Source organism: Marinomonas profundi, from assembly GCF_020694005.1.
Taxonomy (GTDB): Bacteria; Pseudomonadota; Gammaproteobacteria; order Pseudomonadales; family Marinomonadaceae; genus Marinomonas; species Marinomonas profundi.
The window spans coordinates 461,373-519,043 of record NZ_CP073013.1; the positions used below are offsets into that span (position 1 = coordinate 461,373).

The window sequence follows — 57,671 nt, forward strand, 5'->3', positions numbered from 1 at the left end:
CCTTTAGTTTCGGGTCGCGTTTTTCCAGCGCCGCTACTTGCCGCTGCATCGCTACACTGGCGGCACGTTGCGCCCGTATATCCACACCAGTGTAAATACGTAAATTCTTCGTCGCTAAGGTGGTTTCATCAAAATCGCGGGACAACTGCATCGCAACAAGGTCTAAATAGTCGCCATACACAGAGCGCTCTTTTTTCTTATCGGCAAGGCGAATAGGCCGTTCTATCAAGCTGTTGTAATCTGCGGCGGATAATCGTCCTTGGCTTTTCAATACCGCCAACACCGTATTGCGTCGATCTTTCGCACGCTTAGGAGAACGTTCAGGGTTATACAAAGACGGCCCTTTGACCATGCCAACCAAAAGGGCAAATTCATCGATATTGAGTTCATTCAATGGTCGACCAAAAAAGTGCTGGCTCGCCGCCGCAAACCCATGCAACGCACTGTTACCTAATTGCGCCAGATAGACTTCGTTCATGTAGGCCGTAATAATGGCTTGTTTGGAGTAATGGTATTCCAGCAATACGCTCATCACGACTTCTGTCAACTTTCGCGTATAGGTACGCTCTGAACTCAAATACATGTTCTTAACGAGTTGTTGAGTCAAGGTGGAACCACCTTGACGCCGAGCCCCTTGGGTAAAGTTGACCACCGCCGCCCGTGCAATCCCAGTTAACGATATCCCCCAATGCTGGTAAAAGTCTTGATCTTCTACTGCAACCAGAATATCAATCAGGGCTTTCGGAATATCGTCATAGGTTAGTATTTGGCGACTCTCCGTATTACCGCCATACAAAAAGCCAATACGTTGCGGTTCAATCCTAGCCTCAGCCACATCGTCGCCATTCAAAGCTTGAATCTGCAAGCGCCCTTCTTGGAAAGAAAAAATACGTCGCTCACTGCCATGAAAACCAAGATGGTCCACATAAGATCTCAAGTGTGCGCTCACTTTCGTTTGGCTGCGCGCCGCCCAACCTACTTTTTGGCTGTTTCGGCCAAAACGATAGCCGGTTTCTTCCAGTAAGCCTTCAAGATCTTGCTTTTTCCAAGGGGCGCCACGGCGTAAAATAATCGGTGCACTGTACACTTCGGAAGGGACTTGCCACTTCTGCCCCTCAAAACGACTAACAACTTGACCATTTAACCACCAGACCCAGCCAGCAAAGGGAATACTGCCTACCAGAGCAAGGATAATCCCCCCTTTCACAAGGCGATAAAAAAACCTTTTCAGCATCGAAGTACGAGGCGGTTTTTTCTTTCGAGTCGAGGACGTAGAGGAAGATTTTACAGGCGTTTTTTTGATCATAGTGCGCGATTATAAGGAGCTTACTAACCGCAAGCAACGACCAAAAAACAACTAACTCAATTCTTGCATATTGACTCATTCATCGTAGCGCTTTAGAGTCCCTACTCACGGAAAGTTTATTTAACTGGCATTTCCCTAGTATTATCAGCAAAGTCGGCAACAGAATGGAAAGAAAACACCACTAGATCTGACCTGCCCAATCGTCACTCTAGTTCGCATGATTATGGAAAGCGTCAATTCTTTTAAAATAAACAACATTCATTATAAAAAAAGTGCGGTAATCACGTGTTTAACAAGCATCTAATCCCCGATGCGCAAAACCTTCCTGAAGGCAAAGCGCTGAATGTCAAAGTAGAAGACTACGATTTTTTAATTACAAAGCAGCAAGGTCAAATTATTGCTTATGAGAATCTTTGTCCTCACCAAAACAAGAAACTCACTTGGTCCACAGAAAATACCCTTGAAGATGAAGGGGATTATTTAAAATGCCACCATCATGGCGCGCTCTTTTCACCAAAAGATGGCACCTGCATTACTGGCCCTTGTCAGGGTAGCCATTTAAAAAAAGTCATCGTGGGTATGGAGCAAGGACACTGCTATTTATTGCTCGCTTAACTTTACATTAATTGACTCTAGAAGCAGGCTAAGCAAGGCGTTGTTCCGTTTGAAAAATACCCGCCCCAAGACGCTGCCGATGTCACTATTAGTGATCTTACTGGCGTTCTTCCTCGGCGCCAGTAAAGCCTCAGCCGATTCCCTGCATCTGGCGGTTGCGTCTAACTTTATTGCGCCGATCAAACAGCTCGCCCCAGTGTTTGAAAAAGAAACAGGCCACACGCTGCGCCTATCATTTGGCTCTTCTGGAAAATTTTTTGCCCAAATCCAAAACAACGCACCCTATGATATTTTCTTATCCGCCGACACACAAAAGCCTTTAGCACTGGTGAGCCATCAACTCGCCTTGCCAGAAAGCATAGCGATTTATGCTAAAGGCCAATTAGCCTTATGGTCTATGACGCCCCTGCGCGCGCCATCACTCCAAGCCTTGCTGCAAGACGCAAAGCGCATCGCCATAGCCAACCCTAAACTGGCGCCTTATGGAAAAGCAGCCGTAGAAAGCATGACGAATTTATCTATGTGGGAGCAGAGTCAAACGAAACTCGTACAGGGAGAAAATATAGGACAAACCTATCAATTTACTTACTCGCAAAACGCCGACTTAGGGTTCGTGGCACTTTCGCAAGTCATAGCAAAACCCAATCTGGGCTATGTCAGAAACCTGCCGAGTGAGCTTTATAATGAGATACAACAAGCGGGGGTCATTTTATCTCGATCTCGCAACATTGAGCTCGCACAAACCTTCATGGCCTTTCTCATGAGAACCGACATTCAAGCTCGTATCGCCCAATTTGGCTATGCCACAGAATAAGGCAGCCCTACTATTATGTCATTAAGCCCGGAAGACATAGACGCCATATGGCTCACCTTAAAACTGGCAAGCGTCGTCACTCTGTTGCTGATTTTAATCAGCACCCCCATTGCCTGGTGGCTTGCCAGAACACAATCTTGGTTGAAAGGCCCCATTAACGCCATTGTCGCCATGCCGTTAGTGCTTCCCCCAACCGTACTGGGTTTTTATTTATTAGTCTTTCTCGGCCCACAAGGCGCGATGGGGCAGTTTTTGATGCCGTTGGGAATTTCTCCGCTGCCCTTTAGTTTTGCCGGTCTTGTCGTCGCCTCTATGCTGTACTCTTTGCCCTTTGTCGTGCAACCGATCCAAAATGCCTTTATGGCAATTGGAGAAGGCCCACTAGAAGCCGCCGCAACACTGCGCTCTTCACCTTGGAATCGATTTGTTTTTGTCGCATTGCCTTTGGCCAAACCCGGTTACCTCAGTGCGGCGGTATTAGGTTTTGCCCATACTGTTGGCGAATTTGGTGTTGTGCTGATGATAGGAGGCAATATTCCTAAGGAAACAAGGGTCATCTCTGTTCAAATATACGACCATGTTGAAGCACTCGAATACGGACAAGCTCACAGCCTATCTTTATTGATGGTAAGTTTTGCTTTTATTGTATTGGCGGCTTTATACAGCCTTCAAAAGCGCCAAAAAAACAACGCCATCATCGGTGAACGACTATGACAAACAGGCCATCCGATGGTTTAAATATCCACCTATCACAGCAGTATTCAGGCCAGTCTGCCTTCGCCCTAAACGTGGACCTCACCCTGCCAAATACCGGTGTTACGGCTTTATTTGGCCCTTCCGGATCAGGTAAAACCACCCTATTACGCTGCATTGCTGGACTTGAAAAAAACCAACAAGGTCATATCCGTTTAAATAACGATCAATGGCAAGATCATCACACCTCCTTACCCACTCACCGGCGTCCTATTGGCTATGTTTTTCAAGACGCAAAATTATTTCCTCACCTTACGGCTCAACAGAACTTACAATTTGCGATCCAACGAGCGGATAAAACCCAAACCGTGATTAGCAGCGCAGACGTCATTCGCCTAATGAACATCGAATCCATCTTATCCCAATACCCAGCCCAACTGTCAGGTGGTGAACGCCAACGAGTCGCCATTGCCAGGGCGCTTCTCATTCAACCTAAACTTCTGCTTATGGACGAACCTTTAGCCGCCTTAGACGAAACATTAAAGCAGGATATTCTGCCCTATTTAGAGCGCTTATGCCGCAGCGCCAAGATTCCAATTCTCTACGTCAGTCACTCATTAGATGAGGTGATTCGACTGGCAGACTATATGGTGGTTTTGGCGGCAGGCAAGGTAATCGAACAAGGCCAAACACAAGCCTTACTTGGCAAGCTGGGTACGTCATTCTCTCGTTACCAAGACGCCAGCGTCATCATTGCTGGCACAGTAAACCGACAAGAAACAGAGTGGGGACTCTCATGGCTGGGGTTTGATGGCCAAGCCATTGCCTTTAAACAGGCAGGTGAAAAAATAGGGGATGCTGTGCGTTTAAGAATTCAATCGAGAGATGTTAGCTTATCCCTAAGCAAACAAGAGGATTCAAGCATTCTAAATCGTCTCACGGTTGTCATTGACGAGATAGAAAATGACCCTAAAGATCCGAGTATGACAATGGTTCGTTTACTCGCTGGCCAAACACCGATTCTGGCAAAAATCACCCGCCTATCAGCCCACCACTTGAACCTGAAAAAAGGCCAAATCGTTATCGCACAAATAAAATCGGTGGCGGTTTTATCCTAACAAGGCTAACCGCCATCGACAGCAAGAAATAACCGTCAGCGAGGGACTATTTCTACTCTCAACTGCGCTAAAAAGTCACGCATTATACCCTCTCGCTTTTTACCTTCTCGCCTAGCTGAGGCGGTATTCAGACTATTAGCAATGCGAAAAAGCTTATGATAAAAATGGTCAATCGAATAGCGCCTATCATCCGTTTCACGCACCTCACAAAATGGATCATCAAGGGAATATAACGCCCTGTTTAGTGCCCCACTAACTTGCATGCAACGAGCAATGCCAATGGCACCAAGTGCATCTAAGCGATCGGCGTCTTGTACTATTCTGGCCTCAAGACTTTCTGGCGTGATATTGGCACTAAAACTGTGAGCCCGAATAGCATGATGAATCGCGTGGTGATATTCGTCTGGATAGTCAATTGACGCTAAAAAGCCAATGGCTTTATCCGCTGCCAAAGTCGAGGCCAGATGCCGCTCCGGATGATTTTTCGGCAAGGACACACAGTCATGCAAATAAGCCGCAGGCAACACCACAGCCAGATCTGCATTTTCCTCAAGCGCTAACTGCTTCGCCACCTTAACCACTCGAGCAATATGCGCCAAATCATGGGCGACATCGACATACTCTTGAGCGTCTAAAAAAGCATAAAACTGCGCTTCGTATTTCGCCAACCAGTCAGACATTAAAACAACCTCTCATAATAATCACCTCAGCCAACGAGGTTGTCGCTAAACGACTTTTGTCAATCTTGTAGGTCGTGATTTATCCTTAAAAAAAGTAGGTCGACAAAAAACTCACCACGATAAATTACGCCTTGTTGGGCTAAAGCCACGACCTACAAAAAACAATATAAATCAACCAATTGCAGGCTAAATAACATCCTACGCCTGATCACGGTCGTCCCTCCCTCATCAGGCTTACAAGACTTATCCAACCTTCGCTGACTACCTTTAGCGACAACCTCCAACAGGCAGATCAACAAAACGCCGTCCGTCATGTAAAAAACAGCACCATTAGTAAACTTTAAAAAATAAAAAAGTAAACTGTTTTACCCTCCACAAAGAAATCGGTAAACTTCACTAAAATTTTTACGTGGAATCTACCCTTATGCCAATACTCATTGCCGTTACCCTATTATGGGCGTTTTCATTTAGCTTGATCGGTGTCTATCTAGCCGGACAAGTCGATGCTTGGTTTTCCGTTCTAATGCGGGTCGCACTGGCCACTGTTATATTCTTGCCATTCCTCAAATTGCGCCAGATAGAAGCAAACATTGCCGTTAAGCTGATGATTTGCGGCGCCTTACAACTCGGCATCATGTATGGGTTTTATTATCAATCCTTCTTGTACTTATCCGTACCAGAAGTCTTGCTGTTTACCGTCATGACGCCGCTTTATGTCACGCTCATCAATGACATGCTAGACAAGCGGCTGAACATTGGTTTTGCCATTAGTGCATTATTGGCCATTCTCGGAGCCGTCGCTATCCGTTATCAAGGTATCGATGAAGGCTTCATTAAGGGAATGCTCATCGTGCAATGCGCAAACCTGTGCTTCGCAGCCGGCCAGGTGGGTTACAAACGAATCATAGCAAAAGAGCGCCCAAACCTTCCACAGCGCACGGTATTTGGCTGGTTCTTTATCGGCGCGTTAGCCGTTGTTATTCCTTGCTATATCGCCATGGGCAATCCAGAACAACTGCCCACCACCAGCCTACAATGGGGCATTCTAATTTACCTTGGGATTGTTGCTTCAGGCTTGGGGTATTTTGCTTGGAACAAAGGCGCTACTCTGGTGAATATAGGCACCCTAGCCGTCGCGAACAACTTGCTTATCCCTGCCGGCATACTGGTCAATGTGGTTTTTTGGAACAGAGACGCCGACATACTGCGCTTAGCCATTGGCGGCGGCATTATTTTATTGGCACTGTGGGTCAATGATAAATTCAACCAAAAATTTGCCAAAGCACAAGCCGCCGCTTAACGCCATTTGAGCCTAAAAAAACGCCCAACACAGAGTGGGCGTTTTAGCTGATTTAAAGCAGACTTGCGGTTCAACAAACCACTAGTTTATCAACCATTTTTGAAAGGCTTTTTGAGCTTCTTGGTCTGCTTTATTGAACCAAAATTGCGACATTTCCAGCTGAATATTAGCCACCGTCGGTTTGTATAAAGGGTCGGCAATCCAGATACGCATCTCTTTACGAGTAGCCTCATCTGATCGGTTATACCAAAACTGCATCATGTCTAGTGCCACGTTTTCTGACATGGTAATAGGGGCAGGCGCTGGAGCAGAGTTCGAATGTGCGGTATCTGGTGTGTTTTTTGCCGTTAGACGTTCAATCTCTGCAACGTAGTCACGGGTATTTTGGAAACCAGATTTGGTCGACAATATCTGCTGCTGGTAATCAATTTCTTTACCGGTGACATCATCATGGATTGTAAACTGTGGGTCTTTTACATTGTCTTGTGCTTGCTTCTGAGTCGAAATATAAGGCGCTTTCAAAGTAAGGTAAGTATCTTTTTCAAAATACAAATCCAGCACAATCGGTTCAGATTGAAAGACTTGCGTATCTCCACCGCTTCGCAGCAGCTTATTAAAGCGAACAACGATTTGGTGCTGCCCTTCATCAAGGTCTACTTTGAAGTCATTGCCGAATCGTCCTGCACTCTCAAGGTCAATATACATAATTTCAAAGGTACGAGACACTTCAAAGGTAGCCGCCATCACAGGTGACGTAATGAAACCCAACAACACACTAGCAAACACCAGCACACGACTCTTTACCCACATAGAACACTCCTTACAACACATAACAAAAAAGAAGTGAATCTAGCATATAGTTGTACTTAGTTTATTTAGTAAAATAGACTTTAGAAGTATTTGCTCGATTTTGTCTTTTTTCATCCCCTGAAAGCAAACTAAATAGAAATTAGAATTGCTTCTAAAAGCAACCAAACAAGGCTCGACTAGCAGCATCCCCCCTAAGTCTTGTATTGATTGATGTCGATTATTTTAAAAAAGTGAATGATATGTTTAAGCATGACAAAACGCGCAGACAAAGCCCTATACAAAGGCAAAGAAAATGGACGAAACAGAGTCGAGCTATCAGAATAGTCTGTATAAGCTAGGTTAAATCAAACTCGTTATAAACATCAGGATTCCATTTCTGCATAAAAGTTGCTGGATGGCTCAATGGTGTATAACCAAACTGTGCATACAAGCCATGAGCATCACGTGTCGCCAATAAAATTCGCCGCAATCCCTGCATAGAAGGATGATCATGTATCTCTTGCATTAGCCACTTTGATAAACCTTTTCCTTGGTGCTCCTCAGCAATAAAAACATCGGCTAAGTAAGCAAAAGTGGCTTGATCTGTAATCATTCTAGCAAAACCTACTTGCTTACCATCAGCGGCAAAAACACCAAAACACAAAGAATTATCTAGGGCTGTTTTCAGAGTATGTGCCGGAATACCCGACGCCCAATAGGTGCTGGCAATATAAGCATGAATGACATCAAAATCCATGTCTTCATAATGACTACTTATTCGATAACCAAGGATCATTTTGTATCTCCATTAATCACTACCGATTTACTCTCTTTTACGCCACCGATTGTATTTAGAATGCACGCCGCGGGTAAAAGCTGACGAGTATTCTTCCAAAATATCCACGCCATATAAAATAGCCACCACAATAAAAGACAACTTAATGGCCACGTAAGAATCAATAATAGCGATGCACACACCGACAGCCGCCAGCGCCCAAATGGTCGCAGCAGAAGTCACGCCAACCACCGCGCCATCTTTCGACAGCATCACACCAGCACCAAGAAAGCCGATTCCCGTAATCACCTGCCCGATGATACGCGATGGATCCGTTATCTCCGCCGCCACAAACATAGACGATGCAATAAACACATAGGTCCCCAAAACGATCAACGCCGAGGTTCTAATACCGACAGGCTTACCTCTAAGCTGCCTTTCTAAACCAACAATCACGCCACAAAAAATAGCGGTCGCGATCGCCCCCCAACTATAGGGCGCAATGGAAAATATCGCATTTAAACTCACCGACTCTAAACTCATAGCATCTAAACTCATAGCATCTCTTAGGACAAAGGCCGCGGCTGATTAATTAAAAATAAAGAGCTGTACCTATAATGTACTGAGACCGCTGCACTATGTCACCAGTGAGACCAATAAAAGCAAAAAACGCCATAAAAAAAGCCAGCAGGGGGAAGACTGCTGGCCTTTGTTATCAATACAAGCTGATGATTATTACGTTAATCAGACTGCAAATTGATTCATGGTGTTATCTTTACCGGACGCTTTTAACGCCTGTTCACCTGAGAAATACTCTTTGTGATCATCACCAATGTTTGAACCTGACATGTCTTGGTGTTTCACACAGGCCAAACCTTGGCGAATTTCTTTACGCTGTACTTCTCTCACGTAGCCCAACATACCCAGTTCGCCGAAGTAGTCTTTCGCCAAGTTATCCGTAGACAAGGCGGCCGTATGGTAGGTCGGCAAGGTAATCAAATGATGGAAGATCCCAGCTTGCGCGGCGGCGTCTTTTTGGAAACAACGAATACGCTCATCGGCTTCCTCTGCTAACACACTGCCATCGTAGTCTTGCGACATGAGTTTTTCACGTTGGTATTGGCTCACATCTTTGCCTTCAGCCAACCAAGCATCAAACACTTGTTGACGAAAATTAAGCGTCCAGTTAAAAGATGGGCTGTTGTTGTAAACCAACTTAGCATTAGGCACAACCTCACGAATGCGATTCACAATCGCGGCGATTTGACCTATGTGGGGTTTTTCCGTTTCGATCCACAATAAATCCGCGCCATTTTGCAAAGAGGTAATACAGTCGAGCACTACACGATCTTCGCCGGTATTGGGCTTAAAACGCACCAAGCCATTGGCTAAACGAGTGGGTTTAATCAATCGCTCACCCAGTTTGATCGCCATATCGCCAGACTGCATTTGCTCAAGTGACGTCACCTCTTCACCGTCGATAAAGGCCGTGTACTGCTCAGCCAAATCACCCGCCGTTTGTGATACTGGGATTTTTTGCGTTAAACCCGCCCCTAAAGAGTCGGTACGCGCCACAATCACACCATCATCGACGCCTAGCTCTAAAAAGGCGTAACGTACTGCGTTGATTTTCGCCAAGAAATCTTCATGAGGCACGGTTACCTTGCCATCTTGGTGGCCACATTGCTTCGCATCAGACACTTGGTTTTCGATCTGAATACAGCACGCGCCCGCTTCGATCATCTTCTTCGCCAACAAATAGGTCGCTTCTTCGTTACCAAAGCCCGCATCGATATCAGCGATAATCGGCACAACATGCGTTTCAAATTGATCAATTTTTTGCTGCGCCGCATGCTCACGCACTTGATCGCCAGCGTCTCTCGCCTCGTCCATTTCTTTAAATAAATGCTGTAACTCACGGGCATCGGCTTGTTTCAAGAAGGTGTATAGCTCTTCGATCAAGGCCGGAACCGAGGTTTTCTCATGCATGGATTGATCTGGCAATGGGCCAAATTCAGAACGCATCGCGGCGACCATCCAACCTGACAAGTACAAGTAACGGCTACGCGTGGTACCAAAATGCTTTTTAATCGCAATCATTTTTTGTTGGCCGATAAAACCATGCCAGCAACCCAAAGACTGAGTGTAGTTCGCTGGGTCTTTGTCGTAACTCGCCATGTCTTCACGCATGATTTTAGCCGTGTATTTGGCGATATCTAACCCCGTGTTAAAACGGTTTTGCAATTGCATTCTAACCACAGATTCTGGGTTCATCGCCGCCCAAGTTGGGCCTTGTTGAGAGATAGTTTGGCTAGCTTGTTGCGTTTTATTTTTATAAGTTTGCATAGTCTTTCTCGCTCTTTAGGGTGTTTTAATATGAAATTAATTCGCTGCTTTCGCTTTAACTCGGTATGCGTGTAGCAAAGGTTCGGTATAACCATTTGCCTGAATCACGCCTTTAAAAATCAAATCTTGCGCCGCTTTAAACGCTAAACTCTTGGCATGTTGTGACATCGGGCGGTAACCTTCTGTGGCTTTATTCTGTTCATCCACCACCCGCGCCATGCGTTGCATGACCTCATCGATTTGCTCTTTACTGCACATGCCATGCAGCAGCCAATTCGCTAAGTGCTGACTAGAAATCCGCAAGGTGGCACGGTCTTCCATCAAGCCCACGTTATTAATATCGGGGACTTTTGAACAACCAACGCCCGCTTCTACCCAGCGCACCACATAACCTAATAATCCCTGAACGTTGTTTTCAATTTCTCGTTCAATCACTTGGCTCGACAAGGTTAAATTGTCTGGAATCGTTGGGATGGTAAGCAAATCAGTGAGACTCGCTTGCGGGCGGGACTTAATCCGCTGCTGTACCTCAAACACATCCACTTGGTGATAATGCAAAGCATGCAAGGTCGCCGCCGTTGGCGAAGGCACCCAAGCCGTATTCGCACCCGCTTTAGGATGGGCAATTTTTGCCGTCATCATCGCCGCCATTTCATCCGGCATGGCCCACATGCCTTTACCTATCTGCGCTTTACCCGGCAAACCACATTGCAAACCTATGTCGACATTGCGATTCTCGTAAGCCTGAATCCAAGGTTGGTTTTTAATTTGATCTTTTGGCAAAAACGGCCCAGCTTGCATGCTGGTGTGAATCTCATCACCAGTACGATCCAAGAAACCCGTATTGATGAAAAACACCCGTGATTTTGCCTGACGAATACACTCTTTCAGATTCAACGTGGTGCGACGCTCTTCGTCCATAATGCCGATCTTGATGGTATTTTCTGGCAAGTTAAGCATCTGCTCCACGCGAGCGAATAATTCACAACTAAACGCCACCTCCTCTGGCCCATGCATCTTGGGTTTTACCACGTAAATGCTGCCGGTTCGGCTGTTACGAATGCCCCTATTGCGTTGCAAATCCAAAGCACCAATCAGCACCGTCACCACCGCATCCATGATGCCTTCCGGTACAAAGTTGCCCAGTTCGTCTTGCATCAAATCGCATTCCATTAAGTGCCCGACATTGCGTACCAGCAAAAGTGAACGACCATGTAAGCGGTATTCTTGGTTGTCTAAATCCGTAAAAAGTCGATCTGGATTCATGCGGCGCGTTTGTTGTTGGCCGTCTTTGTCGAAGCTGGCTTCCAACGTGCCTTGCATCAGCCCTAACCAGTTGCGGTAAACCTCGATCTTGTCTTCTGCGTCGACGGCAGCCACCGAGTCTTCACAGTCAATAATGGTGCTTAATGCCGACTCAATCAGGATGTCATTGATATTGGCTAGATCTTTTGAGCCGTTTTTACCGTTGCGATCAAACTGAATTTCTACGTGCAAGCCGTTGTTTCTCAATAAAACAGCTTCAGGCTCGCTGCGCTGGCCATTAACCGCCACCAGCTGAGAAGGCTGCTTCAAACCAGCCTGGTGGCTATCTTTAAAAAAGGCCAATAAATGGTGGTAATACACCACGTAACTGGTCACGTCTTTATGAGAACCAGACTCCAGCGGAAACACCTCATCCAAAAACTCTTTGGCTTTGGCAATCACCGCGTCGCCACGAGCAGGGTTGTAGGCTCTATTACCTTCTACTAAAACGGAAGTGGCCAATTCGCCTGTTTTAGAGATCACATCCGTGCCATAAAACGCGTCGTACAAACTGCCCCAGCGGGCATTGGCTGCATTCAATGCAAAGCGTGCGTTCTTCACGGGCACCACTAACTGAGGTCCTGCCAAATGAGCAATTTCCGCATCCACGTTCGCCGTGGTAATGGTGAAATCCTCACCCTCTTCCACCAAGTAACCAATGTCACGCAAGAAAGCTTCATACGCCTTGATGTCCATGGCTTGACCTTTTCGCGCTAGATGCCATTGGTCAATCTGCTGTTGCAGCGCATCGCGAGTCGCCAAAAGTTGGCGATTAATCGGTGACAAATCCGCCACCAATTGCTCAAGATCGCGCCAAAATTTTGTTGGTTCGATAGCGTGAAGTGGTAGCACTTCTTCATTGATGAAGTGGCAAAATCCTGGATGAATCACGCTGTTATTTTTAGTTTGGGGCATATTCATCTCGCTTTCCTTCTGTCTTTTATTTCTCTGATTCTTAGGGTTAGCAATGCGTTTAATCTCGCTGACGATTGCTTGATTTATAGTTTATGTCCAACTAAGATAAAATTTCACAATAAGAATTACACAGTGTAAATTTTACAAAAATGAAAAATAAAAATAGCCTTAATCGCAAAGCCCATTTTTTGGGCACCAAGATCCGTAACCTGCGTAAACGCAACCGTTTGACCATGGAAGACCTGTCAGCACGATGCATAAAAGTGGACGCAGAATCGGCCCCATCCGTGTCTTATTTGTCCATGATAGAAAGGGGCAAACGCATTCCCAGCGAAGACGTATTGGAAGTCATCGCCAGCGTTTTTCAAAAAAATGTCGAATGGTTTTTGGACGATATTCCAGAAGAAGACGCCATCACTCCGTCAAAAGGGTCAGGTGGCGGCATCAATGGTATGGCGCTAGAGCCGAACTTTTTATTCTCCAAAGACATACTGCAAATTGCCATCCCAGAAATGCTGTCTCAAACGGGCACCAGTGGTCGACAATTTGCCCATTTGCTTATTCGCGCCCACCAAGAACACCATCAAAATCATTTCCCCGATTTAGAACGCGCCGCCGAAGAAGTCGGCCTCAAACGCTTACCATTAAGTCTTGATGAGATTGTCACCATCACTAAGCAAATGGGTTTGCAAATTAAATGGTTTCGTAAAACCCCCTTAGCGGTGTTACAAGAAATGGGCATTAGCGAAAGCCATGTGGTGACGTCTTTCTTTGATCCGCCAAGCACGATTTACATTAACCAAATCATGAAAGCCCAGCCACAGCGGCTAAAATACAACCTCGCGGTGCATATTGGTCACACGGTATTGCACGACAAAGACGGCATGAAAAACGTCTTGGTGACAGGGCGCAATGAGATCTCGCCCTTGCAAGCGAAGAACGCCAAAATACAATCGTCAGGCATGGATGCTCAGGATATTTTGTACGCTTGGCGAGACTTCGAATGCAGCTTCTTTGCGGGTGCGTTGCTTTGCCCCAAGGTGCCATTTCGACAAATGCTGGATCGCAACGGCTATGAAATAAACACCGCGCAACTGGCGGGCGTTTCGGAGTCCGTCACCATGCGCCGCATGACCGCCGCCTCGCCCTATCCTCATTGGCATTATTTTGATGCCTACGCACCGGGCAAACTTAAAGCCGTGTACCGAGGCAATGGCATTCCATTGCCGTGGGGTAACATGAGTGCGGTAGAAGATCCTTGTCAGCACTGGTCTGTGTTTCGCAAAATCAGCGAGCCAAGCACTGGAACCTCAGCGCAAATTTCTATTCTTAACGTCGGCGACGAGCCACGTATTTACGCCTGTGAATCCGTCAAAGTACAAGACCTTGCTGGCAACAGCCATGTGCTTTGCTCCGGTATCGATTTGAATCCAGCCATCGATGCCCAAGGTAAAGACGCCATCGCCATCGCCGCCGATTTGCGCCAAGCCTGCGTCACCAAAGGCGGTTCCTCGCAGATCCCAAGAAGCATCAAAAAAGACCTCATGAGCGTGGCGAAAATTCTCAACATCAACTGGGTCGAACGCGGCATAGACAACGACGCACGCCTGATTTGCTCTCGCGGCGCCGTCTGCCCGAGGAAACCGAGTTGCTATCAGCAGTGCGAGGCGAGGTAGTTGGCTTGTTTGAGGAGAGTTGATCTTGGAAGCTGGTAGTAATTGAGAAAGAGCTTTAATATCGACGGGTAAGTTTTTATAGAAAAATTATTCACTATAGAAAAAAATCAAAAAAACTATCAATATTAGCGGCCTAGGAAGAACATTGAGCGTATTAGCTGAGCGATTAAAAGAACCCTTCACAGAAACCACACGAAAAGTACGAAATCATTTGATGGCAGCCGGCACGATAGGTGTACTTGTTGCAGATGTGGGCATAATACCTAGTAAGATATCAGCACTTGGCATTGAGTTTACAAATATAGAACAGTCAAATTTGTTAAAGTTGCTGTTAGCAATCATGATTTATTACATCGTAACCTTTTCAATTTACTCATTATCTGAGCTATCTTCTTCAAAACTATCAGAGTCCGAAAATAACTTTGAAAATATTGGAGAAAAGATCAAAACAAGAGGTTTGATAAATTTTTTAGATTCGGAAATTGGTGAAAAACACGACTTTCAAAATACAAAAAGCAGCCTGTTAAGGGTTTTTCGCTCACTATATGAAATAGCAGTACCTTTAGTATGGGGGCTATATTCTGCGTATGCTCTTTATAAGGTGTTGTAATATATAAAAATAACACTTTATTCACTCGCAGCCCAATGCTGCGATTCATGAAGAACACGTAAGACTTCTAGGCAATTAACAAACAAATTTTCTCGATAAACGACAACAAAAGGTAAGCCTGCAATAACAAGTTCTCGTGTGTTTTTCACTCTACCATAGCGTCCAGCTCTCGGGTGTTCAGACAAAATAAGATGTACGTTATCAATAACTTTCATCACCGCATCAATAGCAACAATTTGGCTATTATCTTCTGCTATGTAAGCTTCGATTTTTTCTAAATCAAGTTCAGCTAAATCAGTCCATTTGAGCAGCACGTTTTGCATCCCATTTCGCTTTAATATCACAGTGGTCGATCAGTTTCCCTTTGTCCGCCGACTCGATTCCTTTTTCTACTTCACGAATAAACCAATCTTCACGGGCAACATATTGTTTAATCGCTTCCGCCATTAGCCATGCTCGGGGTCTATCCATTGCGTCAGCCATTTGGCCAACGCGCTGTAGTGTCTCTTCGTCTAGCCTGACTGAGGTTGCTTTTAAAGACATTGACATTCTCCGAGGTTCTCTAAGAATCTAAATCATAGTCGATATTAGTTTATGGTGATAGTTTGAACTAAAATAAAAATAACGTATTAAAAAGTACGAATATTGACGTACAATAAAAAGTACGATTTATTTCGTACAAAAGGAGCGTTGTAAAATGAAGATAGTCAAAGAAGGCGATTCAAGACAGATTATTTGTCCTGAATGTGGTTTAACACACGCGACTTATCAGCTTCGAGATGTCAGTTTTAGTGATGACTCTGGGGTGGTGAAAAATATCTTGGCAGCGGTTTGCAATCACTGCAACACAGTGGTTAGCATTCCAAAACAATCTACCGCGAAAGTACGTGCCGAGTACAATAAATCAAAACGCCCATCGATGTGCGTTTGCCCGCTCATTTTTTAGACATTTTAACGATAGCGACTCAAAAAATAGACGCCAGCTTAGGAGACAGCTTCAATAAAGCCTTGGTTTTATATTATCTTCATGCCCTAAGCTCTAACCGATTCTCTCAAGGCGACTTAGCAGGGCAAACGCATGAACATTATTTAACCAACCCCATCACTTTAAACAGATACTTATCATCCCAGCCGCAGGCTTTACGTTTATTTTTTATGCCCAGTTTCAAACTTGTCTCCTGCTTTAATAAATTTAAAGCGATTTGTCGGGTGGTGGCTAGGTTTTCTGCCGCGTAACCTTGTCTAGCTCGGCACTGATCTTCCCCAAAAGAGACGTCCAACACCCAATGTAGCTGATTTTCTACTCCCCAATGCTCGCGAGTGGCCTTTAGCACTTCCTCCGCCGTCATCGGTTTACTGGAAATAAAATAACGAATATGGCTTCGGCCTTTTTCATTAGCCACTCGATCTGATTGTATCGCGGCGACAGTTTTTGCTTGCCATTCTGCTGCAATAGACAGGGAGGATAAGTCCGTCGTGACCCAGCACCGACGATGCTCCTTGCGACCATGAGTTTCGTTTTCTTGCTCAAAAAAGTGATCACTTAGCGTATCTTGTGTATGGTTTTCCCAGTAATGGTCGAAGTAGGTTACAAGCTCTTTATGTAACGTTTTCTGATTACTTTTTACGGTAACCAAATAGTCTGACTCTCTTTCAATGACCTTGGAAACAATGTCTTTCTGACATCCCATGGCATCCATTGTGACCAAGCAACCTTTGATAGCCAGCTGATCTAGTAACTTAGGAATGGCTTTGATTTCATTGGATTTTTTATCTACTTTGTATTGACCAAGAGAGACGCCAGCCAGTGAAGCCCAAGCGTTCACCATGTGAATAGCTTGGTGTTTGTTCGAGCGCGACGCCCGCACCGTCTTCCCATCAATCGCAACGACGCCAGATAATGGAGTATCAATCAACATGTCTTGAACCCAGCCACAAAACATTTCTCGATAACAGGCTGGATCCAACAAAGAAAATAAACGGTTAAAGGTGTCATGTGATGGAATGCCGCCAGGCAATCGAAGAAATTGTTTAAACCAGTCCTTTCGAGTATCGGCAAAGAGCTGAATCGATTCCCAATCATCCGCACCACAAAGTATCGCGCAGGTAGTCATGAAAACGACTTCCCCTAAATCATGGGTACATTTTGCTTGTTGGCGTGGGTCATTTAGCTGCATCATACGGTCTAATAAGGTCATCGGCTTCAAAAGGGCACGATCATTCATCAAACACGGATTGAATGCAAATGTTGTGTTAATTGATCAAAAAACGTTCACGCGTTTGCCCTGGGCGACTTAGGCTTGCTGTTAAAATCCGATATTGCCAAGGCAAAAGCCTCAAAGCGCTTTTCCGTTAAGCTTAGTGAAAAAAGCATTAATGAAATCCAATCCTTAATGGCATCGCAAAAACTGAAAAACAACACGGAAGTCTTCAAAAGTCTGATACTTAGAATCAATGAAGACATCGTTCAGCCTAAGCAACCGAAGCATCTAGCAGAGTTACAGAACTTCGCCGCCGCTTTTGCATAATCCGCATACGAGCAAAATATAATGGTCTTTGAGAACGCTCAGGTTTTCACTGAACTTAACCTAGAAAAAACGCGACTGACACCGAATCATCATAAAAATGCCATTTATCCTCAATCAGCTCTATCGGAATAGGCCCACAAGTATTAAAATCAGCGGCAAATTCCCCTACCCTTAAGTTAAGGATCTCTCATGACTTTGTTGACCGGTCAGTCTACTAATGTCGTCGTTGTTAGTAACTCTTCCGATAATCCCTTTGCGATTGATGTCGCCTACGCAATGGGGCAACACGAAGACATCGCTGATTTGATCAGCATGAAACAGTTCATGAATTCCGAGTTTTGCCCTCGGTTTATTTCCGACGAAGCCGATTTCGATAACATTGGCCGTAAACTGAAAGGCAAAGCGGTGGTTATCGTCAGCACCAACAGCCATGTCAAAAGCCGCCAAGAATTGGCCATGTCTAACTTTATTATCGCCCGTGCCGCAAAAGAAAATGGCGCAGAGCGAGTGATTCTAGTTGAGCCAGATTTATTCTACAGCGCGCAAGATCGAGGCCCACACCAAGGGTTGGGCGACACCAGTTTTGAACGCGATATCCAAGACGTCAAAAAATTCGACGGTCAACCATTTACCGCCAAACTCTACGCCCAGCTACTGAAACTTTCTGGAGTGGATACGGTGATGACCATTCACAATCACTCCGAGTCCGTGCAAAAAATATTTAATGAAGTGTTTGCTGGCGACTTCCACAACCTCATTCCTTACGAAATTTACGCGCACTATTTATTAAATTCGAACATTTTAAACTATGGCGAAAACGGCGAAGGGCTTGTTCTTTGCGCACCCGACAAAGGCGCGCGGGACTTTGTTAAAGAAATGTATAAAACCCTTGGCCTAAGCAAAGCGAAATTTATCATGCTGGATAAAGATCGCACTGCCGAGCGCAAAGTGGAAATAACCCTTCACAAAGAAAGCGAGCACACATTCGACGGCCTAGACGGCGCGAGCATTGTCTTATTCGACGACATGGTACGCACGGGCTCGACTGTGGTGAAATCGTGTCAGTTCTTAAAACAAATTAATCCTGAGCGCATGGTGTTTGCAGTATCGCATTTTTACGCCAGTGACGAAGGTCGTGAACGCATGGCGCACCCTGCTATTGGCGAGATTTTAACGCTGAACACGCTACCGACCATCTTGAACCGCGATGAACAAGGTCGCTTACGCAAGAAAATGGTGGTGTTAAAAGTGGAAAAATGGCTCGCTCAAGAACTGTGCAACATTCTTGATTTGCCGCAAACTCACGAGCCAAACCCTTACAAAATCGATATGTCGTCTAAAAACCCACGTTTTAAACGCAAAATTTGGTTCAGTGAAGAATTATCAGAATTGAAGGGCTAAAACTTCCCTCAGCCCAACCAAGTAAACAAAAAAATAAAAATGCCGCATCACGCGGCATTTTTGTATCCTTTAACGCTGTATTATTGCCTAGGCACGAAAAGCCAATAACAGAATGTCTTTGATTTTACGATCAATCTCTACTTGTGCCGCTTCAAAATCGGCTCGCTCTACCTTGTATAAGAAAGGCTGAACACTACGTAATTTTTTGATCGCCTGTGGGTCTTCGGCCAGTAAAACAGCCACATAGGAAAAAGCATCATAATAGGGAAAGGCTTGTTCACGTAATGCATTTAAATACGAATCAACCGACTCTTCTCCAAACACCTGTTTGATCGCGGTAATCGCCCCAAATACCGCAACGCCTTCGCACAAAGCGGGCGTTTTAGCGCCTTCAAAACCAACAGGATATTGGCCACGTACCATTTCTTGAATCACATCAGCCAGCAGCATCACATCGTTAGTGAATACTCGAGCAGGCATTTGGATTTTATAACGATATGGCTCGTCTGCATGTTCAAAAACGGCGCTGGGTTTGGCGATGTCATCATGGACGTCAAAACCATCGAACTTGGCTTCAGCAACGGCTTCGCCAAAAAGAAACTCCACCGCAGGCAACCAAGCCGCACGCAGTTTCTCTAATTTGTTCACTTCTGTTGAGTAAGTGTCTGCCACAACCTCATCCTTATGCATTCTGAAAGAAACAGAGCGTCAGATTCATGATCAAAACGCCCTTTTAGATAACCGAAACCTTACCATAATGAGGCAGATCAAGCAGGAAAAATTCGACGATAAATACGCAGATTCAAAGGATAACAATAGGATCTAGATCAATAAAATAGAAGAATTTAGGCTAAAAACACGAAAGTACTATCACTTTGCCTAACAAGCTGAATAATTCGTTATGCGTTGGCAAGATCATTCAATTTACCCACCCTCTGGGTATGTTAGAATCCTCACTCCCAGCCGCAAGAGCGGTGGTTTAGAAAAGGCCATTTTATAAGGCCTTTTTCATATTCATCTATTTTTTGGAGACTATTAATCATGCGTTTATCGCTTAAAATGGGATTAGCCGCACTGGTTGCTACCGTACCAGCTCTTGCCTTAGCTCACCCAGGACATGAACACACCACCAGTTTTATGACTGGCTTTATGCACCCTATGGGTGGTTTGGATCATTTATTGGCCATGCTGGCCATTGGTCTTTGGGCGGCAAGCCTTGGCGGTCGCGCTTTGTGGGCTGTACCTGCGGCGTTTGTCGGCACTATGTTGGTGGGTGGCGGATTAGCCGTTGCTGGCGTACAAGTTCCCTTCATTGAACAAGGTATTGTCTTGTCAGTGATTCTAATGGGGGCTTTACTCGTTGGTGCCGCACGTTTTCCTATCGCCGTTTGCGCTGGCATTGCTGGGTTATTTGCGCTTTTCCATGGTGCAGCTCACGGTTTAGAAATGCCACTCAACGCTAACAGTGCAGAATACGCATTCGGCTTTGCGGCAGCAACCGCACTCTTGCATGTTGCTGGTATCGGTTTTGGTATGGCAGTTGCTCGCCTCCAAGCGCCCATTGTAACTCGCATCACCGGCAGTTTGATTGCTGTTGCTGGCGTTTTTCTCGCCATTGCGTAAACACATCGCCACGGCTTTGCCTTAATGCCGTGGTGATTTTTTACAATAAAATAAAATAGCTGCATATCCTTATTATGTCTAAATTTATGTATAATTTTTAAACAAGTTTAAACGCCACAATAAAGGACGGTTCATTGAAAGAAGCCGAGTTTACGCAGCCCTCTGCCATCATTCTCTCTCTGGTTGCATTTTTAATCATTGCATCGTGTGGCATTTACTGGACCCAGTCCTCTGTTAATGCTGTGGTCAGCCAACAATTGTCTATTTTGAGCGACCTATCCCGCACACAAGCCTCCGCTTTAGAACGTCGTTTATCTTCTGCATTTACCTCCGCTCAGATTATTGCTTATGAGGTTGAGTACAATAATGGCAATATAGAATGGTTTGATCACTACGCGGATCGATTGATTCAGTCGATTGGCGGCATTGAAAACTTGCAACTTGCTCCAAACGGCATTATCGAGACCATTTACCCACTCAAAGGTAATGAAGCCGCTATCGGCCTCGATATTATTTCAACGCCTCGCTTTAATGAAAGTGCAATGTTGGCCATCGAAAACCGTCGTCTATTTGTCGTTGGCCCTGTTGAACTCGCGCAAGGCGGTGTCGGCGTTATTAGCCGAGCCCCGGTTTTTTTATACAGAGACACACAACGAGAGTTATTCTGGGGATTTGTTTCAGCAATGATTTATTTGGATAACTTACTAGAAACCACCCAATTAAAACGATTCGAAAAAGAAGGCTACCAATACCAGCTAACCAGAATGCACGTCGACGATAAGCAAATCATCAGCCTGTTTTCTTCTGCCGCCCCTCTTACCAGCTTTCAAGTCTCCACAGACCTTATCCTTCCTGTAGGGACATGGACATTGAATGTTAGTCGCGACTTGGATAAACCATTAGAACAGCGGCGACTATCAGGGTATCTCGTTTCCTTTGTGGTTGCTTTTTTATTGGCAATTTCTATGTACGCCATACTCATCCAACCCTTACGCCTTAGAACGCTAGTCAAGGCAAAAACGGCCGAGCTTCAAGATCTGGCTTACAAAGACCCTTTAACAGGCTTACCAAACCGTCGTTTTTTGCAAGACAGCTTGCCAGCCATATTGATTAACAATCAACGGCGAAACCGCATTTCTGCTTTCATCTATTTTGATCTTGATAATTTTAAGCGTATTAATGACACCATAGGACACGATGTTGGCGATCAGGCACTTATCATTGTTGCCAATCGGCTCAGTAAATTAAAAAGCATTTCCGATTTAGTCGTGCGTTTGGGCGGCGATGAGTTTGGTATCTTGCTTGGCGATATTGTGGATCACCAAGCAGCCGAGAATCATGCCAATAGAATATTAAGCAGTATTCGCACTCCTGTTATATTAAACGATAGACAATACACGCTAAGCACATCCCTTGGGATTGCGATGATTCCAGAGCATGGCCATGACCTTGTAACCATCATGCAATATGCAGACATGGCGCTCTATCAGGCCAAATCCCAAGGTAAAAACCAATATTCATTCTATACAGAAAGAATGAAAATCAGCACACACAGTCGTGTCAAAGCCGAAGAAGACTTGACACAAGCGTTACAAAGAAATGAATTTGAACTCTACTTTCAACCTCAGTTTAACCTACACACCAATCAAGTATTTGGTGCCGAAGCCCTTATTCGATGGAATCACCCAGAACAAGGTCTGATATTCCCCAATGACTTTATTCCGCTGGCAGAAAGCACAGGCAAAATCATAGAGTTAGGCCATTGGATTCTAGAAAACAGCATCGCCTATCTAGCAAAACGTAAATTAGAAGGTCGACCTGATATTTTACTGCACATTAACCTAGCCTCGGCTCAACTCGCAGACCCTTGTTTCGTCATCCTAGTTCAAAAATTACTCGCAAAGTATCAAGTATCCGCCCACTTAATTGGCTTTGAGATCACAGAGACCTCAATACTTGAAGACGTTCATCTTGCTAGAACCCTATTACAAACGCTCAAAGACATGGGGATTTGCATTGCAATAGACGACTTTGGAACCGGCTACTCGTCCTTGTCCCAACTAAAAAATCTCCCCGTGGACTTATTAAAAATTGACCGTAGTTTTGTCATGGATTTGGAGCGAGACCCAGATGACCGCAAAATTGTCGAAGCCATCATTGCCATGGCGCACAAACTCAACATAAAAGTACTCGCAGAAGGCATCGAAACGCGAGAGCAGTGGACAATGCTGGAAGCATTTCAATGCGACTTTGGACAAGGTTATTACATTAGCAAAGCCGTAACAGAAAAAGAGTTCAACCAAGGACAACCTATCAACCACTGAAATTCACACCACTAACCCTAAACGATAATGGCTAACAGACTGAACGCTCGCTCAAGCAGAGAGCCAATCCGTTCGATTTTACGCCATGTCCGTAGCATATTGGCCAAGCGTAAAAGCCACCGGATAATTCATGGCGAGCGATCAAACCGTATTTGGACGATGCGATGGAAAAAGCCAGAAACCTTTGGCCAGAGGCTTTTTAAAAACCTACCAATGAATGAAGAGCACAAACAACAGCTAAGAGAACATTGGCAGAGACTTCATGAGGATTTTCGGGTTTAAAAGTTTTAGGAAATCGTTTTTTAGGAGGTCAGTAAAATAAGCAGAAGAGACTATATAGTTTGCAGACACAAAAAAGCCCCGACGTTGCGAATAATCACTAACTGTCGAGGCTTTTCTATTGATACTTAATTAGGTGGTAGGACTAAGCAGATTCGAACTGCTGACCTCTACCATGTCAAGGTTACTCTGAATATTCCCTTACATGGCAATGAACTACTTTATATAACGTATTCAATACCTTAGTAAACACACATCCTTTGAATCAAAGCAATATAAGGCAATAAAACTCTATATCAGGGGATTTTGGCCCATTTTGATCCCATCTTGGCCCATGACCTCTACACTTCGAATCAAAGCATCTCAAATTAGCCCATACTTTAAAGGCAAAAATACCCATAAATGCATGGTTTCAATTGCTTTGAATCAAAGCATGCTTTTGGACATTTTTGTTACTTTGATTCGAAGCAAAATAGAGCTTTATACCATTCAAAGCTTATCCCATCATAAGAGGTCTACAAAAAAACACCTTAAACCTAATATTTTGTAGACCAAAATCTTGTCTACTTAACCCATTGGGTCTACAATTTAATACCCATAAAGTAATAGTTCGTAGACCGCCATGAGAAGAAAAGAAAAATTACTGTCCGTACTATCTCACACTACTAAAGCTGGTGGAGGTGTTCATACGGCTACAGAGATAGCATTTATGCTCGGCGAAAAACATACACCTGCTTTTACAAAGTTTCTTACAGATTGCGTACGACAAGGTGTGTTACGAAGAGTTGCAGCGGGTATTTTTGAAAGTACCATTACTCCTCCAGATGGATCCACGGCAATTTACAAGGTTGTAAATAAGCTCAGAGGAGACGTACTTAACTATATCAGCCTAGAGAGCCAACTTAGCTATACAGGCGATATTTCGCAAATTGTTATGGACAGACTCACTGTGATGACAAAAGGTAGAAGTGGTATTTTTCCGACACCTTATGGCGTCATTGAGTTTACACATACAAAAAAAACGATCGAGACAATCGCTCCTAATATTTATTTCGATTCAGATATAAAAATGTATCGGGCCAAAACAACCCAAGCTCTTATTGATTTAAAAAACTGTAATCGAAATCTGCACATGCTGGAGGCATAACATGCTCAAAGAAGTCATAAAGCAAATTGTTAACACCAATCCTGAGTATGCAGGGATAACACCTGTTATAGAAAAAGAAATATTGCACCATGATATTATGGCGGTCATGGTAAAACAGGGGGTTATGCAATCACTAACTTTTATTGGCGGCACATCACTTCGCTTATGCCACAACAGCTCTCGATTGTCTGAGGATTTAGACTTTAATGGAGGGTATGACTTTAAACCTGATGACTTTGATGGTTTGGAAGTCGAGATTCAAAAGTACATACAAAAAAAATATGAAACAGAAGTCTGGGTAAATAAGCCGAACCAAGACAAACAAGGAGACACATCTTCTTGGAAAATTAGTATCGAAAAAGAAGCCAACCGCCCTGATCTACCACGTCAAAAAATGCATATCGACATTTGTGCTATCCCTTCTTTCGACATTGAGAGAAGACCACTGATCAATCATTACGATGTCGTCGTTCCAACAGAAGGACTTTTGATACCAGTACAGTCGTTAGAAGAAACCTTGGCAGATAAATTCATTGCTCTAGCATACCGTTCCAGACGTATTAAACCTCGTGATGTTTGGGATATTCTTTGGATCAAGCAAAGAGGTATTGACGTATCCATAGAGCTGATCAGCAAAAAACTTGCGGCAAGAGAAAAAACAAAAGCTAACTTCATAGAGTCGCTTACCCTTCAGGTCGAAAAATTACTGAACGAAGAAGAGGTAAAAGCTGACTTTAACAATGAAATGAGCCGTTTCATTCCAAGCCAAATTAAACAGCGAACAATTGATAATCCAGAATATTGGCAATACGTGCAACTTGAAATTAAAAGCATGACAGACCCCATACTCAGACCTGATTTACAGACAAAGAAATTTGATATGGGACTTTAAACAGTAATCAAATAAGGCATATAAACGCTGAGTAGTGATGTTAAGCCGTTCATCTAGGGAACGTGCGATTAAGTCAGATTATTAGCACTAAGTCGCAGCTGGCCTGATTCACTCTTTAATTCACTAAAAATCTCGGTTTTTAGTGTGTCTATTCCTTAGTTGGAGGCTTAAAAGCTCCAACTGCCGTCATCAAGACGGATTAACCCCGTGCAGACCTTATCATCTGATCCACTCGCAATATGTTTCCCAGTGCAAACAGCACCGCGAGCTTATTATCATTTTTTGATAAACCTTTATAGACCACTTTGCGGAAGCCAAACTGGCACTTCAGTATCCGAAACGGATGCTCTACTTTTGCTCTGATACTGGCCTTTATGTACCCAGTCTTAATGGGGAGTTTGTTAATACGGGGATGCTTCTTCCATTCCCGAACCTTGCTTGGCATCTCCGCAATCAACCAGTCCAACGTCTTATTATTGGTTTCCTCACGTTTTTCTACGCCACGGTAGCCTGAGTCAGCAGAGACAAACGTCTCATCGCCATGTATGAGCTCAGTGATTTGGTTTAGGTCATGTTCATTGGCAGAAGTGGTGGTGAAACTATGCACCAAGCCACGTTTAGCATCGACTCCAATATGTGCTTTTAGTCGGGTAAGGACAGTGTGTTACCACACCATCCTCCCCTAAGAACCGTACTTGAGAGTCACCCCTCATACGGCTCAAGCCTCTCAACAGCCTTGATATGACCGAGCTTCACAATGGGGAAATCGATCGATGGCGGCGCTCCAAATAAGCGTTCCATGTCGGATTGTAGGGATTCACTGCACTACGTATTTTAATGTGCCTTACGATCAGAACGGTCGATGCTGAAAACAGCCGCAACCGTTGGCTTATGCCATTAATCCGATCATCAGACGCAAACACCCAGTGTCTTGCCCCTTCAACATGGAAGTATTTTTTCTTTACCCATTTCGCACCTTTCATGGCGTGCCTACGCACAGCCCATCGCCACAGAATTCGCCAAATTTGATGGTCAATCCATGTAAAACGAGCCTTAGACACAATATGGCGGTGATACATCGCCCAACCTCGGATTACCGGATTGATATTCAGAATCAGGTTCGCCTGTTGCCGACTTGTTTCCATTCACTATTTTCCGGACCTTATCTAAAAGCGCCTTCACGCTTTTACGGGCAGGGGTAATCAGTAGCTTGCCCGAATACTTACGTATATTTTGGCCCAGAAAATCGAAACCTTGTGCGATATGCGTGATCCTAGTCTTTTCGTCTGAAAGCTCCAAGCCCCGTGCCTTTAAGAATACCTCAATTGCCGGGCGAACTTGGTGCTGCAAGACCTCTTTCGAAGCCCCTGTCACGATGAAGTCATCAGCATATCTCACGACGTGGATTTTAAACGGGCGTCGTGGTGTATCTTTTGGAGACACGCTTATATTAACTGCCTGCTCTAGCCCATCCAACGTCAAATTCGCCAGTACCGGGGAGATGATTCCGCCTTGCGGCGTACCGGCCTCGGTAGCGAATAAGGCTCCTTTCTCTACATACCCTGCTTCAAGCCATTTACGCAGCACGACTTTATCCATGGTGATGTTTCTGAGCAGCCAATCGTGACTGATGTTGTCGAAACAGCCGCGAATGTCGCCCTCCAGCACCCACGTAGCGGATGTTCGCTTTGCGAGTGCATTGAAACAATGTGCGATGGCGTCTGCCGTTGAACGCTCGGGCCTAAAACCATAGGAGTTCGGGTCTGCTTGGGTCTCTGCAACAGGTTCCAGCGCTAATTTCCATAAGGATTGCATCGCTCTGTCTCGCATTGTCGGTATCCCAAGAGGACGCTTCTTTCCATTGCTCTTGGGTATGTAGATACGTCTTAGCGGTTGCGGTTGATAGCCGCGATGCTTTAACGTGAGTGCTCCCTTTGATTTGGCGGCCGGAGTCGACCATATCTTGCCGTCGATCCCCGGTGTTCTTTTACCTCGATTTTCCGTCACCCGTTTTACAGCAAGCATTTTGCTGTAAAAGGAGCGGGTTAGTAGGCGCTGCAAGGCTTTCACTTTGCCCCATCTACCTTCCTGTGTTGCTTTAGCGATACGCACTTGGAGTCGCCTCACGTCTTTCTCGATATGACACCAGTCTGCCCAGAGCCATATCAATTCTGCGTGCGAAGGTGCACCCACACCTGAGACCGGCGTCTTCGCGCTGATTGCCGATGCTGTCATCTGCTTTCCTCCGTTAAACAATTTTTCAAGTTATCTCGCTATGAAAGACCTCGTGGAAGTCTGCTCGCTTTCGCGCCGAGTGATGTTTCAACCCGTATTCTCTCGATTACAGAGAGGCATTCGCTTTTTCCACATTCCTTTATCCGCAGTACCAACAATGTTCCTCACGGTTCATCTGCCAACTATGGCAGTACTACGGACTTACCCTGTTCCGCATGTATTTCAGAGCGGAGCGGACCTCCCCATTTCGCCGGTGGCGCATCATTCACGATGGGTTATTGGTCAGAACCCATACCTGGCCACACACCTTTTGGTTCAAGCCTATCAGCATCTTTGGCTTGTCTGGTTTAACGACGTTTATAAGAGATTCACATCTGTTGGCCGTAGCCGCTCATTCCTAGCACCGCTCCGCCTTAATGCTGGCAGATTCAGTCTTCTCTCACGGTTCGACTGACCGATAAAAATCGGTGGTTACATTGTCCCCGAAGCTTCGCACGGTGCTGTTACCAGCTCCGCACGTCCGAGTAGGAAACGGTTGGTGAAACAACCGGTTTCGTCAGGTAGACATACCCTGCGAAACAGAAATACTTGCAACTTTCAGGTCGCACTGCCAAAGAACCATTGTTTTCCCTTTTGCGTTTGGTGCATTTCGGGATCGCGTGCATTAGATTTATTTTTGGTGGAACTTGCTGCCTCAATAATCGTCGCATCAACGATTGTCCCTTCTTTAAAGTAGGTGCCAGAATCAGACAGCCATTTGTTTACTTCTTTGAAGAGTTTACGACCCAGCTTATGCTTCTCAAGCAGGTGACGGAAATTCATGATGGTCGTGTGGTCTGGGATCGCACCTTCTAATGATAGGCCAGCAAACAGCCGCATAGAGGTGATCTCGTAAAGGGCATCTTCCATCGCTGGATCACTCATGTTGTACCAGTTCTGCATAAAGTGAATGCGTAGCATGGTAGCGAGAGGGTATGGACGCCGACCATTGCCAGCTTTTGGGTAAAACGGCTCAATCTGAGCTTCGAGCTGTAGCCATGGAATCAGCTCATTCATCCGACCAAGGAAGAGCTCTTTGCGAGTCTTGCGGCGTTTGCTGGTAAATTCGGTATCGGCGAAGGAAAGCTGATTCATGTCATTCGGTCTTGAGGTAATGGTCAGATCGGCATTGTCTCATATTGGGGACTTAATCGCAGTTTCCCGAATGGATAAACAAACTCCCAACTTCCAAGAAGAATTCAGCGCAAAAATACCCGCACTGACATTGTTCACCAACTTGGGTTACACCTTCATTCCACCAAGTGAATGCGAAGCGCTACGCGGCAACACACTAGCGAGTGAAAAGAAAAGCACTCATCAGGTTGTTTTACTCCCTGTAATGCGTGATTTTTTAGCCAAGCAAACATTCTCGTTTGCAGGTAAACAACATACATTATCAGAGGCCGCAATTGATAAGGTAATGCATGAGCTGAACCCTGCCATGAACCTTGGGCTAAAAGCGGCTAACGAGAAAATCTACAACGCTTTAATGTATGGCATCAGTGTGACCGAGTTTATTGATGGCAAAAAAGCTTCACCCACCATTCAATTAATCGACTGGTCGAATATTAACAATAACCACTTTCACTTTACCGAAGAATTAGTTGTGCAAAATGCCGAAGGCACAGGCACTCGCAGACCAGACGTGGTGTGCTTTATAAACGGCCTACCGTTGGTAGTGATTGAGGCTAAACGCCCTGACTCGAAGCATGAAAGTAAATCGACCAGCTATGAAGCGGTGTCTCAGCAAATTCGTAATCAGAAGCAAGACGAAATCCCTCATCTATTTGCTTACAGCCAGTTACTGTTAGCAGTTAATGGTCATGAAGGGCTTTACGCCACTTGCGGCACACCTGAAAAGTTTTGGGCCAAGTGGAAAGAAGAACTCATTCCAGAAGCGGAATTTGTGCGTTTAAAGAACCACAAATTAAGCGATGAACAAATCAACAATCTGTTTGACCATCGCCCTGCTTCCGATAAAACAGAATATAAGTCTCTGATCTCTGCAGGTGATTTAACCGTTACCGACCAAGACCGATTAATTATCAGTTTGTTGCGCCCAGACAGACTGTTAGAAATGACGCGTTTATTTACCTTGTTTGATAAAAAAGCAGGCAAGATCGTAGCGCGTTACCAGCAAGTGTTTGGTATTAAAGCTTTAATAGAACGCATCACCACATTTGATGAGCAAGGTGCGCGTGAAGGCGGTGTTATTTGGCACACTACCGGCAGCGGTAAGTCATTCACCATGGTGTTTTTATCCAAAGCCCTTATTTGGCTAGAAGAACTCACTCAATGCCGCGTGATTATTGTTACCGACCGAGTGGATTTAGAAGATCAGCTTAGCCGTACGTTTGCTTCAGGCGGTGTATTGACAGACCGCGACAAGAAAGACGCGATGCCAACCTCTGGTAAACGCCTAGCGGAGCAAATTGGTAAGGGTAACGAACGCGTTATCTTTTCCATTATTAACAAGTTTGGTTCTGCCATTAAGCAGCCTGAGTGCTTCAACGACAGCCCAAATATTTTGGTATTGGTTGATGAAGGCCACCGCAGCCAAAACGGTGAAAACAATATTCGTATGCAACAAACGCTGCCGAAAGCCGCGTTCATCGCCTTTACGGGTACGCCGCTGTTAAAAGACGATAAGACCGAGAATAAGTTCGGCAAGATCATTCACTCTTACACCATGCAGCAAGCGGTTGAAGATAAAACCGTGACGCCGTTATTGTACGAAGAGCGCATTCCTGACCTGAACGTAAACGACAAAGCCATTGATGCGTGGTTTGAGCGTATTACGTCAAAGCTTACAGAAGAGCAAAAGACCGATCTTAAAAAGAAGTTTTCACAAAAAGGCCAAATCTATCAAACCGAAGGGCGTATTGAATTAATTGCCCATGATATTTCTGATCACTTTCAAAATTTTAAGAACCAAGGTTTAAAAGGCCAGCTAGCGTGTGACTCTAAAGCCTCTGCCATTCGCTACAAACAAGCCTTAGATAAAATTGGCAAAGTGACCTCTGTGGTAGCGATGTCTGCCCCCGATACTCGCGAAGGCCATGATGTAGTTGACCAAGAAAGCAAAGACATTGTGCAGAATTGGTGGAAAGGTAATGTTGCCAACACCTATGGCGGCGACGATAAGGCTTACACAAAGGCGATTATAGAAGACTTTGGCCGTGATGATGGCCCAGACATTATGATTGTGGTTGATAAGCTTCTTACGGGGTTTGATGAACCCAAGAACACGGTTCTCTACATCGACAAGCCGCTGCGCGAGCACAACCTGATTCAAGCGATTGCACGAGTAAACCGATTGCACAAACAAAAGCAGTTTGGGTATTTAATTGATTACCGTGGCATTTTAAAAGAACTCGATACCACCATTGAAAAATACCAAGACTTGGCTGAACGCACCCAAGGCGGCTTTGATATTGACGACCTTAAAGGTTTGTATAACCGCATGGATACGGAATACAAAAAGCTGCCAGGATTGCACAGTGATTTATGGGGAATTTTTGAAGGGGTTAAAAACAAACAAGATGGGCCTGCGCTAAGACAAGCGTTAGCGCCTAAAGTGAAAGACGTTGCGGGTGACTTGGTTGATACCAATCTTAAAAAGCGTGATGACTTTTATTCAGCTTTAACGGCATTTTCCAACTGCATGAAGGTTGCTTTACAGTCGGCCAACTACTTTGAAGATAAATCGTTTGATAACAAACGTGATGTCTATAAACGTGACTTAAAAGCGTTCGTAGAACTGCGCCAGCAAGTGCGTGAAGATGCTAACGAAACCATTGATTACGATGACTACGCGGAAGACATTCGCAGTCTGCTTGATAAGCACATTGCAGGTGTTGAAGTTAAAGAAGCTGAAGGCGCTTACCTAGTTGGTAATCTTGGTAAACACGTAAAGCCTGAAACCCTAAGCGATGATGAAGCACGTAACCAGACCGATAAGATCACTGGCCGCGTGACTAAAATGATTGAACAAGACCTTGCCGATGACCCTTATGCGCAGGAGTATTTTTCTAAGCTGCTGAAAAAAGCGATTGAAGACGCTAAAGCCATGTTTGATGCCCCCGTTAAACAATACATTTTGTTTGCAGATTTTGAGCAAGAAGTGGAAAGCCGCAAGGTCGCCGACATTCCAAATGAATTTACCGATGAGTCGGGCAAGTTAAACAAACATGCCCAAGCGTATTTTGGTTTGTTTAAGCACTTACTGGGCTCGGACTATTTGGCCGAAAAATCATTGGATGATGCCAAACTTGTCGATTATGCCTTTAGCATAGATAAGGTAGTAAACGACGCCGTAGCGGAATACTCCATTAACCCGGCTGAAATTGAGAACGCAATCAGCGTAAAACTACTGCCTATGCTGTTCAGCGACTTAGGAGTTGTGGATGCGCAAAAGCTGATTGAAGGCGTACTCAAAATCACTCGCTTGGGTATTTCGAGATCGTAATGGTGAGAACTTAAAGGTGTTAGATTAATGGTTACTCACTCTATTGCTGCCACAATTGTCGGAACAGAGAGCCGCCCGAAAGCACTTGAGCGTGGCGTATTCTCATACGGCGATGAGCTTATTCATTATGAAGTTATTCGTAAGGATCTCTCGAATAAAAAACTTGCATCTAATAAGCAAGGCAGCAAAGTGGTGATCAAAGTACACCCCGACCAGCGAGTGGTCGCAACCGTGTCGACAAGTGCATCAGATGAAGCCATTAAAAAGGCGGTACTAAAACAAGCCCGATGGATTTGGCAAAACCTCACAGAGTTCGCTAAGCAAAAAGACCCTGTTCTACCTAGGCATTATGTCAGCGGAGAAACACAGTTCTATCTTGGCAGACGCTATGTATTAAAAGTACAAATCGACCCAGAGCAACCTACTAGCGTTAAGCTAAGTCGTGGCAAGTTTAATGTTTCACTGCAACGTGACACGAAAGACAAAGCCTCCAAGGTGAAAGCCCTTCTTGATAAGTGGTATCAAGATAAAGCCAAATCCGTTTTTCACGATCGCTTAAACGAGCTACTTCCCAAAGCCACATGGGTGAAAGGCGTACCATCGTTTCGGGTAATGAGCATGAAAAAGCAATGGGGAAGCTGTTCAACCAAAGGCAACCTAATGCTTAACCCTCACTTGGTTAAAGCCCATAAGGAATGCATTGATTACGTGATACTACACGAGCTTTGCCACATTGCTGAACACAACCACAGCGAGCGTTTCTGGCGTTTATTAACTCAAGTAATGCAAAACTGGAAAGAAGTAAAAGCCAAATTAGATGACATGGCGGAGATGTATTTGAATGAGTGATGGAAATGGCTAAACCGATATACACATGGAAGAAAAATCTGAAACCTCAGATCTTGCTGGATAAACTATCAAAAATAGTTAACGTAACAGAAGATGGTAAAGTGTCATTTGTAGGCTGGGATTACCATGAAATAATTGTGGCGTTAGAAAACATGGTAGAAACTAAAAACGCTTCACGAGATCTATATTTACCTACTCTCATATCTAAAGCTGTTACTCTATAAGCCCCCTAGTTAGATTGCGATTTCTTCAATCTATCTAACCGAGTCCACATAGGACAACTGCATTGACTGGAGCCTCGATTTACATTAACGAGGACTCCTCATGCGAAAACTATCCCCAATCATTCTGGCGCTTGCGCTGTCTCCTTTGGTTCAACCTGAACCTGTGTCTGAAGGTCGGTAGGCTTGATGCTGTTGAATGCGCTGCTGCATTTCATCATCACCTGCCCTTGCCGTAGCGATATAAGTCACTGGTAAACCCACTTCTTTAGCTAAGCTTTCTGCATAACGACTTTTGCCTGAACGCACACCACCTAAAACAAGCTGACGCATAGTCACCCCTAAATAGAAATCTCAATGCCAAAAATAAAACCCTTACCTATGCGATACTTTAATGAACAAAGGCTGCTAAAATATTTTTCTTAACGCCCTAACCAATAAACAAGGTTCTTTTAATGGCTAGCTATCGCCTATTTTTACTGTCATTTTTCTTGTGCATCTTTAGTTTAAGTGCACTAGCCTCACCAGTAATCAATATCAACAAAGACACAGTACAGCTAAAAAATTACGCTATCGAATATTTTATCGACACCTCACAAATAATGAAGTTTGAGCAGCTGCGTAACCAAACCTTTCACCCAACCAACAACACCACTACCCTAGGCAATCAAGCCCCCGTTACTTGGTACCGAATAAAACTAGATAACCAAGAAAAACAACAGCAAAAACTTTACTTGCATCTACCCAAAGCCTACCACCTACGCTCAGTTGCAATTGTTGAAGAGTCCAGCCGAGCCAATAACTTACCGCTGCTGGTTAACCAAACCTCAATTAACCTTAATACTGCCAGCAGCCATCCCTTAATGTACCAAGGTACAGTGGTTTACCCCTTTACACTGCCAGCACTAACCAACACAACGTTATACATTAAAAGCCACGCCTATTCTCACCAATGGTTTGCAGCAGAAATTTACGACGAAGAACACTCGCGTAAAGCATTGGTTGGTGGGCATTTAGATATCGCACTCTTAGTCGGTATGATGGTCGCGCTAGTCTTCTATAACAGCCTTCTTTACCTAGCCACCAGCAAAAAAGAAAATATTCTCTATTCCCTTTACCTGGTTTCAGGCCAGCTTTGGATAGCACTTTCTTACGGACTAATTAGCAAAGCCTTCAATACCTATGGTGATTGGGTGTTTATGCTTAATCTAACCGTCTTCACCATGCCCATTTTTTTGGTGTTGTTTATGATGGCCATTTTTGAAACCTCGCAAACCTACCCCAAAGAGCATAAAGGCTTGCAAGCTATTTTAGCCTTATTAGTTGTTGGCTTTATTTACGGATTATTTGATATTTCCAGCGCGTTAAAATACGCCAGCAACCTAGCCTTAATCATGATGTTAGTTACCTTCTCCGTTAGTATTTCCTTATTCCGCAAAGGCAACCCGCTGGTAAAGTACTTTTTAATCGGGCATACCTTTTTTGTTATTTTTAATGCCTATGCCGTTCTCTACTACAAAGGGCTAGTAGAACCCAACTATGTAAACAGCCACGGCGTAGGTATTGGCATAGTTTTAGAAGCGCTAACCCTAGCCTTTATTATTTCTCACCGAATAAAAATACTCGAAAAAATTCGTTCTAAACAAGCCGAACTAACTCAACAAGCGGCTACTGACCCACTCACCCAGCTTTATAACCGCCGTTATTTTTTAACTGAAAGTGTTATTTTGGTAGAAAAAGCACAGGTAAATGGTGAGCCTGTATCCGTTATGATGTTAGATATAGATCACTTCAAAGCAGTTAACGACCAATATGGGCATAAAGCAGGTGATTTAGTGTTAATTGAAGTTGCCAGTGCTTTTCAAAAACTTAGCCGAGAGCAAGATTTAATCGCCCGTTTTGGTGGTGAAGAATTTGTTATTCTCCTGCCTAGTTCTAACAGCCAAGCAGCAAAAGAGTGTGCTGAACGCATTCGCCAAGGCATTGCAGAGCGCAGCATTAAACTAGATGAGTCAACCAAGATAAAAATAACCATCAGTCTAGGCGTTGCAGAAATGAGTATCGCCAGCCAAGAATCCATTGAAAGCACACTTAACCGAGCCGATAAAGCCCTTTACCAAGCCAAAACCCAAGGCAGAAACCAAGTTTGTATAGCTGAGTTTAAAAAAGATTTGTAACATTTCACAAAAAGCACCCTTATTTATGTTGTTTCTTGTGACTTTTGAGAGTTTTGAGACTGGCACCCACAAAAAAAACACTTCAAACTACAGCTAATCGTTATTTCTGTTAAGCAATGTAAGTTGAGGTGTGTATGAACAACCTGTATAAAGTGGTTTGGAATAAATCTCGCCAAGTATGGCAAGCCGTTTCTGAGTGTGCATCTAGTAATGGTAAAGCCACAAAATCCAGTAGCGGTACTCGTCAAGGTGCTAGCTTTTCACTTAAAAACATTTTATCCCAGTTTGCTGCGGGTAGCCTGTTAATCATTACCCTTCCTTCTATTGCTTTCGCAAATAACCTACCTACTGGTGGCCAAGTTCAAGCCGGTGCAGGGCAAATTAACAGCAATGGTCAAACCATGACCATTAACCAAACCAGCCAAAACATGGTGGTGGATTGGCAAAGCTTTTCTATTGGTAAAGATGCCAGCGTTAATTTTGTACAACCCAACGCCCAAGCCGCTGCGCTAAACCGAGTGCTGGGCAATCAGGTCTCCAATATTCGTGGTGCACTAAAAGCCAACGGCCAAGTATTTTTAGTTAACCCCAACGGCATTCTATTTAGCCAAACGGCACGTGTTGATGTCGGTTCTTTGGTGGCTTCTACCCTAAACATTAGCAATCAAAACTTTATGAATGGCAATTACCGTTTTGAAGGCAGTAGCGGCAATGCAGTGATTAACCAAGGCAATATTCAAACCTTAAACGGTGGCACGGTGGCGTTTATTGCTGCCAAAATCATTAATACTGGCAGCATTACTACCCCACAGGGCAATACCCTAATGGGCGCAGGTAATAAGGTGGTTTTAGACCTAGGCGGCCCAGTTAAAATTGAAGTTGAAGCGTCAGAGCTAGAAACCTACATCGAACAAGGTGGCGCAATAAAAGCCGATGGCGGTACAGTTTATTTAACCGCTAAAGCTGCTAATGCACTCACCAGCAGCGTGATTAACCACACCGGCATCACCCAAGCACAAACCCTAGCCAGCGGTGAAGACGGCACCATTATGCTAATGGGCGATATGCAAAGCGGCACAGTGCAAGTAGCCGGCACTTTAGATGCCAGTGCACCTATTAGTGGTAAAGGCGGTTTTGTAGAAACCAGCGCGGCTAAGGTAAAAATTGATGATGTACAGGTCACCACCAAAGCCGAAAACGGCGAGACTGGGGAGTGGTTGATCGATCCTAACGACTACACCATTGCCGCCAGTGGTGGTGATATTACCGGTACGCAGCTGGGTACCAATCTGGCAACCAGCAATGTCACCATTCAAAGTGTTGACGGCGGAACAACAGACGGTAATGGTGATATTTTTGTTAATGATGAAGTGACCTGGACAAGCGGTAACACCCTCACCCTGAATGCAATTCGTAATATTGAAATCAATAAAACGATTGATGCCAGTGGTGGATCTGGTGGCAAGCTGGTGCTTGAATACGGGCAGGGTGCTGTTGCTTCAGGCAATAACGCTGATTACAACATCAATGCACCTGTTAACCTGCAAGCCGGTCAAAACTTCAGCACTAAGCTGGGAAATGATGGTGCAGAGACTACCTGGACAGTTATTACACATGACGATCTTGCAACAGCTATCTCAACAGGAGGTTTAGAACACAACTACGTACTAGGAGGTGACCTTGATTTAAGCAGTATCACAAAATGGACACCTATTGGAAATTTGGCAACAAAATTTACAGGAAACTTTGACGGTCTTGGCCACACCATCTCCAACTTAAAGATCAATAATACAAGTAATCTTACAGGGCTTTTTGGAATTACTGATGGCGCCACCATAAAAAATATCGGAGTAGTCGATGCTTATATCCAATCTTATTACCAAGCTGGGATATTGATTGGATACGCCAAAAATACAACGATTGAAAATTCTTATACTACAGGAAAAATTACAGGTACTTATGAATCAATAGGTGGTCTAGTAGGATACTTCACCTCAGAGGGTGGAAATAACCACATCGAAAACTCTTACTCTTCTGCAGATGTAACTGGAACTGATAATGTAGGCGGTTTAGTGGGACAACTTTCGAGTGCAGAAACTGCAAGCATAAGTAACGCTTACGCAACAGGAAATGTAACTGGAACTGATAATGTAGGCGGTTTAGTGGGACAACTTTCAGCTAATGCTATGAATGGAGGTGCAACGGCAAGCATAAGTAACGCTTACGCAACAGGAAATGTAACTGGAGCTGATCGTGTAGGCGGTTTAGTGGGAGAGCTTTCAGCTTATTCTATGGAGGGAGATGCAACGGCAAGCATAAGCATAAGTAACGCTTACGCAACAGGAAATATAATTGGAGCTAATAATGTAGGCGGCTTAGTGGGACAACTTTTTGCTGTAGATGCAACGGCAAGCATAAGTAACGCTTACGCAACAGGAAATGTAACTGGAACAGGTAGTTTAGGTGGATTAGTAGCTAATATTGAGGGCGGAACTATCGAAAACTCCTGGTATGACAAAGACACAAACACAGCGACTATGGCTGATAGCACTAATTATGGTAAAACCAAAGCTGAAATTTTAGCAGCCTTTGCAGGAAAAGATGGCTGGTCAACAGGCGGTGGTGCAACAGTAGCAGGCTATGAAGTAGCAGAACTCCCATACCTTACAAAGGTTACAGCAGATGCAGATAAGTCAGTCACAACACTTTTTGCAGGTGGTATGGGGGTCGATGGAGACGCTTACACCATTACCAACTGGAATCAACTACAAAATATAAACTACGGTTGGGATACTAAAAATAAAACCTACGCTCTTTCAAATAACTTAGAAAGCTCAACAGCTGGTTATGTTGGTACAGGTGAAGGCTGGAATCCTATTGGAGCATTTTCTGGAAACTTTGATGGTTTAGGTCATAGCATCTCAGACTTATATATAAATAGAGCTGCTAATATGCAAGGTCTGTTTGGACAAACTGAAGATGCTAATATTGTCAACGTAAATCTTATTAATGTGAATATTACAGGTAATCATGAAGTTGGGGCATTAGTAGGAACTGCAATGCAAACACATATAGAAAATGTAACTTCTAGTGGAAAAGTTGTTGGAGAAGAAGAAGTCGGTGGATTAGTTGGCTATATGGATGAGTCTGCTGTAACCGTATTAAAAAGTCACTCAAGTGCTGAAGTAACTGGAGCTAATAATATTGGTGGGCTTGTAGGTAAGTTATCCCACAGTACTATTAGAGAGAGTTATGCAACTGGGAAAATAACTGGAACGGGTTCTAATATTGGCGGAATAGTTGGCTATAACAACTATTCATTAATAGAAGACTCTTATGCCACTAATGCTGTTAGTGGTGGCACTAATGTGGGTGGATTAGTTGGTTACAATAAGAACTATTCGATAAAAAATTCTTACGCATCAGGCAGTGTAACAGGTACTTCTAATGTTGGCGGTTTAGTTGGTTCAAATAACGGTACTATCACTAACAGCTTTTACGCCACAACGGATGCCGAAGGCAACCCAATTAACACAACCAATGACTCTGGCATGGGCACAGGTAAAACCATGGCTGAACTGCAAACGGCCAGTACCTTTGCAGGCTGGGATTTATCCACAACAGGTGGCTCTGATAAAGTTTGGCGTATTTATGAAGATCACAGCGCTCCACTACTGCGTCACTTTATGAAAGTCGCCACCGTAGCCAGTGGTGAAAATGCCACAGCGACCAAAACCTACGATGCCACGACCGAGGTTGACAATAGCCTGCTCAATCTGACATGGAGCGTTACCGAGGGCTCTTATGATTCGAGCCTCATCCAAGGTGAGGGCTTCAGCCTCGATAGCAAAAACGCAGGCACTCGGAACCTCGTCAGTGGGTTCCACTCAGGTCAAACAGGCTACGACATTGTTGTTGATAACAGCCTTGCAACCTTTGAAGTCACTGCAAAAGACCTGGACATTACAGGCTTGACTGCCGAGAGCAAAACCTACGATGCCAACACCACGGCCAGCCTGACTGGCACAGCGGCCATCAATGCCTTGGGTAACGATAAAGTGAGCTTGGATGGCACTGCTACAGGTGCTTTTGCTGACAAAAAAGTCGGTGAAGACAAGGCTGTGACCGTGACCGTGACCGGTTTGACGCTGACCGGTGATGATGCAGGCAACTACACTCTGGTCGCTCCCAATGGCCTGACTGCCAGCATCAGCAAAGCCAACCTGGATGTGACAGGCTTGACTGCCGAGAGCAAAACCTACGATGCCAACACCACGGCCAGCCTGACTGGTGCAGCAACAGTCAATGCCTTGGGTAACGATAACGTGAGCTTGGATGGCACTGCTACAGGTGCTTTTGCTGACAAAAAAGTCGGTAAAGACAAGGCTGTGACGGTGACCGGTTTGACGCTGACCGGTGATGATGCAGGCAACTACACGCTGGTCGCTCCCAATGGCCTGACTGCCAGCATCAGTAAAGCCAACCTGGATGTGACTGGCTTGACTGCCGAGAGCAAAACCTACGATGCCAACACCACGGCCAGCCTGACTGGCACAGCGGCCATCAATGCCTTGGGTAACGATAACGTGAGCTTGGATGGCACTGCTACAGGTGCTTTTGCTGACAAAAAAGTCGGTAAAGACAAGGCTGTGACGGTGACCGGTTTGACGCTGACCGGTGATGATGCAGGCAACTACACGCTGGTCGCTCCCAATGGCCTGACTGCCAGCATCAGTAAAGCCAACCTGGATGTGACTGGCTTGACTGCCGAGAGCAAAACCTACGATGCCAACACCACGGCCAGCCTGACTGGCACAGCGGCCATCAATGCCTTGGGTAACGATAACGTGAGCTTGGATGGCACTGCTACAGGTGCTTTTGCTGACAAAAAAGTCGGTAAAGACAAGGCTGTGACGGTGACCGGTTTGACGCTGACCGGTGATGATGCAGGCAACTACACGCTGGTCGCTCCCAATGGCCTGACTGCCAGCATCAGTAAAGCCAACCTGGATGTGACTGGCTTGACTGCCGAGAGCAAAACCTACGATGCCAACACCACGGCCAGCCTGACTGGCACAGCGGCCATCAATGCCTTGGGTAACGATAAAGTGAGCTTGGATGGCACTGCTACAGGTGCTTTTGCTGACAAAAAAGTCGGTAAAGACAAGGCTGTGACGGTGACCGGTTTGACGCTGACCGGTGATGATGCAGGCAACTACACGCTGGTCGCTCCCAATGGCCTGACTGCCAGCATCAGTAAAGCCAACCTGGATGTGACTGGCTTGACTGCCGAGAGCAAAACCTACGATGCCAACACCACGGCCAGCCTGACTGGCACAGCGGCCATCAATGCCTTGGGTAACGATAACGTGAGCTTGGATGGCACTGCTACAGGTGCTTTTGCTGACAAAAAAGTCGGTAAAGACAAGGCTGTGACGGTGACCGGTTTGACGCTGACCGGTGATGATGCAGGCAACTACACGCTGGTCGCTCCCAATGGCCTGACTGCCAGCATCAGTAAAGCCAACCTGGATGTGACTGGCTTGACTGCCGAGAGCAAAACCTACGATGCCAACACCACGGCCAGCCTGACTGGCACAGCGGCCATCAATGCCTTGGGTAACGATAACGTGAGCTTGGATGGCACTGCTACAGGTGCTTTTGCTGACAAAAAAGTCGGTAAAGACAAGGCTGTGACGGTGACCGGTTTGACGCTGACCGGTGATGATGCAGGCAACTACACGCTGGTCGCTCCCAATGGCCTGACTGCCAGCATCAGTAAAGCCAACCTGGATGTGACTGGCTTGACTGCCGAGAGCAAAACCTACGATGCCAACACCACGGCCAGCCTGACTGGCACAGCGGCCATCAATGCCTTGGGTAACGATAACGTGAGCTTGGATGGCACTGCTACAGGTGCTTTTGCTGACAAAAAAGTCGGTAAAGACAAGGCTGTGACGGTGACCGGTTTGACGCTGACCGGTGATGATGCAGGCAACTACACGCTGGTCGCTCCCAATGGCCTGACTGCCAGCATCAGTAAAGCCAACCTGGATGTGACTGGCTTGACTGCCGAGAGCAAAACCTACGATGCCACTACCACGGCCAATCTGGCTGGTACAGCAACAGTCAATGCCCTGGGTAATGATGACGTCAGCCTGGAAGGTATCGCTGTGGGTGCATTTGACAACAAAAATGTCGGTGACAGCAAAGCCATTACGGTTACAGGTTTGACGCTGACCGGTGATGATGCAGGCAACTACACCCTGGTTGCCCCCAATGGCCTGACCGCCAATATTACCCCCAAAGCCATCACCATCAGCGGCATCAAGGCTGAAAGCAAAGAGTACGATGGCACCACGGATGCAACGATTAATACTTCTGAAGCCACTGGCTGGATTGAAGGTGATGACCTTCAACTGACTGCAACCGGTCAGTTTGTTAATAAAAATGTGGGTGAAGATAAAAACGTAACCCTGGCAAGCAACTACTCCGGCTCCGATGCCAGCAATTACACCATCACGGATCAAGCCAGCACCACGGCAAGCATCACTGCTAGCAGCGGTGGTGACACAGGCACAGGTGGTGGCACTACGGGTGGTGGCGGTACGAATACAGTCAGTAAAGTGGTTGCAAACATCCAACAACAAGCCAGTACCAACGCTAAGTTAGGTTCGTTTGCTGCAACTGGATTTACCTTTGATAGTTCTACGGCTAATTTTTCTCAACAAAGCGGTAGTTTAGAGCTGGTTGAAGTGGATGAGTCTGCTGGTAACAGCCTAGCTAAGACCAATACCAACAATCTTGGGTTAATGCGGGTGTTCGTTAATGAAGGCGGACTAAACATCAGCGGTTTAGATAACAGCGACCAGTAGTTTAAATCCACTTACTATTTGAAGGAAAAACCATGAACAACATTCGCTTTAAATTATTACCCCTCACCCTTTGTGTTTTGGCTGCTTTAGGTACAAGCAAGGTAGCAGCACAAGATGCCCCCTTAGGTGCGGGGCAGGTTTTACAACAAAACCAAGCTAAGGAACTTGCACCTAAAAAATCAGACATCAACCTACAGTTGCCTGGTGATGCTGGGCAAACAGTTAAGCCCGGTGGTAAAACTGTTGCCTTAACTAAGGTTGCGTTTATTGGCAACACTGTTTTTGCAGATGAAGTGTTATTAGCGGAACTGAGTGAAGCATTACAGCAACCGCAAGACCTAGCCGGTCTACGCAATATGGCTGAACAAATCACCAACTTTTACCGTGCCAGCGGCTACCCCTTTGCCCGTGCGCTATTACCTGCACAAGCCTTAACCCAAGGCAAGCTACAAATTCAAATTGTGGAAGGTAAGTTTGGCGAGGTGAAGGCAACCAGTGATGATAATGCGCTGGCTGCTAAAGCTCAGACTTTTTTAACGCCTTTAAAAACGGGTGAAGTTATTGCTTCCAAGCCTTTAGAGCGTAGCCTACTACTTATTACCGACCTACCTGGTGTGCAAGCCACTCCCATTGTTCGCCCCAGTACAACCCAAGGTGCGGGTGATTTAGAAGTAAAGGTAACACCAGAAAAACGCGTTTCGGGTGAAGTTGGCTTAGATAATCACGGCAGCCGTTTTTCAGGTGCTTACCGTGCCAGCGGTGTCATTAAAGCCAATCGCTTACTCACCGTGGGCGATCAGTTAAGTTTTTCTTGGCTATATTCCAGCGAAGAAACTTGGTTAGGTGGTTTGCAATACAGCTTGCCCGTGGGCAGTTCTGGTTTAATGGCTAATGCGGGTTATGCGCATACCGATTACACCCTAGGAAAAGGCTTTGAGGGTTATAAAGGTACGGCTGCCGTTAGCTCGGTAGGTTTAAGCTATCCAGTGATTCGTAGTCAACAAGCTAATCTTTCAGTGCAGGCAACCTACCAATACAAAGATTTAGATGACAAGGGCTTGTCTGGCTTTAAAAAAGCCACGGCTAGTCATAGTTTGCCACTACAGCTAAGTTTTGATAAGCGTGATGCTTTTGCTGGGGGTGGTATTACCTATGGTCAGTTTATTGTAACGCCAGGGCAGTTAGACATAGAACAGTTCGGCACAACGAAGGATCAAAACTTTACTAAGTTGAATTTGCAAGTGGTACGTTTACAAAGCTTGGCTGAACGTTTAACGCTGGTCACTAAGCTAGATACGCAGTGGACAAGTAAAAAAGACTTAGACGGGTCTGAAAGCTTTTCACTAGGTGGCCCACAGGCAGTACGTGCCTACCCTGTTTCTGAAGGCTCAGCTAGCCGTGGTTTGGTAGTACAAATGGAGATGCGCTACGCCACAGCCTATGGTTTAACTCCCTACACTTTTGTGGATGCAGGCCAAACGGCTCGGGGCGATGTGGATGGTTCTAAACGCCGTATTTCAGGTGCAGGCTTAGGTAGTAGCTATGCTTGGAAAACCTTGCAGCTAGATGCCAACCTAGCTTGGTCACTTTCTGGTGGCGACTCTCAAGCCGATACCAAAGGTAATGACCCACGCTTTTGGCTAAGTGCTAAATACAGCTTCTAAGCTTATATAAACCCAATAGTATTTAAAACGCTTCACACTTTCACCAGCCTAGATACTTTCTACGGCTGGTTTTTTTTATAATCAAAATTTACTCCTCTACAATAAAAACCAAACCTTTAGCAAATATAGATTTTAAAGGTAAGGTAAAGTCCTGATCACGTGCTTTTTTACGTAAACGGCTAACAATTACATCAACACGGTGCGTATCATCTGAATAGCCTTGGTGTTTAAACAAAGCATCATTCAAATAAATGCGAGTAAGAATTTGATTAGGCTGATCTAACAATAATTCAAGCAGCTCTTTTTCCTGTTGCGTTAAGTGTAATGTTTCTTCTTTTGGGTTGACTAAGCAAGAGTTTGCACTTTCTAATCGCCAACCAGTCTTTTTAGTTGTTTCTATTAATGGCTGGTTTTTAGCCGCATCACTAGCTTCATTTTTATTAAGTTGCATACGCTGCCACAGTGCTTGTAATTTTTCATTAAGCTCTAAAAAATTAACTGGCTTTACTAGGTAAAGGTCTGCACCCAAATTTAAGCCATTAAGGTAGTCTTTTTTACCGCCCCTAGCCGTAATAATAACTAAACCAAAATCACCTAACTTGCTTAAGTGACTAATCAAGCTAAAGCCATCCTCACCTGGTAAGCCTATATCTACTAAAAAAATATCAGCTTTTTGTAGGTGTAATTTACGCCAAAACTCTTCTGCACTAGTGGCAGTCCAGCATTCATAGCCTTTAGCTTTTAGAAAGAAGTTCAGTTCTTCTTGCAAATCATTATTATCTTCAATAATTGCAAGCGTTGGTTGTTGCAACATAGTTATTCTTATCCTATTAATCAGCTAAAGCATTAGCTGTTGGTAGGCTTAACTGAAAGGTACAGCCTTGAGGTGTGTTTTTTATTAATTCTAAATAACCGCTATGGGCTTTAACAATTTGCAAAGCAACATACAGACCTAACCCATAGCCTTTGGTACTTGTGGAACGCTCACTTTTTTGTGCTAAGTTACGCTGGTAACGTTCGAACAAAAATTCGACCAACTCAGGCGCAATACCATTCCCTTGATCTTCAACCCTTAAAAAATATTGGTTATTTTTAATGCTTAAGTCCACACTAATCTGCCCTTGGCGTGTGTACTTAACAGCATTATCAAGCAGGTTAGATAAAGCAATTTGTAGCAACGCCTTGTCAGCCATGACAGAGTAACCCTCTAGCGCTCTAAAACTGATTGGCTTACCTGCAAACGTTATTTTTAAAACATGCTGTTCAGAAAGCGAGGCCAGGGAGCAGGATTCATCCAAAAGCTGTCCCCAGTTGGTTGACTCAAGTTCTAAATTCAACGCTTTAGCTGAAATTCGTGAGTCTGCTAGGCAGTTATCGGTTAATTGCACCAAACGGTCTATCGCTTTTTGAATGCGCTGATAGCGCTGAGTTACTTGGGGTTCATCTTGCTTCATTAAGCAGAGATTTTGTATTGCCATAGAAATAACACTTAAGGGCGTACGAAATTCATGGGAAACCATACCCATAAATTGCCTTTGGTGAAAGCCTGCTTCACGTTCAATTTGCAACTCGCGCTTCATTAACAAATGCTCTTGCCGTAATCCTTTTTCTTCATAAGAGCGCATAACTGCCAGTACGGTGACTAAAAGTGTATTAAAAATTGGAGCATATTGCCAAATTAAGTAAATACGCCGGTCATAACTAATCCAGCCTAAAAGAATGGCTAAGGATAAAAAGCTAGCTAAAAAACAAACAAAAGGGCTTAGGCCAAGCAATAAGGTTAGTGGTCGATATTTTTCTTTATGCCAAACATAAAAAAAGCTAATAAAAAATATAATTGCAATAATTAAATAAGCAATGCCTTGAGCTTCAAAGCCCTTGCCATAAAGATCTAAAGGTGTTAACACTACCTGAGAAACAACTAACAACATAAAACCTAACATAAATTTATAAATTTTAGGTAAATAGGTTTTAAGGTTTAAAGCTTCAACACTTACCCAGATTAAAAATGCATAAGAAATTAGCGAAGCAATATTCGTTGAATAGTGCTGTAAAGGAAAACTTATACTAGGCAAAAGCCAAGTTACATAGCCTTGAATAGATGCAATAAGAATGTAGACAGACGAATAACCCGTAACAGCCCAGAGCAATCTAGATCGTATAATAAAAGCTAAAACAACGGCTAAAAAAGTTGAGATAGCTGCCAAACCCAAATAAAAACTCAAATAACCTGTTTGCTGAGTTGAGTATTCTATAAATTCTTCCGGCTCCCACAAGCTGGCTTCAAAAATTACCGTACTAATTGTTTTGATACGCACCACAAATTCGTAACCTAAGTGCGGTGCTTGTGTTTGTGGAATTTTGAATACAGGGAAGCGGTAGTCTAAATCGCCTCTTATTCCAGGTGTTATATCCCCTGCTTCTTTCTTAACCCATTTCCCAGCAGGGTTACCCAAAGGTCGGTAATAGATATTTACTTCATCAACAAAGTTAGGGGTAATCAGCAGTAACTGGTCTTGGTTAACAAAGTGTTCGGCAGGAAAAACCCAATGCAGCCAAAAAGTAGGCCGAACATAGCCCCTAGACAAGGGTTTATGCTGCATTTGTAAATCACCTTGCTTTACAAGTTCTCTAAACCCTTCAAAGTCTAGCTGATGATCATTATCAATATACAACTGATAAGCTACATCTTTCCCCACAAAAACAGGTGCGGCAAAGGTTTGAGCCGAAAAAAACAGTAAGCCCAAAAAGAGCACCCACCTAAATTTATTTAAGAACAGCATCCTACCTCCAAACCCTAGCGACCAGACTAGCAGACAAGCCAACTGCTTAAACCACCACTTCTGAAACCAGCAGGATTCTAAGGCAAATCTGTAACAAATAGTAAAATAAAGCAATAAGTCAAAAATAAATGATTTTAGTTGTTAGATCATGATATTCGGTGAACAATGGCATTAGTCATGAATTAGAATAAACCCTGCTATGGAAGCCCTAGGCCTATTCCTATTTTTCTTGCAAAACAGCCCTTTAAGACAGCATCTAATGATTAGAAAATACTTACTTCTTCAATTTTTTTGGGTGTTAGCCGTTCTAGCTTCGCTCGTTTATAACATTAACGCTGCAGGGCAAACGCACGAACATTATTTGATCAACCCCATCACCTTGAACAGATACGCATCATCCCAACCACAGGCCTTACGCTTGTTTTTGATACCCAGTTTTACACTGGTTTCCTGCTTTAGTAGGTTTAGAGCGATTTGTCGGGTGGTTGCTAGGTTTTCTGCCGCATAACCTTGCCTAGCTCGACACTGATCTTCCCCAAAAGAGACATCCAGAACCCAATGAAGCTGGTTTTCGACGCCCCAATGCTCGCGAGTGGCCTTTAATACTTCTTCTGCCGTCATCAGTTTGCTGGAAATAAAGTAACGAATATGGCTTCGGCCTCTTTCATTAGCAATACGATCTGACTGTATCGCGGCGATGGTTTGTACTTGCCATTCTGTTGCAATAGACAGAGACGACAAGTCCATCGTGGACCAGCATCGACGGTGCTCCTTGCGACCATGTGTTTCGTTTTGTTGCTCAAAAAAGTGCTCACTTAACGTGTCCTGTTTATGAGTTTCCCAGTAATGATCGAAATACCTAACAAGCTCTTTATGTAGCGTTTTCTGGTTACTTTTTACGGTAATTAAGTAATCAGCTTCTCTTTCAATGACTTTGGATACAATGTTTTTCTGACACCCCATCGCATCTATTGTGACCAAGCAGCCTTTGATAGCCAGTTGTTCCAATAGTTTAGGGATTGCTTTGATTTCATTAGACTTTTTATCGACCTTGTGTTGACCAAGAGACACGCTAGCCTGTGAAGCCCAAGCGTTCACCATGTGAATAGCTTGTTGTTTACTAGAACGCGACGCCCGTGCAGTTTTTCCGTCAATTGCGACAACGCCAGATAATGGGGTATCAATTAACATATCCTGCACCCAGCCACAGAACATTTCTCGATAACAGACCGGGTCCAACAGAGAAAATAAACGGTTAAAGGTGTCATGTGATGGGATGCCGCCTGGCAAGCGTAAAAACTGTTTGAACCAATCCTTTCGGGTGTCCGCAAAGAATTGAATCGACTCCCAGTCATCCGCACCACAAAGCAACGCGCAGGTAGTCATGAAAACCACTTCCCCTAAATCGTGGGTACATTTTGCTTGCTGGCGTGGGTCATTTAACAGCATCATACGGTCTAATAGAGTCATCGGCATCAAAAGGGAACGATCATTCATCAAACACGGATTAAATGCAAATGCAGCACACACTGTTCAGAAAATGTTCATGCGTTTGCCCTGTGGCAACATCCCAAAGCGGGCGTTCGATTCTAACTCGCTTTTGCCCCAAAACGTGTTAACGTAATTACTCTATAGGTCGGCTTTGAGCGATAAGCGGAGATATTGCTTTAGACTTTAAAACTCATCAATGTCTGCTTTGAGTTTTGTAGGGATACGGCGAGCTCAAACTCGTAATCTTTAAGGGTTAACTAAGTAACATTAAAATTCAAATTAGTTCTCCCGTCTAAAAATGTTTAAAAAAACAAGCAGACACCCACGCGCCAAGCTATGATATTCAGCGAGTAATTTTATCTCTTATAATCCAAGATTTCATTTTAGTTATTTGAGATCAAAGTCATCTTTTATGAGCTGAGTTAAGATGCCCCCTGAAGGAACTTTGAGGATAATCTCGCTTTAATCAAAAGGGACTCTGCTTAATGAAAGCAAAGATCGTTGAATCCGCTATTACTCTCATCGAGTCAGGTGAAATAGACAAATTTTCCGTAACTCAGGTCGCTAAGTACATGGGGATTTCTCAAGGAAACTTGACCTATCACTACCCAACTAAGCAGGCTTTAGTTGAGGCAATTATTGATAGACTTCTCGAAAGACACACGATACTGCTTCCTGAATCGTTTTACAAAAACTTTGATACCAAAAACACCTTGGTTTCGGATGATGCACTAGAGCACTTTATGCGACGGACATCTCAGCGAGAAGTTGCTAACATAATGGTGTTTATCTGGAAACAGGCAATTAACTCTCCAGAAATTGCGCAAAAACTGGCAGAATACTACAGAACGATAATATTTAAGCAAATTAATGATGCTGGTGTAGAGCAGACTCAAACAGACAAAATCAATCACATTATCTTGCTATCATCGATGGTCGTTGGACTCATACCACTGATGGGGTTAGGTCGTACAACATTTGACATCAATGAACTCGTAGCAAATGCCAAGTTGATAAATCAGAAGCTCAATCGGTAATGTAAACTTTTAAATACGCCCTACCTAGCATAGGAAATGCGGATAGTTCAATCAGTTTGCACAAATTCGGTGCATGTAAATATTTACTAATATACCTAGGTTAATCCACCTACATGATGTAAAATGAGTATATTTAGTAAGCTAAATATACACACAGATACTATCTATGCGCAAAAACCTCCCTGTTACATCTAACGAAAAAACTTTCCCATCGTCTGTGAAGCTAATTTCAGTTACGGATAAAAACGGCAATATTGTTGATTGTAATGACGCTTTCGTTGAGGTAAGCGGATTTTCCAGGTCGGAGTTAATTGGCCAGCCACATAATATTGTTCGACACCCCGATATGCCAGCGATGGCTTTCAAAGTAATGTGGTCACATCTAAAAGAGGGTAAAGCATGGATGGGGTTGGTTAAGAACCGTTGTAAGAACGGTGACTTTTACTGGGTAGACGCTTATGTAACACCCGTGACCGCTAATGGACAAGTTATTGGGTACGAATCTGTTCGTTCAAGCCCAAGAGCAGAAGATGTACAAAGAGCAGACAGATTATACCGCCGCTTGAGTGCGGGAAGTAATTTACCTAAACCGTGGTATGGACCCACTTTAATAGACATCTCATAGCTATATAATAATAGGTAAAAATGAGGTGAATTATGAGTGGAAAACGTTATACTGATGAGTTCAAAATTGAAGCCGTTAAACAAGTCACTGAGCGGGGCTATAAGATTGCAGAAGTGGCTGAGCGACTTGGCGTTAGTTACAAAAGTATGCATGATTGGATAGCCCGATACAGCAAGCCTGAAGCGAGCAGAAAAACGGAAGATTCAGCTCTGTCAGAGATCCAGCGGCTCAAAGCTGAACTTAAACGTGTGACCGAAGAGAGGGACATTCTAAAGGAGGCCGCCGTGTACTTTGCCGGGGAGTCAAAGAAAAGTACACGTTCATAAAATCACGGCTCCACGACTATTCTATTGTTGCCTTGTGTCGAACACTGCAAGTCCATAGGAGCGGTTTTTACGCTTGGCTGGACTGTCCAAAAAGTCGACGAGAGCAAGAAGATGATGAACTTGCCATCACCATTAAAACGCATTGGCTTGAGAGTGGTTGTGTTTACGGCTACCGCAATATCACCAAAGACCTAAAAGGAGAAGGTAAGTCTTGTGGGAAGAATCGAGTGCTAAGGGTGATGCGCCGAGAGGGCCTAAAAGCGCTAATAGGCTACAAACGCCACCCTGTTTTTTATCGTGGATCTGAACGTAATACAGCCCCCAATACACTAAATAGAGAGTTTATTGTCCCAGAACCAGATCAAGTATGGGTAACCGATTTTACGTACATCCGGACAAAAGAAGGCTGGCTTTATGTGACCGTCGTTGTTGATCTATTTTCTAGATTGGTCGTAGGATGGTCAATGAGATCAAGGGCGACAGCGGAGTCAGTTATTGATGCTTTACTCATGGCGATTTGGCGACGACGCCCCACAAAAAGAGTACTGGTACACTCAGATCAAGGCGCTCAATATACCTCGAAAGATTGGCAAACCTTCTTAAAAGATAATAATCTGGAAGCCAGTATGAGTCGACGTGGTAACTGTCACGATAATGCTGTTGCGGAAAGTTTTTTCTCGTTATTAAAAAAAGAAAGAGTTCGCAATCGGACCTATCAAACAAGAAGTGATGCTCGCTCAGAGATTTTTGATTATATCGAATGCTTTTATAATCCAAAGCGACACCATGGATCAAATGATGGATTATCGCCATTGCAATATGAGAGGCGATATTTTACGGAGCTAGAAACTGTCTAGGAAACTGGGTCCATACCACCGTTACCTATATCGCTGCCTAACATTTTTTTAATGGTGTCTGTCGCTATCGCGCTTGCGACATTCTTTCTTGGTTACAAAGAGTTATCAGAGAGTTTGTTGCTCGCCGTCATTGCGATCTATGCAATTTGGGTCAATGTGAAAGACCACGCCAGAGCGTCTGACTTAAAAAAATTACTAAGCCGTTCTTTCTCGCATGAACTCGCAGTTCTCACCTACACCAATAAGTCCGGACTTACTGGCGCATTAGAAGTCTCTGTATTGAGCCAGCAAGCTCATCTGACAACTATTATCAACCGCATTGATGATGCCGCGAAAAGAGTATCGCGCGAAACACTTTCCTCATTTGACTTGGTTAAACAATCTAAGCAGGTTATTGATCACCAGCAATCTGAAACGATTCAGGTTGCCACAGCGATGAATGAGATGACGACAACTATTTCAGAGGTATCGCATCATGTTTCCAATACCGCTTCACAAGCTGATAAAGCATTTAATCTGGCCGAAACCGGTGGAGGACTCTCCAAAACAACAAGCGCCTCTATTGAAAAACTTAGAGCAACTGTCCAGACCATTTCGAAATCCGTTGTTGATGTAGAGCTACAAACGACGAAAATTGCCCAAGCAGCTCAAATAATTGAACAGATTGCTGAACAGACCAACTTACTTGCGCTAAATGCTGCTATCGAGGCAGCGCGTGCCGGCGAGCAAGGCCGAGGTTTTGCCGTGGTTGCTGAAGAGGTGCGTAATCTTGCAAAACGTACCCAAGATTCTACGAAAGAAATATACGAGATTGTCAGAGCTCTCTCACTAAAATCCAGCGAGGCCGTTAAAGTAGCTGAATCAGGTGCTTCTGACGCTGACGAGGGGCTGTCAAAAGTCATTGAGAGTGGAGATATGCTGCAAGGAATCGTTGCCTCAGTCGGGCATATATCCGATATGACGACACAGATGGCAGCAGCTGTAGAGGAGCAAGCTCATGTGGCTGAAGATATCAATCGCCAGGTTGTAAGTATTTCAACATTGGCCGATGAAAGCGCCAATTCTGCTGATAAAGCAGCAAGCTCTCTAGAGCACCTTAAGAAAATATCTGAAGAGCTACACGAGCTGGTGGTGCGTTTTAAATGAATATGTTAATGAAGTCTATTGACCAAAGGACAAATCTGGCAGGTCAAAATCGCTTTGAAATACTCCTCTTTAGCCTTAATGGTCATCAGCGTTTTGGCATCAACGTCTTTAAGGTTCGGGAAGTAATTCGTGTACCTGAGCTCATTGAAATGCCAGGAGCCCATTCTTTTATTAAGGGCATTGCGCAGCTTCGTGGCAATCCAGTTATCGTTATCGACCTGAGTGAAGCTACGACAGGTAAGCCGATACGTTATCCCGAACAGGCTTTTGTGATTGTGACGGAATACAACCGCCATATCCAAGGCTTTCTGGTTTCGGCAGTTGATCGCATCGTTAATCTGAACTGGAGTCAAATTCAACCTCCACCTCAAGGAGCAGGGCAAAGTCATTACCTAACTGCAGTGACAGAGATTGAAGGCAAGCTCATTCAAGTCATAGATGTTGAAAAAGTGTTCTCGGAGATCATGCCCAACGACCATGAAATTGAAGCTGAAACGGCGCAACAGCTTAAAGGGTTCAACACCTCTGAGATTGAAGTGTTGGTTGCGGATGATTCAGCAGTTGCCAGAAATCAGATTAAACGCGTGTTAGACAGTGTAAATATCCCGTCTAAACTGGTTAATGATGGCCAATCTGCACTTCAATATTTACAAGACTTTGCGGCAAAACATAAAGCAGTAATTGCAGAGAGAATACCTTTGGTCATTTCTGATATTGAGATGCCAATAATGGATGGCTATACACTGACATCCGCGATTAAATCTGAACCACTTTTGAAAGATATTCACGTCGTTTTGCACTCTTCATTAAGTGGTGTGTTTAACGAGTCTATGGTTAAGAAAGTCAGCGCAGACCAATTTATCGCTAAGTTTCATCCCGATGAATTATTACAAGCAATCAATCACTGGTTGTTAATGAAGTAAAGACAGGTGCGCTATGAGAGTGGAAGAAGTATTAAAGCGATTAAACATCAACCCCGTTTCTTTTGATGAGCGTAAAGCTCTTATTAATCTTTCAACAACCGAAATTAAATTGCTCGAAGCCATTCATAAACCACTTTATGCCTATGAGAATGAGCTTATTCATGCTTTTTATCAGCATCTTTTAAAGTTTGACCATGCATCGAAGATGCTGCATGACGTTAACCTGATGAGCAAACTTCAAGAAACACAAAAACTGTACTTTAGGAAATTAACTGCCGGCGATTATGGATTCGACTACGCCCAAGATCGTATTAGAGTGGGTATTGCGCACCAAAGGGTTGGTTTGACGCCGCAATGGTATATTGGCGCTTACGGTGTTTACTTAGATCTCGTTTGTAAATTCGTCAGTGTGATATTGAATAGCGATACGGAGCGTATCGAGCCAACCTTAACTGCGCTCTACAAAGTGGCGCTACTGGATATCACCCTCGCCTTTGACGCCTACATGTACGCTAGCCACCAGACACTTGAGCAGTCCAGGCAGCAGATTTCTGACAAATACGATTTTCAAATTCGTACCAGCAATGCCATCGCTAAGATTCAGCGCGCTTTTATACTTAATGAGTCGTATGACAGTGCACTTAGCCTTTTACTTAATGAACTCATCGCTCTGACAGATAGTCAGTTCGGTTTGATTGGTGAGGTGCGGGAAGACTCGCAACTACGACCGTATCTGAAGGTCAGCGTCTTGACAAATATCAGCTGGGATCATGAAACCCGTGAGCTATATGAAAGAAGTAAGGCGGATGGCTTAGAGTTCCATAATCATCACAATTTACTGGGTGAAGTATTAACAACCGGCCAAGCTGTTATCTCAAACAATCCTCAGGATGATTCTCGTACTGGTGGCACACCACATGGTCATCCCAAGCTCTCCTCCTTCCTTGGATTGCCTATTAAACATAATGGTAAGTTGATTGGAATGGTCGGTCTGGCTAACGCAGCCAACGGCTATGAACAATCTGACGTTGAGAAACTGAATCCCATCCTAGAAACCTTGGAATCGCTATCTGAAGCAAGAGAGATTAAAAATAAACTTGCTCTGACACTGGAAGAGAACGCCCGCCTTGCATTAGTTGCTACACAGACTGTGAACGGAGTAATGATCTTAGATTGTGATTACAACATCACTTGGTGTAATGCTGGCTTCGAACGAATCTCTGGTTATTCTTTGGAGGAGCTTGCGGGTCAATCGCCGTGGGCAACATTAACTGGGCCACAGACTAACAGCTTTGACCTTTTGAAGTTACAAAAAGCAGTCGCAAAGAGAAAGTCTATTGAAATTGAATTACTTAAATATCGAAAGAGTGGAGAGACCTTCTGGAGTCGCATCAGTTGCAACCCTACGTTTAATGAGCTTGGAGAGCACTCGGGGTATATTTCGGTTGAGCTGGATATAACTCAAGAGCGCTTGAGGCAGGACGAACTGACCAGCTTTAAAAGCGTTGTTGATCAAATCGCTGATGCCGTCCTATTTTTTGATGCCGAAACGTTGGACATTTTATATGCCAACCTTGCTACACAGCGTCAACTTGGGCGGAGTTGGGCGATGCTACAAATTATGAAGCCCTACGAATTTAAGCCGAGCTACGATGCACAATCGTTCGATCGGCTTTTGAAGCCGCTCAAAATGGGTGAGATGGAGCTGCTGCATTTTGTTACCCAACATCGCAAAGGGGATGGCAACATCTATCCTGCAGAAATTAGTATGCAGATTGTACAAACCGCGTTTAACCAAAAAGTCGTTGTCAATATAATTCGTGACATCTCAGCGCAGCTTGATTATGAAAGACTCAAAAGTGAAAACGAAAAGCGCTTGGTGAATTTGCTGCATAAATCAGAGGATGCGATGGGCATAATCAGGCCAGATTTTGTGATTACTGATTGTAATGATGCAGCCGCAAAACTGTTTGGCTTGTCTGACCGAAAAGCGCTGATTGGTTTGTCGCCTATTCAATTCTCACCACTGAACCAAGGTAAAAACAACAGCAAAGAGCTCACCAAAGTTCTTTTAAATAAAGCCTCAACAGAGGGTTACCAGCGTTTTGAATGGCTTCATATCACTAAACAAGGTCAGCATATACCGATAGAGGTAACGCTCACTCCAGTCATCTACCTTGGACAAAACGCTATCCAGGTAATTTGGCGCGATTTAAGTGACATTAAAGCCAAAGAGCACCGCATCAAGCAATTGGCATTTTTTGATGAGCTAACGGGACTGGCTAATAAAAATTTATTCTCTGACCGAGTTAAATACCTACTTAAAATTGCAGAGAGACATCAATATACCATCGCGATTGTATATATCGACCTGGTTAATCTTGAAGATATTAACGAAACAATGGGATACGAAGCGGGTGATGCAGTCATCCAAGCGGTCGGTCGCAGATTAGCAAAAACCATCCGCGGTGCAGATACTTTAGTGCGTTGTATCTTTGAGAACGAGGACTGCCAGACTTTACCTATCGTCAATGACATAGATCGAGAGTTTGACTCCTTAGCCCGTTTAAATTCTGATGTTTTTGCGCTTGCAGCCGTTATATCTAATCCCAATGCGGCATCAATAATGGTCAACAGGTTACAACAAGCTCTCGCTGAGCCGCTCGAAACCCTAGAGGGTGAAGTCAGTATCAATGCAAGAGCTGGAATTGCTTTATATCCTCAGGATGCGGATACCTTTGATGCAATAACACGAGGTGCCAATATAGCACTTAATATGGCCAAAGAGTCCGGTTTACCCAGTTGCTATTTTAATATTGAAGTGGGTGAAAGGATTCAGAAAAAATCAATTATCTCAAAGCAACTTGAGAGAACCTTACTTTCCTATCCTGATAATCTGCGAATCGTCCTTCAACCTCAAGTTTGTTTAAAAACACATAAGTTAGTCGGTGCTGAGGTTCTGGTGCGCTGGAGAGACGAAGAGCTTGGCGAAGTTTCGCCAGGATCCTTTATTCCAATTGCTGAAGAGCGAGGGTTAATCAATAAGTTGACGCATCTCGTATTAGAACGTGTTATTGAACTGAAACGCAGTTGGCAGAAAAAAGAAGTGTTCTCGCAAGAAAATTTGCGTTTCAAGCTCGCCCTTAATATTTCAGCGAAAAGCTTTGATGATGAGTCTGCAATTTATGGTTTTTTAACTTTGATAGAACTCGCAGGGCTAGAGCCAAATGATTTTGAGCTTGAGCTTACCGAAACAGGGCTTATGCGTGATCCCGATAAAGCAATATCAACTTTAAATATGATACGAAGTAAAGGTTTTGCGATTGCCATTGATGACTTTGGTATGGGGCATTCTTCATTAAGTTATCTAAAAAACATCAATGCGGATGTGCTGAAAATTGATATGCACTTTATCAAGTCAATACTTGAAGATGAGAAAAACCTCGCCATTGTTAAAACCATTATTTCAACAGCAAAGATTTTTGGCTTGAAAACTCTTGCTGAGGGAATTGAAACTCAAGAAATTGCGACGCTACTGGCAGAACTGGGTTGTGATTGGGGGCAAGGTTACTACTTCGATAAACCTCTCTCTATTGAGCAGTTTGAAAAATTACTTTTGAGCTATAAAAGAGAATACTGATTATGTTCGACTTTCTAAAGAAAACACCCGCTTTAACAGAACCACTAAAAGTTTCTGATGAAAAACTCCTCTTTAATGCCATGTTAAACGCTACCGCGATGGTGATTTTTAATCATTCAGGCGAAATACTTGAAGTGAGTCAGAAGTTTGCTGACTTTATGGGGTACAGTAAACAGGAACTTCTGGGCCAGCATCACCGCATTTTGTTTGAGACTGCCTATACATCGAGGCCCGAGTATACAACCTTCTGGCGAAATCTCCTTGAGGACAAACCGCAGCGAGATACCTTTAAATATATAAAGAAGAATAGAGAAACTATCTTTGTCGGCGCACGTTATGTGCCAATTAAGGATGAACAAGGTAAGGTGTATCGTGTTGTTAAATTGGCTTTTGATGTCACCGCGCAGCATAACGAATCTGCGTCGCAGAATGCTGTTTTTACGGCACTTAACCGCTCACAGGCTGTAATTGAATTCACCCCTGATGGCACAATCACCAATGCTAACCAGAATTTTCTTAATGCTATGGATTGCAAACTGGAACAGATAAAGGGTAAACAGCACAAAATTTTCTGTGATGAAAACTTTTATCGTGATAACCCAAACTTCTGGCGCAACTTGGCCAACGGTAACTATCAGACAGGTCGATTTCTAAGAAGAAGTCTGTCTGGCAGGAGCGTCTGGCTTGAAGCAACTTACAACCCCATTCTTGATGGGCAAGGTAAAGTCTATAAAGTGATAAAATTTGCGTCAGATATTTCTGAGCGCGTCAATAATGCCATTAATACAGTGAACCTCGCGGCGCAAACATCCGAAAAGACATCGGCGTTAACAACAACGGCAATGCGAGAGCTGGATAACAGCGTGAATACCAGTGTTCAAATCGCATCACAGGTTGAAAATACTGCACAAGTTGGTCAAGAGCTAAATCTGAAATCAAAGAATATTCAGGAAATAGTAACCACCATACGTTCTATTGCAGATCAGACAAACTTATTGGCACTTAATGCGGCGATTGAAGCTGCAAGAGCTGGAGATTCCGGCAGAGGGTTCGCAGTTGTTGCAGACGAAGTAAGAAAGCTTGCCGCCAGATCGGCCTCAGCAACCTCCGACATTGCGGAGGTCGTCAAAGAGAACGCGGGGCTGATTGATAAAATTGACACCGGCTTAAAAGAGATCA

44 protein-coding genes and 2 pseudogenes (2 of these 46 cut by a window edge) are annotated in these 57,671 nt (G+C 44.3%); 27 read left to right on the top strand and 19 right to left on the bottom strand.

All coding sequences use genetic code 11. The features are described from left to right. Positions 1-1,234, bottom strand: partial view of a transglycosylase domain-containing protein gene (locus J8N69_RS02075; RefSeq protein WP_227803945.1) — the 5' portion only. The gene continues 995 nt to the left of window position 1, outside the view; only the first 1,234 of its 2,229 coding nucleotides appear in the window; it begins with the start codon at positions 1,232-1,234; its stop codon lies off the left edge, out of view. A gap of 357 nt (positions 1,235-1,591) precedes the next feature. Here J8N69_RS02075 and J8N69_RS02080 point away from each other — a divergent pair, with 357 nt between their 5' ends. The 4 genes from J8N69_RS02080 (at position 1,592) to modC (ending at position 4,546) form a co-directional block, all read left to right on the top strand. Beyond that, positions 1,592-1,921 carry a Rieske (2Fe-2S) protein gene (locus J8N69_RS02080; protein WP_168825814.1) on the top strand — a complete coding sequence of 110 codons (330 nt, stop codon included), beginning with the start codon at positions 1,592-1,594 and terminating at the stop codon, positions 1,919-1,921. 79 nt (positions 1,922-2,000) lie between these two features. Beyond that, on the top strand, positions 2,001-2,735 hold the full coding sequence (gene modA / locus J8N69_RS02085; protein ID WP_168825816.1) for a molybdate ABC transporter substrate-binding protein: 735 nt from the start codon (positions 2,001-2,003) through the stop codon (positions 2,733-2,735). Positions 2,736-2,750: 15 nt separating this feature from the next. Continuing rightward, complete coding sequence (gene modB / locus J8N69_RS02090; RefSeq protein WP_168825818.1) at positions 2,751-3,449, top strand: molybdate ABC transporter permease subunit; 699 nt, start codon at positions 2,751-2,753, stop codon at positions 3,447-3,449. Continuing rightward, positions 3,446-4,546, top strand: coding sequence for a molybdenum ABC transporter ATP-binding protein (gene modC, locus J8N69_RS02095; protein WP_168825820.1), 1,101 nt, complete (start codon positions 3,446-3,448; stop codon positions 4,544-4,546). The genes modB and modC overlap by 4 nt, the downstream gene beginning before the upstream one ends. A 35-nt stretch (positions 4,547-4,581) precedes the next feature. Here modC and J8N69_RS02100 read toward each other — a convergent pair whose 3' ends face one another. Continuing rightward, the gene (locus J8N69_RS02100; RefSeq protein ID WP_168825822.1) at positions 4,582-5,226 is read right to left on the bottom strand and encodes an HD domain-containing protein; all 645 of its coding nucleotides are present in this window, start codon (positions 5,224-5,226) and stop codon (positions 4,582-4,584) included. Between the two features lie 424 nt (positions 5,227-5,650). Between J8N69_RS02100 and J8N69_RS02105 the strand changes: the two genes are divergently transcribed. Continuing rightward, entirely contained in the window at positions 5,651-6,526 is an 876-nt protein-coding gene (locus J8N69_RS02105) for a carboxylate/amino acid/amine transporter (protein ID WP_168825824.1), read from the top strand. Between the two features lie 81 nt (positions 6,527-6,607). Here J8N69_RS02105 and J8N69_RS02110 read toward each other — a convergent pair whose 3' ends face one another. The 5 genes from J8N69_RS02110 to J8N69_RS02130 form a co-directional block, all read right to left on the bottom strand. Next, positions 6,608-7,336, bottom strand: a complete 729-nt coding sequence (locus J8N69_RS02110; protein WP_168825826.1) for a YccT family protein — start codon at positions 7,334-7,336, stop codon at positions 6,608-6,610. A gap of 334 nt (positions 7,337-7,670) precedes the next feature. After that, positions 7,671-8,111: a GNAT family N-acetyltransferase gene (locus J8N69_RS02115; RefSeq protein WP_168825828.1), complete on the bottom strand. Its 441-nt coding sequence runs from the start codon at positions 8,109-8,111 to the stop codon at positions 7,671-7,673. 27 nt (positions 8,112-8,138) lie between these two features. Continuing rightward, entirely contained in the window at positions 8,139-8,648 is a 510-nt protein-coding gene (locus J8N69_RS02120) for an MgtC/SapB family protein (RefSeq protein WP_227803946.1), read from the bottom strand. Between the two features lie 186 nt (positions 8,649-8,834). Next, the gene (locus J8N69_RS02125; RefSeq protein ID WP_168825829.1) at positions 8,835-10,436 is read right to left on the bottom strand and encodes an isocitrate lyase; all 1,602 of its coding nucleotides are present in this window, start codon (positions 10,434-10,436) and stop codon (positions 8,835-8,837) included. A 36-nt stretch (positions 10,437-10,472) separates the two neighbouring features. Beyond that, a complete protein-coding gene (locus J8N69_RS02130; RefSeq protein WP_168825831.1) occupies positions 10,473-12,662 on the bottom strand; it encodes a malate synthase G in 2,190 nt (729 codons plus the stop codon). Positions 12,663-12,805: 143 nt separating this feature from the next. Here J8N69_RS02130 and J8N69_RS02135 point away from each other — a divergent pair, with 143 nt between their 5' ends. Together J8N69_RS02135 and J8N69_RS02140 are read left to right on the top strand one after the other, a co-directional pair. Further along, the gene (locus J8N69_RS02135; RefSeq protein WP_168825834.1) at positions 12,806-14,332 is read left to right on the top strand and encodes a DUF3612 domain-containing protein; all 1,527 of its coding nucleotides are present in this window, start codon (positions 12,806-12,808) and stop codon (positions 14,330-14,332) included. 145 nt (positions 14,333-14,477) lie between these two features. Next, positions 14,478-14,942: a hypothetical protein gene (locus tag J8N69_RS02140; protein WP_168825836.1), complete on the top strand. Its 465-nt coding sequence runs from the start codon at positions 14,478-14,480 to the stop codon at positions 14,940-14,942. Between the two features lie 17 nt (positions 14,943-14,959). Here J8N69_RS02140 and J8N69_RS02145 read toward each other — a convergent pair whose 3' ends face one another. Further along, complete coding sequence (locus J8N69_RS02145) at positions 14,960-15,265, bottom strand: type II toxin-antitoxin system RelE/ParE family toxin (protein WP_211085069.1); 306 nt, start codon at positions 15,263-15,265, stop codon at positions 14,960-14,962. Beyond that, positions 15,237-15,485, bottom strand: coding sequence for a CopG family ribbon-helix-helix protein (locus tag J8N69_RS02150; RefSeq protein ID WP_168825838.1), 249 nt, complete (start codon positions 15,483-15,485; stop codon positions 15,237-15,239). Before J8N69_RS02150 ends, J8N69_RS02145 begins: the two co-directional genes overlap by 29 nt. Positions 15,486-15,639: 154 nt before the next feature. On the opposite strand from J8N69_RS02150, the gene J8N69_RS02155 reads away from it, so the two are divergent. Next, the gene (locus J8N69_RS02155; protein WP_211085071.1) at positions 15,640-15,888 is read left to right on the top strand and encodes a hypothetical protein; all 249 of its coding nucleotides are present in this window, start codon (positions 15,640-15,642) and stop codon (positions 15,886-15,888) included. A 139-nt stretch (positions 15,889-16,027) separates the two neighbouring features. On the opposite strand, the gene J8N69_RS02160 is transcribed toward J8N69_RS02155, so the two are convergent. Continuing rightward, a complete protein-coding gene (locus J8N69_RS02160; protein WP_168825840.1) occupies positions 16,028-17,167 on the bottom strand; it encodes an ISAs1 family transposase in 1,140 nt (379 codons plus the stop codon). 75 nt (positions 17,168-17,242) lie between these two features. Between J8N69_RS02160 and J8N69_RS02165 the strand changes: the two genes are divergently transcribed. Beyond that, positions 17,243-17,470: a hypothetical protein gene (locus J8N69_RS02165; RefSeq protein WP_211085073.1), complete on the top strand. Its 228-nt coding sequence runs from the start codon at positions 17,243-17,245 to the stop codon at positions 17,468-17,470. Between the two features lie 189 nt (positions 17,471-17,659). After that, on the top strand, positions 17,660-18,871 hold the full coding sequence (locus J8N69_RS02170) for a phosphoribosyltransferase family protein (RefSeq protein ID WP_168825842.1): 1,212 nt from the start codon (positions 17,660-17,662) through the stop codon (positions 18,869-18,871). An 87-nt stretch (positions 18,872-18,958) separates the two neighbouring features. Here J8N69_RS02170 and J8N69_RS02175 read toward each other — a convergent pair whose 3' ends face one another. Next, positions 18,959-19,543: a hypothetical protein gene (locus tag J8N69_RS02175; protein WP_168825844.1), complete on the bottom strand. Its 585-nt coding sequence runs from the start codon at positions 19,541-19,543 to the stop codon at positions 18,959-18,961. A 369-nt stretch (positions 19,544-19,912) separates the two neighbouring features. On the opposite strand from J8N69_RS02175, the gene J8N69_RS02180 reads away from it, so the two are divergent. From J8N69_RS02180 to J8N69_RS02195, 4 genes are all read left to right on the top strand, one after another. Beyond that, positions 19,913-20,494, top strand: coding sequence for a HupE/UreJ family protein (locus J8N69_RS02180; protein ID WP_168825846.1), 582 nt, complete (start codon positions 19,913-19,915; stop codon positions 20,492-20,494). 134 nt (positions 20,495-20,628) lie between these two features. Beyond that, positions 20,629-22,818 carry a putative bifunctional diguanylate cyclase/phosphodiesterase gene (locus J8N69_RS02185; RefSeq protein ID WP_168825848.1) on the top strand — a complete coding sequence of 730 codons (2,190 nt, stop codon included), beginning with the start codon at positions 20,629-20,631 and terminating at the stop codon, positions 22,816-22,818. A gap of 901 nt (positions 22,819-23,719) precedes the next feature. Continuing rightward, on the top strand, positions 23,720-24,244 hold the full coding sequence (gene abiEi / locus J8N69_RS02190) for a type IV toxin-antitoxin system AbiEi family antitoxin (protein WP_168825850.1): 525 nt from the start codon (positions 23,720-23,722) through the stop codon (positions 24,242-24,244). 1 nt (position 24,245) lies between these two features. Then, a complete protein-coding gene (locus J8N69_RS02195; RefSeq protein ID WP_168825852.1) occupies positions 24,246-25,136 on the top strand; it encodes a nucleotidyl transferase AbiEii/AbiGii toxin family protein in 891 nt (296 codons plus the stop codon). Positions 25,137-25,335: 199 nt separating this feature from the next. Here J8N69_RS02195 and J8N69_RS02200 read toward each other — a convergent pair. The 4 genes and pseudogenes from J8N69_RS02200 to J8N69_RS02215 form a co-directional block, all read right to left on the bottom strand. After that, positions 25,336-25,782 (bottom strand): annotated as a pseudogene (locus J8N69_RS02200) (transposase); the annotation flags it as partial. Positions 25,783-25,888: 106 nt separating this feature from the next. Further along, complete coding sequence (locus J8N69_RS02205) at positions 25,889-26,281, bottom strand: group II intron maturase-specific domain-containing protein (RefSeq protein ID WP_227803947.1); 393 nt, start codon at positions 26,279-26,281, stop codon at positions 25,889-25,891. Further along, on the bottom strand, positions 26,190-27,371 hold the full coding sequence (gene ltrA / locus J8N69_RS02210) for a group II intron reverse transcriptase/maturase (protein WP_227803948.1): 1,182 nt from the start codon (positions 27,369-27,371) through the stop codon (positions 26,190-26,192). The genes J8N69_RS02205 and ltrA overlap by 92 nt, the downstream gene beginning before the upstream one ends. Positions 27,372-27,980: 609 nt before the next feature. Beyond that, a pseudogene (locus J8N69_RS02215) lies at positions 27,981-28,505 on the bottom strand (IS5 family transposase); the annotation flags it as partial. Here J8N69_RS02215 and J8N69_RS02220 point away from each other — a divergent pair. Genes J8N69_RS02220 through J8N69_RS02230 form a run of 3 tightly spaced genes read left to right on the top strand, consistent with a single transcriptional unit; the run spans position 28,504 to position 32,951 of the window. Further along, entirely contained in the window at positions 28,504-31,878 is a 3,375-nt protein-coding gene (locus tag J8N69_RS02220) for a type I restriction endonuclease subunit R (protein ID WP_227803949.1), read from the top strand. The pseudogene J8N69_RS02215 and the gene J8N69_RS02220 overlap by 2 nt on opposite strands. Before the next feature lie 27 nt (positions 31,879-31,905). Beyond that, positions 31,906-32,727 carry a M48 family metallopeptidase gene (locus J8N69_RS02225; RefSeq protein WP_168827610.1) on the top strand — a complete coding sequence of 274 codons (822 nt, stop codon included), beginning with the start codon at positions 31,906-31,908 and terminating at the stop codon, positions 32,725-32,727. A gap of 5 nt (positions 32,728-32,732) precedes the next feature. Beyond that, positions 32,733-32,951, top strand: a complete 219-nt coding sequence (locus tag J8N69_RS02230) for a hypothetical protein (RefSeq protein ID WP_168827608.1) — start codon at positions 32,733-32,735, stop codon at positions 32,949-32,951. A gap of 150 nt (positions 32,952-33,101) precedes the next feature. On the opposite strand, the gene J8N69_RS02240 is transcribed toward J8N69_RS02230, so the two are convergent. Next, positions 33,102-33,281 (bottom strand): bifunctional adenosylcobinamide kinase/adenosylcobinamide-phosphate guanylyltransferase, encoded by a 180-nt coding sequence (locus J8N69_RS02240; protein WP_168827606.1) that lies wholly within the window; start codon positions 33,279-33,281, stop codon positions 33,102-33,104. A 122-nt stretch (positions 33,282-33,403) separates the two neighbouring features. Between J8N69_RS02240 and J8N69_RS02245 the strand changes: the two genes are divergently transcribed. The 3 genes from J8N69_RS02245 (at position 33,404) to J8N69_RS02255 (ending at position 43,664) form a co-directional block, all read left to right on the top strand. Beyond that, positions 33,404-35,125 (top strand): GGDEF domain-containing protein, encoded by a 1,722-nt coding sequence (locus tag J8N69_RS02245; protein WP_168827605.1) that lies wholly within the window; start codon positions 33,404-33,406, stop codon positions 35,123-35,125. Between the two features lie 134 nt (positions 35,126-35,259). Continuing rightward, on the top strand, positions 35,260-42,000 hold the full coding sequence (locus J8N69_RS02250) for a YDG domain-containing protein (RefSeq protein WP_227803950.1): 6,741 nt from the start codon (positions 35,260-35,262) through the stop codon (positions 41,998-42,000). A 32-nt stretch (positions 42,001-42,032) separates the two neighbouring features. Beyond that, positions 42,033-43,664, top strand: a complete 1,632-nt coding sequence (locus tag J8N69_RS02255) for a ShlB/FhaC/HecB family hemolysin secretion/activation protein (RefSeq protein ID WP_168827640.1) — start codon at positions 42,033-42,035, stop codon at positions 43,662-43,664. Positions 43,665-43,752: 88 nt separating this feature from the next. On the opposite strand, the gene J8N69_RS02260 is transcribed toward J8N69_RS02255, so the two are convergent. The 3 genes from J8N69_RS02260 to J8N69_RS02270 all read right to left on the bottom strand — a co-directional run bounded on the left by J8N69_RS02260 (position 43,753) and on the right by J8N69_RS02270 (position 47,944). Then, the gene (locus tag J8N69_RS02260; protein ID WP_168827638.1) at positions 43,753-44,478 is read right to left on the bottom strand and encodes a response regulator transcription factor; all 726 of its coding nucleotides are present in this window, start codon (positions 44,476-44,478) and stop codon (positions 43,753-43,755) included. 16 nt (positions 44,479-44,494) lie between these two features. Beyond that, on the bottom strand, positions 44,495-46,447 hold the full coding sequence (locus tag J8N69_RS02265; protein WP_168827636.1) for a sensor histidine kinase: 1,953 nt from the start codon (positions 46,445-46,447) through the stop codon (positions 44,495-44,497). A gap of 357 nt (positions 46,448-46,804) precedes the next feature. Beyond that, positions 46,805-47,944: an ISAs1 family transposase gene (locus J8N69_RS02270; protein WP_168827634.1), complete on the bottom strand. Its 1,140-nt coding sequence runs from the start codon at positions 47,942-47,944 to the stop codon at positions 46,805-46,807. Between the two features lie 479 nt (positions 47,945-48,423). On the opposite strand from J8N69_RS02270, the gene J8N69_RS02275 reads away from it, so the two are divergent. The 7 genes from J8N69_RS02275 to J8N69_RS17095 form a co-directional block, all read left to right on the top strand. Next, a complete protein-coding gene (locus J8N69_RS02275; protein ID WP_168827633.1) occupies positions 48,424-48,975 on the top strand; it encodes a TetR/AcrR family transcriptional regulator in 552 nt (183 codons plus the stop codon). 166 nt (positions 48,976-49,141) lie between these two features. Beyond that, a complete protein-coding gene (locus tag J8N69_RS02280) occupies positions 49,142-49,600 on the top strand; it encodes a PAS domain-containing protein (RefSeq protein WP_168827631.1) in 459 nt (152 codons plus the stop codon). 32 nt (positions 49,601-49,632) lie between these two features. Beyond that, positions 49,633-50,783, top strand: a protein-coding gene (locus J8N69_RS02285; RefSeq protein WP_227803951.1) for an IS3 family transposase whose coding sequence is annotated in 2 segments (ribosomal slippage) — positions 49,633-49,870 and positions 49,870-50,783 — 1,152 coding nt in all. Because the reading frame shifts where the segments join, the coding sequence is not laid out codon by codon here. A 51-nt stretch (positions 50,784-50,834) separates the two neighbouring features. Further along, complete coding sequence (locus J8N69_RS02290) at positions 50,835-51,929, top strand: methyl-accepting chemotaxis protein (RefSeq protein ID WP_168827614.1); 1,095 nt, start codon at positions 50,835-50,837, stop codon at positions 51,927-51,929. Continuing rightward, entirely contained in the window at positions 51,926-52,852 is a 927-nt protein-coding gene (locus tag J8N69_RS02295; protein WP_168827615.1) for a chemotaxis protein, read from the top strand. Before J8N69_RS02290 ends, J8N69_RS02295 begins: the two co-directional genes overlap by 4 nt. Before the next feature lie 19 nt (positions 52,853-52,871). After that, entirely contained in the window at positions 52,872-56,492 is a 3,621-nt protein-coding gene (locus J8N69_RS02300) for an EAL domain-containing protein (RefSeq protein ID WP_168827617.1), read from the top strand. A gap of 2 nt (positions 56,493-56,494) precedes the next feature. Beyond that, positions 56,495-57,671, top strand: the 5' portion of a protein-coding gene (locus tag J8N69_RS17095; RefSeq protein WP_168827619.1) for a methyl-accepting chemotaxis protein. Its footprint extends 113 nt past the window's final position; the window shows 1,177 of its 1,290 coding nt (coding positions 1-1,177); the start codon lies at positions 56,495-56,497; the stop codon falls past the right edge of the window.

Bases quoted from the DNA above. Each gene is read 5' to 3' on its own strand.
- modA (WP_168825816.1), top strand. From the start codon at position 2,001: ATGTCACTATTAGTGATCTTACTGGCGTTCTTCCTCGGCGCCAGTAAA.
- modB (WP_168825818.1), top strand. From the start codon at position 2,751: ATGTCATTAAGCCCGGAAGACATAGACGCCATATGGCTCACCTTAAAA.
- modC (WP_168825820.1), top strand. From the start codon at position 3,446: ATGACAAACAGGCCATCCGATGGTTTAAATATCCACCTATCACAGCAG.
- J8N69_RS02100 (WP_168825822.1), bottom strand. From the start codon at position 5,226: ATGTCTGACTGGTTGGCGAAATACGAAGCGCAGTTTTATGCTTTTTTA.
- J8N69_RS02105 (WP_168825824.1), top strand. From the start codon at position 5,651: ATGCCAATACTCATTGCCGTTACCCTATTATGGGCGTTTTCATTTAGC.
- J8N69_RS02110 (WP_168825826.1), bottom strand. From the start codon at position 7,336: ATGTGGGTAAAGAGTCGTGTGCTGGTGTTTGCTAGTGTGTTGTTGGGT.
- J8N69_RS02115 (WP_168825828.1), bottom strand. From the start codon at position 8,111: ATGATCCTTGGTTATCGAATAAGTAGTCATTATGAAGACATGGATTTT.
- J8N69_RS02120 (WP_227803946.1), bottom strand. From the start codon at position 8,648: ATGAGTTTAGATGCTATGAGTTTAGAGTCGGTGAGTTTAAATGCGATA.
- J8N69_RS02125 (WP_168825829.1), bottom strand. From the start codon at position 10,436: ATGCAAACTTATAAAAATAAAACGCAACAAGCTAGCCAAACTATCTCT.
- J8N69_RS02130 (WP_168825831.1), bottom strand. From the start codon at position 12,662: ATGAATATGCCCCAAACTAAAAATAACAGCGTGATTCATCCAGGATTT.
- J8N69_RS02135 (WP_168825834.1), top strand. From the start codon at position 12,806: ATGAAAAATAAAAATAGCCTTAATCGCAAAGCCCATTTTTTGGGCACC.
- J8N69_RS02145 (WP_211085069.1), bottom strand. From the start codon at position 15,265: ATGCAAAACGTGCTGCTCAAATGGACTGATTTAGCTGAACTTGATTTA.
- J8N69_RS02150 (WP_168825838.1), bottom strand. From the start codon at position 15,485: ATGTCTTTAAAAGCAACCTCAGTCAGGCTAGACGAAGAGACACTACAG.
- J8N69_RS02155 (WP_211085071.1), top strand. From the start codon at position 15,640: ATGAAGATAGTCAAAGAAGGCGATTCAAGACAGATTATTTGTCCTGAA.
- J8N69_RS02160 (WP_168825840.1), bottom strand. From the start codon at position 17,167: ATGAATGATCGTGCCCTTTTGAAGCCGATGACCTTATTAGACCGTATG.
- J8N69_RS02170 (WP_168825842.1), top strand. From the start codon at position 17,660: ATGACTTTGTTGACCGGTCAGTCTACTAATGTCGTCGTTGTTAGTAAC.
- J8N69_RS02180 (WP_168825846.1), top strand. From the start codon at position 19,913: ATGCGTTTATCGCTTAAAATGGGATTAGCCGCACTGGTTGCTACCGTA.
- abiEi (WP_168825850.1), top strand. From the start codon at position 23,720: ATGAGAAGAAAAGAAAAATTACTGTCCGTACTATCTCACACTACTAAA.
- J8N69_RS02195 (WP_168825852.1), top strand. From the start codon at position 24,246: ATGCTCAAAGAAGTCATAAAGCAAATTGTTAACACCAATCCTGAGTAT.
- J8N69_RS02205 (WP_227803947.1), bottom strand. From the start codon at position 26,281: ATGGAAACAAGTCGGCAACAGGCGAACCTGATTCTGAATATCAATCCG.
- ltrA (WP_227803948.1), bottom strand. From the start codon at position 27,371: ATGACAGCATCGGCAATCAGCGCGAAGACGCCGGTCTCAGGTGTGGGT.
- J8N69_RS02220 (WP_227803949.1), top strand. From the start codon at position 28,504: ATGTCATTCGGTCTTGAGGTAATGGTCAGATCGGCATTGTCTCATATT.
- J8N69_RS02225 (WP_168827610.1), top strand. From the start codon at position 31,906: ATGGTTACTCACTCTATTGCTGCCACAATTGTCGGAACAGAGAGCCGC.
- J8N69_RS02230 (WP_168827608.1), top strand. From the start codon at position 32,733: ATGGCTAAACCGATATACACATGGAAGAAAAATCTGAAACCTCAGATC.
- J8N69_RS02240 (WP_168827606.1), bottom strand. From the start codon at position 33,281: ATGCGTCAGCTTGTTTTAGGTGGTGTGCGTTCAGGCAAAAGTCGTTAT.
- J8N69_RS02245 (WP_168827605.1), top strand. From the start codon at position 33,404: ATGGCTAGCTATCGCCTATTTTTACTGTCATTTTTCTTGTGCATCTTT.
- J8N69_RS02250 (WP_227803950.1), top strand. From the start codon at position 35,260: ATGAACAACCTGTATAAAGTGGTTTGGAATAAATCTCGCCAAGTATGG.
- J8N69_RS02255 (WP_168827640.1), top strand. From the start codon at position 42,033: ATGAACAACATTCGCTTTAAATTATTACCCCTCACCCTTTGTGTTTTG.
- J8N69_RS02260 (WP_168827638.1), bottom strand. From the start codon at position 44,478: ATGTTGCAACAACCAACGCTTGCAATTATTGAAGATAATAATGATTTG.
- J8N69_RS02265 (WP_168827636.1), bottom strand. From the start codon at position 46,447: ATGCTGTTCTTAAATAAATTTAGGTGGGTGCTCTTTTTGGGCTTACTG.
- J8N69_RS02270 (WP_168827634.1), bottom strand. From the start codon at position 47,944: ATGAATGATCGTTCCCTTTTGATGCCGATGACTCTATTAGACCGTATG.
- J8N69_RS02275 (WP_168827633.1), top strand. From the start codon at position 48,424: ATGAAAGCAAAGATCGTTGAATCCGCTATTACTCTCATCGAGTCAGGT.
- J8N69_RS02280 (WP_168827631.1), top strand. From the start codon at position 49,142: ATGCGCAAAAACCTCCCTGTTACATCTAACGAAAAAACTTTCCCATCG.
- J8N69_RS02290 (WP_168827614.1), top strand. From the start codon at position 50,835: ATGGTGTCTGTCGCTATCGCGCTTGCGACATTCTTTCTTGGTTACAAA.
- J8N69_RS02295 (WP_168827615.1), top strand. From the start codon at position 51,926: ATGAATATGTTAATGAAGTCTATTGACCAAAGGACAAATCTGGCAGGT.